This window comes from Cognatishimia sp. MH4019 (assembly GCF_020177595.1).
In the GTDB taxonomy this organism is placed as follows: Bacteria; Pseudomonadota; Alphaproteobacteria; order Rhodobacterales; family Rhodobacteraceae; genus JAHTBL01.
This window is the reverse complement of sequence record NZ_JAHTBL010000003.1, coordinates 334,211-390,130: the sequence shown is the minus strand read 5'-3', so window position 1 is coordinate 390,130 and position 55,920 is coordinate 334,211. Positions and strand designations below refer to the sequence as shown.

The 55,920-nt window shown below is 60.0% G+C and carries 55 protein-coding genes (1 of these 55 running past the window's edge); 24 read left to right on the top strand and 31 right to left on the bottom strand.

Features of this window, described 5'->3' with window-relative positions:
* Window positions 1-590, bottom strand: partial view of a cobalt-precorrin-5B (C(1))-methyltransferase gene (locus tag KUW67_RS08005; protein ID WP_224824770.1) — the 5' portion only. It extends 460 nt beyond the left edge of the window; only the first 590 of its 1,050 coding nucleotides appear in the window; its start codon is at window positions 588-590; the stop codon falls past the left edge of the window.
* Between the two features lie 99 nt (window positions 591-689).
* Between KUW67_RS08005 and cobA the strand changes: the two genes are divergently transcribed.
* Genes cobA through KUW67_RS07990 form a run of 3 tightly spaced genes read left to right on the top strand, consistent with a single transcriptional unit; the run spans window position 690 to window position 4,098 of the window.
* On the top strand, window positions 690-1,541 hold the full coding sequence (cobA, locus tag KUW67_RS08000; protein ID WP_224824769.1) for a uroporphyrinogen-III C-methyltransferase: 852 nt from the start codon (window positions 690-692) through the stop codon (window positions 1,539-1,541).
* A 17-nt stretch (window positions 1,542-1,558) separates the two neighbouring features.
* A complete protein-coding gene (locus KUW67_RS07995; RefSeq protein ID WP_224824768.1) occupies window positions 1,559-2,845 on the top strand; it encodes a cobyrinate a,c-diamide synthase in 1,287 nt (428 codons plus the stop codon).
* Window positions 2,846-2,868: 23 nt separating this feature from the next.
* Window positions 2,869-4,098: an MFS transporter gene (locus tag KUW67_RS07990; protein ID WP_224824767.1), complete on the top strand. Its 1,230-nt coding sequence runs from the start codon at window positions 2,869-2,871 to the stop codon at window positions 4,096-4,098.
* Here KUW67_RS07990 and KUW67_RS07985 read toward each other — a convergent pair.
* Both KUW67_RS07985 and cysS read right to left on the bottom strand, forming a co-directional pair.
* Complete coding sequence (locus KUW67_RS07985; protein WP_224824766.1) at window positions 4,082-4,846, bottom strand: squalene/phytoene synthase family protein; 765 nt, start codon at window positions 4,844-4,846, stop codon at window positions 4,082-4,084. The genes KUW67_RS07990 and KUW67_RS07985 overlap by 17 nt on opposite strands.
* Window positions 4,836-6,200 carry a cysteine--tRNA ligase gene (cysS, locus tag KUW67_RS07980; protein ID WP_224824765.1) on the bottom strand — a complete coding sequence of 455 codons (1,365 nt, stop codon included), beginning with the start codon at window positions 6,198-6,200 and terminating at the stop codon, window positions 4,836-4,838. The genes KUW67_RS07985 and cysS overlap by 11 nt, the downstream gene beginning before the upstream one ends.
* Window positions 6,201-6,412: 212 nt before the next feature.
* Between cysS and KUW67_RS07975 the strand changes: the two genes are divergently transcribed.
* Complete coding sequence (locus tag KUW67_RS07975) at window positions 6,413-7,207, top strand: isocitrate lyase/phosphoenolpyruvate mutase family protein (RefSeq protein WP_224824764.1); 795 nt, start codon at window positions 6,413-6,415, stop codon at window positions 7,205-7,207.
* A 48-nt stretch (window positions 7,208-7,255) separates the two neighbouring features.
* Here the strand turns inward: KUW67_RS07975 and KUW67_RS07970 are convergent, their stop codons facing one another.
* The 3 genes from KUW67_RS07970 to KUW67_RS07960 form a co-directional block, all read right to left on the bottom strand.
* Window positions 7,256-8,608: a TRAP transporter large permease gene (locus tag KUW67_RS07970; protein ID WP_224824763.1), complete on the bottom strand. Its 1,353-nt coding sequence runs from the start codon at window positions 8,606-8,608 to the stop codon at window positions 7,256-7,258.
* A complete protein-coding gene (locus KUW67_RS07965) occupies window positions 8,605-9,189 on the bottom strand; it encodes a TRAP transporter small permease (RefSeq protein WP_224824762.1) in 585 nt (194 codons plus the stop codon). Before KUW67_RS07965 ends, KUW67_RS07970 begins: the two co-directional genes overlap by 4 nt.
* A gap of 69 nt (window positions 9,190-9,258) precedes the next feature.
* Entirely contained in the window at window positions 9,259-10,110 is an 852-nt protein-coding gene (locus KUW67_RS07960) for a neutral zinc metallopeptidase (protein WP_224824761.1), read from the bottom strand.
* Window positions 10,111-10,218: 108 nt separating this feature from the next.
* On the opposite strand from KUW67_RS07960, the gene KUW67_RS07955 reads away from it, so the two are divergent.
* Window positions 10,219-10,797 carry a YqaA family protein gene (locus KUW67_RS07955; protein ID WP_224824760.1) on the top strand — a complete coding sequence of 193 codons (579 nt, stop codon included), beginning with the start codon at window positions 10,219-10,221 and terminating at the stop codon, window positions 10,795-10,797.
* Complete coding sequence (locus tag KUW67_RS07950) at window positions 10,794-11,258, top strand: disulfide bond formation protein B (RefSeq protein WP_224824759.1); 465 nt, start codon at window positions 10,794-10,796, stop codon at window positions 11,256-11,258. Before KUW67_RS07955 ends, KUW67_RS07950 begins: the two co-directional genes overlap by 4 nt.
* Here the strand turns inward: KUW67_RS07950 and KUW67_RS07945 are convergent.
* Window positions 11,245-11,514, bottom strand: coding sequence for an usg protein (locus tag KUW67_RS07945; RefSeq protein ID WP_224824758.1), 270 nt, complete (start codon window positions 11,512-11,514; stop codon window positions 11,245-11,247). The two genes, KUW67_RS07950 and KUW67_RS07945, sit on opposite strands and share 14 nt — an antisense overlap.
* Window positions 11,515-11,706: 192 nt before the next feature.
* Between KUW67_RS07945 and gyrA the strand changes: the two genes are divergently transcribed.
* Genes gyrA through gluQRS form a run of 4 tightly spaced genes read left to right on the top strand, consistent with a single transcriptional unit; the run spans window position 11,707 to window position 17,344 of the window.
* The gene (gene gyrA / locus KUW67_RS07940) at window positions 11,707-14,466 is read left to right on the top strand and encodes a DNA gyrase subunit A (protein ID WP_224824757.1); all 2,760 of its coding nucleotides are present in this window, start codon (window positions 11,707-11,709) and stop codon (window positions 14,464-14,466) included.
* Window positions 14,467-14,511: 45 nt separating this feature from the next.
* Complete coding sequence (gene trmFO / locus KUW67_RS07935) at window positions 14,512-15,867, top strand: methylenetetrahydrofolate--tRNA-(uracil(54)-C(5))-methyltransferase (FADH(2)-oxidizing) TrmFO (RefSeq protein ID WP_224824756.1); 1,356 nt, start codon at window positions 14,512-14,514, stop codon at window positions 15,865-15,867.
* Between the two features lie 28 nt (window positions 15,868-15,895).
* The gene (locus KUW67_RS07930) at window positions 15,896-16,504 is read left to right on the top strand and encodes a class I SAM-dependent methyltransferase (RefSeq protein ID WP_224824755.1); all 609 of its coding nucleotides are present in this window, start codon (window positions 15,896-15,898) and stop codon (window positions 16,502-16,504) included.
* A gap of 3 nt (window positions 16,505-16,507) precedes the next feature.
* On the top strand, window positions 16,508-17,344 hold the full coding sequence (gene gluQRS, locus KUW67_RS07925; protein WP_224824754.1) for a tRNA glutamyl-Q(34) synthetase GluQRS: 837 nt from the start codon (window positions 16,508-16,510) through the stop codon (window positions 17,342-17,344).
* Here gluQRS and hisI read toward each other — a convergent pair.
* Window positions 17,341-17,700 carry a phosphoribosyl-AMP cyclohydrolase gene (hisI, locus tag KUW67_RS07920; RefSeq protein WP_224824753.1) on the bottom strand — a complete coding sequence of 120 codons (360 nt, stop codon included), beginning with the start codon at window positions 17,698-17,700 and terminating at the stop codon, window positions 17,341-17,343. The two genes, gluQRS and hisI, sit on opposite strands and share 4 nt — an antisense overlap.
* A gap of 66 nt (window positions 17,701-17,766) precedes the next feature.
* Here hisI and KUW67_RS07915 point away from each other — a divergent pair, with 66 nt between their 5' ends.
* The gene (locus KUW67_RS07915; RefSeq protein WP_224824752.1) at window positions 17,767-18,219 is read left to right on the top strand and encodes an iron-sulfur cluster assembly scaffold protein; all 453 of its coding nucleotides are present in this window, start codon (window positions 17,767-17,769) and stop codon (window positions 18,217-18,219) included.
* A 198-nt stretch (window positions 18,220-18,417) separates the two neighbouring features.
* On the opposite strand, the gene KUW67_RS18350 is transcribed toward KUW67_RS07915, so the two are convergent.
* From KUW67_RS18350 to KUW67_RS07895, 5 genes are all read right to left on the bottom strand, one after another.
* Complete coding sequence (locus tag KUW67_RS18350; RefSeq protein ID WP_255596752.1) at window positions 18,418-18,540, bottom strand: hypothetical protein; 123 nt, start codon at window positions 18,538-18,540, stop codon at window positions 18,418-18,420.
* Window positions 18,541-18,674: 134 nt separating this feature from the next.
* The gene (gene recG, locus KUW67_RS07910) at window positions 18,675-20,765 is read right to left on the bottom strand and encodes an ATP-dependent DNA helicase RecG (protein WP_224824751.1); all 2,091 of its coding nucleotides are present in this window, start codon (window positions 20,763-20,765) and stop codon (window positions 18,675-18,677) included.
* On the bottom strand, window positions 20,762-22,885 hold the full coding sequence (ligA, locus tag KUW67_RS07905; protein ID WP_224824750.1) for an NAD-dependent DNA ligase LigA: 2,124 nt from the start codon (window positions 22,883-22,885) through the stop codon (window positions 20,762-20,764). Before ligA ends, recG begins: the two co-directional genes overlap by 4 nt.
* A 77-nt stretch (window positions 22,886-22,962) precedes the next feature.
* Entirely contained in the window at window positions 22,963-23,679 is a 717-nt protein-coding gene (ctrA, locus tag KUW67_RS07900) for a response regulator transcription factor CtrA (RefSeq protein WP_224824749.1), read from the bottom strand.
* A gap of 95 nt (window positions 23,680-23,774) precedes the next feature.
* A complete protein-coding gene (locus KUW67_RS07895; RefSeq protein WP_224824748.1) occupies window positions 23,775-24,062 on the bottom strand; it encodes a DUF1153 domain-containing protein in 288 nt (95 codons plus the stop codon).
* 121 nt (window positions 24,063-24,183) lie between these two features.
* Between KUW67_RS07895 and mnmA the strand changes: the two genes are divergently transcribed.
* A complete protein-coding gene (gene mnmA, locus KUW67_RS07890; RefSeq protein WP_224824747.1) occupies window positions 24,184-25,326 on the top strand; it encodes a tRNA 2-thiouridine(34) synthase MnmA in 1,143 nt (380 codons plus the stop codon).
* 39 nt (window positions 25,327-25,365) lie between these two features.
* Here mnmA and lpxB read toward each other — a convergent pair whose 3' ends face one another.
* The 13 genes from lpxB to pyrH all read right to left on the bottom strand — a co-directional run bounded on the left by lpxB (window position 25,366) and on the right by pyrH (window position 37,353).
* Window positions 25,366-26,502 (bottom strand): lipid-A-disaccharide synthase, encoded by a 1,137-nt coding sequence (gene lpxB, locus KUW67_RS07885; RefSeq protein ID WP_224824746.1) that lies wholly within the window; start codon window positions 26,500-26,502, stop codon window positions 25,366-25,368.
* Window positions 26,499-27,281, bottom strand: coding sequence for an LpxI family protein (locus tag KUW67_RS07880; protein WP_224824745.1), 783 nt, complete (start codon window positions 27,279-27,281; stop codon window positions 26,499-26,501). The genes lpxB and KUW67_RS07880 overlap by 4 nt, the downstream gene beginning before the upstream one ends.
* Window positions 27,281-28,075, bottom strand: a complete 795-nt coding sequence (gene lpxA, locus KUW67_RS07875; protein WP_224824744.1) for an acyl-ACP--UDP-N-acetylglucosamine O-acyltransferase — start codon at window positions 28,073-28,075, stop codon at window positions 27,281-27,283. Before lpxA ends, KUW67_RS07880 begins: the two co-directional genes overlap by 1 nt.
* Window positions 28,076-28,084: 9 nt before the next feature.
* Window positions 28,085-28,540: a 3-hydroxyacyl-ACP dehydratase FabZ gene (fabZ, locus tag KUW67_RS07870; protein WP_224824743.1), complete on the bottom strand. Its 456-nt coding sequence runs from the start codon at window positions 28,538-28,540 to the stop codon at window positions 28,085-28,087.
* A gap of 59 nt (window positions 28,541-28,599) precedes the next feature.
* Window positions 28,600-29,214: an OmpH family outer membrane protein gene (locus tag KUW67_RS07865; RefSeq protein ID WP_224824742.1), complete on the bottom strand. Its 615-nt coding sequence runs from the start codon at window positions 29,212-29,214 to the stop codon at window positions 28,600-28,602.
* Window positions 29,214-31,448, bottom strand: coding sequence for an outer membrane protein assembly factor BamA (gene bamA, locus KUW67_RS07860; RefSeq protein WP_224824789.1), 2,235 nt, complete (start codon window positions 31,446-31,448; stop codon window positions 29,214-29,216). The genes KUW67_RS07865 and bamA overlap by 1 nt, the downstream gene beginning before the upstream one ends.
* A 252-nt stretch (window positions 31,449-31,700) precedes the next feature.
* A complete protein-coding gene (locus KUW67_RS07855; RefSeq protein WP_224824741.1) occupies window positions 31,701-31,844 on the bottom strand; it encodes a hypothetical protein in 144 nt (47 codons plus the stop codon).
* 101 nt (window positions 31,845-31,945) lie between these two features.
* Window positions 31,946-33,286, bottom strand: coding sequence for an RIP metalloprotease RseP (gene rseP, locus KUW67_RS07850; protein ID WP_224824740.1), 1,341 nt, complete (start codon window positions 33,284-33,286; stop codon window positions 31,946-31,948).
* Between the two features lie 9 nt (window positions 33,287-33,295).
* Window positions 33,296-34,468 carry a 1-deoxy-D-xylulose-5-phosphate reductoisomerase gene (dxr, locus tag KUW67_RS07845; RefSeq protein WP_224824739.1) on the bottom strand — a complete coding sequence of 391 codons (1,173 nt, stop codon included), beginning with the start codon at window positions 34,466-34,468 and terminating at the stop codon, window positions 33,296-33,298.
* Window positions 34,468-35,256: a phosphatidate cytidylyltransferase gene (locus KUW67_RS07840; RefSeq protein ID WP_224824788.1), complete on the bottom strand. Its 789-nt coding sequence runs from the start codon at window positions 35,254-35,256 to the stop codon at window positions 34,468-34,470. Before KUW67_RS07840 ends, dxr begins: the two co-directional genes overlap by 1 nt.
* 5 nt (window positions 35,257-35,261) lie before the next feature.
* Window positions 35,262-35,978 carry a polyprenyl diphosphate synthase gene (uppS, locus tag KUW67_RS07835; RefSeq protein WP_224824738.1) on the bottom strand — a complete coding sequence of 239 codons (717 nt, stop codon included), beginning with the start codon at window positions 35,976-35,978 and terminating at the stop codon, window positions 35,262-35,264.
* A 27-nt stretch (window positions 35,979-36,005) separates the two neighbouring features.
* Complete coding sequence (gene frr, locus KUW67_RS07830) at window positions 36,006-36,569, bottom strand: ribosome recycling factor (protein WP_224824737.1); 564 nt, start codon at window positions 36,567-36,569, stop codon at window positions 36,006-36,008.
* 55 nt (window positions 36,570-36,624) lie between these two features.
* Window positions 36,625-37,353, bottom strand: a complete 729-nt coding sequence (pyrH, locus tag KUW67_RS07825) for a UMP kinase (protein WP_224824736.1) — start codon at window positions 37,351-37,353, stop codon at window positions 36,625-36,627.
* A 95-nt stretch (window positions 37,354-37,448) separates the two neighbouring features.
* On the opposite strand from pyrH, the gene miaA reads away from it, so the two are divergent.
* The 7 genes from miaA to KUW67_RS07790 all read left to right on the top strand — a co-directional run bounded on the left by miaA (window position 37,449) and on the right by KUW67_RS07790 (window position 45,898).
* Window positions 37,449-38,330 carry a tRNA (adenosine(37)-N6)-dimethylallyltransferase MiaA gene (gene miaA, locus KUW67_RS07820; protein WP_224824735.1) on the top strand — a complete coding sequence of 294 codons (882 nt, stop codon included), beginning with the start codon at window positions 37,449-37,451 and terminating at the stop codon, window positions 38,328-38,330.
* Window positions 38,331-38,409: 79 nt separating this feature from the next.
* Window positions 38,410-39,204 carry an AraC family transcriptional regulator gene (locus KUW67_RS07815; RefSeq protein ID WP_224824734.1) on the top strand — a complete coding sequence of 265 codons (795 nt, stop codon included), beginning with the start codon at window positions 38,410-38,412 and terminating at the stop codon, window positions 39,202-39,204.
* 355 nt (window positions 39,205-39,559) lie between these two features.
* On the top strand, window positions 39,560-41,230 hold the full coding sequence (locus KUW67_RS07810) for an ABC transporter substrate-binding protein (RefSeq protein WP_224824733.1): 1,671 nt from the start codon (window positions 39,560-39,562) through the stop codon (window positions 41,228-41,230).
* A gap of 109 nt (window positions 41,231-41,339) precedes the next feature.
* A complete protein-coding gene (locus KUW67_RS07805) occupies window positions 41,340-42,386 on the top strand; it encodes an ABC transporter permease (protein ID WP_224824732.1) in 1,047 nt (348 codons plus the stop codon).
* An 11-nt stretch (window positions 42,387-42,397) separates the two neighbouring features.
* Window positions 42,398-43,561, top strand: a complete 1,164-nt coding sequence (locus KUW67_RS07800) for an ABC transporter permease (RefSeq protein WP_224824731.1) — start codon at window positions 42,398-42,400, stop codon at window positions 43,559-43,561.
* Window positions 43,562-43,563: 2 nt separating this feature from the next.
* Complete coding sequence (locus KUW67_RS07795; RefSeq protein WP_224824730.1) at window positions 43,564-43,806, top strand: hypothetical protein; 243 nt, start codon at window positions 43,564-43,566, stop codon at window positions 43,804-43,806.
* A gap of 1 nt (window position 43,807) precedes the next feature.
* Window positions 43,808-45,898, top strand: coding sequence for an ABC transporter ATP-binding protein (locus KUW67_RS07790; RefSeq protein WP_224824729.1), 2,091 nt, complete (start codon window positions 43,808-43,810; stop codon window positions 45,896-45,898).
* 90 nt (window positions 45,899-45,988) lie between these two features.
* Here KUW67_RS07790 and KUW67_RS07785 read toward each other — a convergent pair whose 3' ends face one another.
* On the bottom strand, window positions 45,989-46,579 hold the full coding sequence (locus KUW67_RS07785) for a lytic transglycosylase domain-containing protein (protein WP_224824728.1): 591 nt from the start codon (window positions 46,577-46,579) through the stop codon (window positions 45,989-45,991).
* Window positions 46,580-46,729: 150 nt separating this feature from the next.
* On the opposite strand from KUW67_RS07785, the gene ssb reads away from it, so the two are divergent.
* Window positions 46,730-47,230, top strand: coding sequence for a single-stranded DNA-binding protein (gene ssb / locus KUW67_RS07780; protein ID WP_224824727.1), 501 nt, complete (start codon window positions 46,730-46,732; stop codon window positions 47,228-47,230).
* 121 nt (window positions 47,231-47,351) lie between these two features.
* On the opposite strand, the gene aroB is transcribed toward ssb, so the two are convergent.
* Both aroB and KUW67_RS07770 read right to left on the bottom strand, forming a co-directional pair.
* The gene (gene aroB, locus KUW67_RS07775) at window positions 47,352-48,467 is read right to left on the bottom strand and encodes a 3-dehydroquinate synthase (RefSeq protein WP_224824726.1); all 1,116 of its coding nucleotides are present in this window, start codon (window positions 48,465-48,467) and stop codon (window positions 47,352-47,354) included.
* Entirely contained in the window at window positions 48,457-49,053 is a 597-nt protein-coding gene (locus KUW67_RS07770) for a shikimate kinase (protein ID WP_224824787.1), read from the bottom strand. The genes aroB and KUW67_RS07770 overlap by 11 nt, the downstream gene beginning before the upstream one ends.
* 107 nt (window positions 49,054-49,160) lie before the next feature.
* Here KUW67_RS07770 and KUW67_RS18345 point away from each other — a divergent pair, with 107 nt between their 5' ends.
* From KUW67_RS18345 to KUW67_RS07760, 3 genes are read left to right on the top strand one after another with little or no spacing between them, the layout of a single operon-like run.
* Entirely contained in the window at window positions 49,161-49,283 is a 123-nt protein-coding gene (locus tag KUW67_RS18345; protein WP_255596766.1) for a hypothetical protein, read from the top strand.
* Complete coding sequence (locus KUW67_RS07765; protein WP_224824725.1) at window positions 49,273-50,796, top strand: hypothetical protein; 1,524 nt, start codon at window positions 49,273-49,275, stop codon at window positions 50,794-50,796. The genes KUW67_RS18345 and KUW67_RS07765 overlap by 11 nt, the downstream gene beginning before the upstream one ends.
* A complete protein-coding gene (locus KUW67_RS07760) occupies window positions 50,796-51,719 on the top strand; it encodes a site-specific tyrosine recombinase XerD (protein WP_224824724.1) in 924 nt (307 codons plus the stop codon). The genes KUW67_RS07765 and KUW67_RS07760 overlap by 1 nt, the downstream gene beginning before the upstream one ends.
* 34 nt (window positions 51,720-51,753) lie before the next feature.
* Here the strand turns inward: KUW67_RS07760 and KUW67_RS07755 are convergent, their stop codons facing one another.
* Complete coding sequence (locus KUW67_RS07755) at window positions 51,754-52,548, bottom strand: metallophosphoesterase (protein ID WP_224824723.1); 795 nt, start codon at window positions 52,546-52,548, stop codon at window positions 51,754-51,756.
* A gap of 70 nt (window positions 52,549-52,618) precedes the next feature.
* On the opposite strand from KUW67_RS07755, the gene KUW67_RS07750 reads away from it, so the two are divergent.
* Complete coding sequence (locus KUW67_RS07750; protein WP_224824722.1) at window positions 52,619-53,926, top strand: HlyC/CorC family transporter; 1,308 nt, start codon at window positions 52,619-52,621, stop codon at window positions 53,924-53,926.
* Between the two features lie 164 nt (window positions 53,927-54,090).
* Here KUW67_RS07750 and KUW67_RS07745 read toward each other — a convergent pair whose 3' ends face one another.
* The gene (locus KUW67_RS07745; RefSeq protein ID WP_255596750.1) at window positions 54,091-55,671 is read right to left on the bottom strand and encodes a helicase HerA-like domain-containing protein; all 1,581 of its coding nucleotides are present in this window, start codon (window positions 55,669-55,671) and stop codon (window positions 54,091-54,093) included.
* Window positions 55,672-55,920 lie beyond the last annotated feature (249 nt).

Here is a 55,920-nt window from a genome sequence, read left to right as displayed (position 1 = left end):
TCGATGCCCCGATGGATCGAGGCGATCCAGGCGGCGCAACTGAACGGGCGCACGATGCCGGTCGTGCCAAGGATCGACAGACCGCCTTCGATCCCCAATCGCGGGTTCCAGGTTTTCAGCGCAAGCTCTGCACCCCCCGGAATGCTGATCGTGATCTCGACATCCTTTGTCTGCCCAAACTGCGCTGCCATCTCGGACACGACACCTTCCATCATCGCGCGCGGCACCGGATTGATCGCGGGCTCTCCCACCGCGATTGGCAGCCCCGGTTTTGTAACCTGTCCAACGCCCTCTCCTGCTTTGAAAACAATGCCTTGGGTTGCGTTCTTCACCTTCGCTATTATCAAGGCTCCGTGGGTGACATCCGGGTCGTCGCCTGCGTCCTTGGTGATACCGACCTCGGCCCAGTCCTCGCCCGCTGCGTGATGGGCCAAAGGGAAAACCGGGGTCTCGCCCTTCGGCAAGGTGATCTGCACCTCGCCCGGAAACGCGCCGCCCCAAAGCCGCATCAGCGCCGCTTTCACAGCGGCGGTCGCACAAGCGCCTGTGGTCCAGCCACGGCGCAAATCTCCAGTTGGTTTGCGGGCCATCGGGGCGACTATAGGCACAAGCGGGGCGTGCCGCCAACGGGGTAAACGGTGTCGCTTTGTCCCCTTTCCTCAGAGACTTGGGGGCTGCATAAACACGTTATGACCGACTCGCTTTCTCTGCCCGCCTCCAACTGGCCTGTTCTCGAACAAGGTTGGGTCTGGCTGTGCGGCGCGGGTCCCGGCGATCCGGGGCTGCTGACACTGCATGCGCTGAATGCGCTGCGGCAGGCAGATGTGATCGTATATGATGCGCTTGTGCAGACCGACATTCTGGAATGGGCGCCTCAGGCCGAGCATATCTACGCAGGCAAACGCGGCGGAAAACCTTCGGCAAAACAACGGGATATCTCGTTGCGGCTGGTCGAACTGGCGCGCGCGGGCAAACGCGTTCTGCGGCTCAAGGGTGGCGATCCTTTCGTCTTCGGACGCGGCGGAGAAGAGGCGCAAACTCTTGTGCAACACGGCATTCCCATCCGCATTATCCCTGGCATCACCGCAGGCATTGGCGGGTTGGCCTATGCAGGCATCCCCGTGACCCACCGCGATGTGAACCAGTCGGTCACCTTTGTGACAGGTCACGATCAGACCGGCGACGCGACCGGGTCGCTGGATTGGAAGGCGATCGCCCAAGGGTCACAGGTGATCGTGATCTATATGGGAATGAAGCATATCGGGCGGATCGTATCAGAATTGCTTGCCGCCGGACGCCCATTGTCAGAGCCGGTCGGTCTGGTCACCACGGCCACGACCGCCGATCAGAAAGTGCTGGAAAGCACGCTTGGCACGTTGGAGGCGGATATTGCCGCTGCAGGGCTGGAACCCCCGGCGGTGATTTGCGTCGGGCGGTCGGTCTTGATGCGTCAGGCGCTCGATTGGCAGTCGATGGCGCAAGGTATCGCGCCGCGCAATCTGGACCCGCTGGATCGGGGACGTCCCGCGGAAGCCGGATAGCTTTAAGTTAGCTCCGCATGTGTCTGCTTCAAAAAGGTTTTATTATCTCTGCACCAAGCTCTGGATGCGGAAAAACAACGATCACCCTCGGCCTATTGCGCGCCCTTAAGCAGCGTGGCGTGCCGGTTCGAAGTGCGAAATCCGGGCCGGATTATATAGATCCGCGCTTTCATGAGGCCGCCTCGGGCGCACCATGCGTAAACCTCGATGCTTGGGCGATGTCATCGGGTCGCATCGCGGCTTTGGCAGCGGGTGATGGCACACTGATCGTCGAAGGCGCGATGGGCCTTTTCGATGGCGCGCCCCCTGACGGTGTGGGTGCGACTGCCGATCTTTCCCGACTTTTGGGTCTGCCCGTGGTTCTGGTCGTCGATGCCGCGCGCATGGCGCAATCGGTGGCACCTTTGGTTGCGGGCTTCGCAGGGCACGACAGCGCGGTTCAAATTGCAGGCGTGATCCTGAACCGCGTCGGCAGCCCACGGCACGAAAGAATGCTTCGTGCAGCTCTTGGACCTCTCGGTCTCCCCGTGCTTGGCGTGGTGCCGCGCGAGGCTGGTCTTGCCCATCCGTCCCGGCATTTAGGGCTGGTTCAGGCGCAAGAACGCCCTGATCTTGAGGCCTTTCTTGATGGCGCCGCCGCGACCATGGCTGGGGCGCTGGATCTGGATGCTTTGACCGCGCTGCACGCGTCCCGACAAACCACTGCTGAAAGCAAGAGCCTCACGCCACCAGCCCAACGAATCGCAATCGCTCAGGACGCGGCTTTCGCTTTTGCTTACCCTCATATCCTGTCCGATTGGCAAGCAGTCGGGGCTGAGGTGACGCCCTTTTCGCCCTTGGCCGATGAGGCTGCACCAGAGGCGGATTTGATCCTCCTTCCGGGTGGGTATCCGGAGCTTTATGCAGGTCGTATCGCGAACAATGAAACCTTCATAAACAGCATCAAGATAACCTCTGAAGATACTGATATATATGGGGAATGTGGAGGATACATAGTGATGGGGGACGGCCTGATGGATGCAGACGGCACCCGTCACGCCATGCTGGGCCTCTTACGGCTGGAGACATCCTTTGCCCAGCGGAAGCTCCACCTCGGATATCGGAATTTGCGCGCAGTTGGTGGGCCTTTTCCCGGCGCGTGGGCAGCACACGAGTTTCACTACGCGACCACGATAAAGGCAAAAGGTCTGCCCCTGTTTGAAGCGCAGGATGCCGAAGGCACCCGACTGCCGGATATGGGGCTGCGAGAGGGCCGTGCCTGCGGCTCCTTTGCGCACCTGATCGACCAGCGCTTGCCCGACTGAACTTAACGGTTTACTGCACCTTCATGACCACCATCGCCACCGATATCCCCGACGACAGCCGTGCCAAGCGGAACGTATGGGTTTTGGTGGCAGCCCAAGCGATTTTGGGCAGCCAGATCACGATGATCATGGTGATCGGCGGGTTGGCAGGCCAGCAAATGGCCCCGATCCTGTGCCTTGCGACCTTGCCCATCTCGATGATGGTGTTCGGCTCAATGACCACCGCACCCTGGCTGAGCGCCTTCATGCAGACCCATGGGCGCCGCAATGGCTTTCTGGTGGGCGCGACCGGCGGTCTGATCGGGTCGATGATCGCGGCCTATGCCCTGACAATCGGCAATTTCTGGATCTTCCTGCTCGGCAGTTACATGACCGGCATCTATATGTCGGCGCAGGGTTTTTACCGCTTTGCCGCGACCGACACCGCCTCGGACGCATATCGGCCAAAAGCAATCAGCTATGTGCTGGCGGGTGGCCTATTGGCCGCACTTATTGGGCCGCAATTGGTTAAGGTGACGCTGGATCTGACCGCTGTCACTTTCCTTGGGACCTATATTGTCGCGATCCTGATCAACCTTTTCGGGATGCTGTTGTTCTTTCTGCTCGATATCCCCAAGCCGCCCAAACTGGAACAGGACGCGCCTGCGGGACGCACGCGGATGGAGTTGTTGAAAGACCCCAAAATCCTTGTGGCGATCATCTGCGCGATGGTCAGTTATGCGCTGATGACGCTGGTGATGACCTCGACGCCGCTGGCGGTTGTGGGTTGTGGCTTCTCGCCCGGTAATGCGGCAGACGTGGTCAGCGCCCATGTACTGGCGATGTTCGCGCCATCGTTTTTCACAGGGCATCTGATCGTGCGGTTTGGCGCAGAAAAGATCGTATCGCTTGGCCTTTTCATCCTTGCGCTTGCCGGCATGGTCGCGCTGTCAGGGGTCGAGCTTGAGCAATTCTTTATCGCCCTGGTCCTGCTGGGCGTCGGCTGGAACTTCGGCTTTATCGGTGCAACAGCGATGCTGACGGCGGCCCAACGCCCGGAAGAACGCGGACGTGTGCAAGGCATGAATGACACGATCGTTTTCGGCTGCGTGACATTGGCATCGCTTGCCTCGGGCGGGTTGATGAACTGCTCGGGCGGATCAGTTGTCGAAGGGTGGACAGCGGTGAACCTGGCCATGGCGCCGTTCCTGATCCTTGCAGGCGGCGCGCTGATCTGGCTGACCCTGCGCCCTAAAGCTACCACCGCGCCGTAGCGGATTTCACCATCAAGCTGAGTTTCGCACGAGCAGGACTTGGGTCCAGCGCCCCTTGCACGACGGCTTCCGGATGGCGGGCGGCGGCTTGCAAGACAGGCTCGGCCTTCCACCCCATCAACATCGCCGGGCTTGACTTGGCCGACACGGCGGCCCGGCGCGCGCGCGCCTCGCGGATCAAGGCGATGCCACGCTCGGCCAGAAGACGCACAGCCTCCGGGCGACCATCGACCATGGGCACTTTGCCCCGTGCTTCCAGTTCCGGGACCGCGCGTAGCCAGTTGGCCAGTCCCACACCCCACCCAAAGCCGCGCACTACCTCGGCGCTGGCATCGCCCAAGGCTTGCGCGCAGGTGACCAGCAGATTGGCCGCCGTCGCGGTCAGGTATTCCTCAAAATGTGCCGCATCTTCAAACGGGTCGGCGTAGATATCCCAACGCCGCTCCGCGACCAGACGGTCCAGATCGCGTGCCTGTTTCGGCGTCAGAACCTCTGCCAGCGGTGTCGTGACCTCATGGGCGCGCACAAGGCGGCCTTCGGCGATCTCTTCCAACGCATCGCGCCACCATTGCAGGCGCATTTCGGCGATCATCGGCTCTTGAGTAACCCAAGGCGCGCGCGAAACCTCGACATTGAAAGCGATGATTGGAAAGAGGATGCGCCGCGCCTCTACCGGACCGGCCATAATCGCGAGAAACCGCTCGGGATCGCCGCGCTCGACGATCCCTGCGCAGGCCTCAAAGCTCATCGAGCTTGCTTGGGTCGAAATTCGGCCCGGCCTCCCATGTGGCGCCATCGGCGGTGTCTTTCACGATGACGCCCGCCGCAGCGAAGCCATCGCGCAGCGCATCCGCACGGGCGAAGTCCTTGGCTTTGCGGGCCTCGGCACGTTCTTGCAGCAGCGCCTCGATCCGCGCGCCGTGATCGCCGGTATCGACCTGATCCCAACCGCCCAACGGGTCCGTCAAAAGGCCAAGCATCTGCGCCGAGGCTTTCAGCGTCGCGACATCGCCTTCACTGGCCAAACGGAACAGCTCTGCGATGGCCCCGGCTGTGTTCAGATCATCTGCCAAGGCTTCAATCACAGCCTCCGACATCTCACCCGGTTCCACGTCCGCTGTCATCTCTCGCCATTTGCGCAAGGTCGCTTCGGCATCCGCGCGCTTGCGGTCGGTCCAGTCCATCGGCTTGCGGTAATGCGTGCCAAGCATGACGAAACGCACGACCTCACCAGGAATGCCCTGATCCAGCAAGTCGCGGATCGTGAAGAAATTGCCAAGGGATTTCGACATCTTCTTGCCCTCTACCTGCAGCATCTCATTGTGCAGCCAGATCTGTGCGAATTGCCCGTCAGGATGCGCGCAGCAGCTTTGCGCAACTTCATTTTCATGATGCGGAAACATCAGATCGGTGCCGCCGCCATGGATATCGAAAGACGGCCCGAACAGCGCATCGGTCATGGCCGAGCATTCGATATGCCAGCCCGGACGGCCCCGGCCCCAAGGGCTGTCCCATCCCGGCAGATCATCCGAGGAGGGCTTCCACAGCACGAAATCCATCGGGTTTTTCTTATAGGGCGCGACCTCGACCCGCGCGCCCGCGATCATGTCGTCAACCGACCGTCCCGACAGCGCGCCGTAGCTGTCAAAGCTGTCCACGGCGAACAGCACATGCCCTTCGGCGGCATAGGCATGCCCCTTGGCGATCAGGTCTTCGATCATCGCGACCATCTCGGCAATATAGGCAGTCGCGCGCGGTTCGTGGTTGGGGCGCAATGCGCCAAGCGCATCCATATCGGCATGATACCAGCCGATGGTTTCTTGTGTGATTTCGGAAATCGACCGCCCGCTTTCCGCCGCCCGCGTGTTGATCTTGTCGTCCACATCGGTGAAATTGCGTGCATAGGTGACGTGATCCGCGCCATAGACATGACGCAGCAGTCGGTAGAGCACATCAAACATCAGCACATTGCGCGAGTTACCAAGATGGGCGCGGTCATAGACCGTCGGTCCGCACAGATACATCCGCACGTTATCGGCCTCTAAGGGCGTGAACTCCTCTTTCCGGCGGGTCTTGGAGTTATGCAAACGGATCTGGGTCATGGAATGGTCCTCGCGGGCTTGAGCGCGGCTTAGCAAGTCATCTGTCGGGTGAAAAGGCGGGATGCGCGAAAGCGCAGAGGCAATCGCGGATTAAGCGCGGCAGAGGCAACAGATCCAGTCCATGACATTGGTATAGGCGGCACTGGCGCAAAAATCTAGCGCCACGCGGATTTGAAGCGTAGCGTGGCGAGGATTTGCGAAAGGACACCGCCATGACCAGCTTCCGCGACCTGCACCAGCCGGGCAATCCGTTCATTCTAGCCAATGCGTGGGATATCGGCTCTGCCAAGATGCTTGTCGCGATGGGCGCGCAAGCGATCGGGACGTCTTCGGCTGCCCATGGCTTCACTTTGGGCGTGCCCGACGCCAATGTGCCGCGCGATCAAGCCCTGGCGCATGCGCAGGATCTGGTGGCCGCGGTCAATGTGCCGGTCTCAGGCGATTTCGAGAACGGCTATGGCGATGATCCCGACATTTGCGCTGAAACCGTGCGCCTCTCGGCCGAGGCTGGCCTGGCCGGCATCTGTATCGAAGACACGGCCCTTCCAGGCAGTGATCCTTATGATGTTGCGTTGGCGAGCGAACGCATGCGCGCCGCCGCGTCGGCGGCCAAAGCGCTTGGCAAAGACTTCTTTCTGGTCGGGCGCACGGATGTTTTGCTGCTGGAAACAGAGCCACTCGATCGGGCCATTGCGCGTTTGCAGGCGTTTGAGGCGGCAGGCGTCGATGGGCTTTATGCCCCCGGCGTCAAATCGCTGGAGGATTTGAAAGCCATCGTCGATGCGACCTCCCTGCCCGTCAATGCGCTGGCGATTGCGCCATTTCAAAGCGTCCCGCTATCAGCGCTTGCCAAAACCGGCATCGCCCGCGTCTCCCTTGGCTCAGCGCTGGCACGCGCCACCCAACGCACGCTTCACGACGCGGCCAAGGCGATGTTGGAGGACGGCGACTTCAGCCTGCTTGCCCATGGCATCTCTGGCGACACAGTCGATAAGATGCTGAGCTAGCTTTCGCTTTTTGCAAATATCCTCGCGCGGCAGCGCGAAACACGCAGCTTAAAACGCCACGCCCACCAGCCATAGCGTCAAGGCGGGAAACGCCACAAGAATGCCAACGCGCACCAGATCGGACAGCACAAACGGCGTCACGCCCCGGTAGGTCTGCCCCATCGGAATATCCCGCGCGACGCCGTTGATAATGAACAGGTTCATCCCGACCGGGGGCGTTATCAGCCCGACCTCCACCACGATCAGCGCAAGGATTCCGAACCAGATCGCTGTTTCCTCGGCGGTCATGCCGAAATCCAGCACTTCGATGATGGGTAGGAAAAGGGGCACGGTCAGCAAGATCATCGACAAGCTGTCCATCACACAGCCAAAGATCAGATAGCAGAGCAGCATGACCAGCAGCACGGTGATCGGCAAAAAACCTTGGGTGGTCACCCAATCGGCCAGCAAATCCGGCGCGCGGGTCAGGGCGAGGAACCCTTTGAGGATCTCTGCCCCCAACAGGATGAAAAAGATCATGCCTGTCGCTTTGGCCGTTTGCAGAATGGTCAGTTTGAAGCCTTCCCAATCCAGCTTGCCGGTGACGACGCCATAAAGCCCGGTCGCGGCGGCCCCAAAGGCGGCGGCCTCGTTCGGGGTGAACAGCGCTTGAGTGCCGGGCCGGAACCAGTTCCAGTCGGCAATAATGCCGCCCATGGTCAGCCCGAAGATCACGAACACCGGCCACGTGGCTTTAAGCGTCTTAAAGCGCTGCGCGTATGGAATGCGCGGTGCGGTGCTGGCCGAGTTGGGTCGTACACGGACATAGATCGCAACTGTCAGGATGTAGCCAAGGGCGGCCAGAACGCCTGGGATCAAAGCGGCCATGAACATCTTGACGATATTCTGCTCGGCCATGATCGCGTAGATCACAAGGATGATCGACGGCGGAATAAGAATGCCCAACGTGCCACCTGCCGCGAGAACACCTGTGCTGAGCGCATCGGAATAGCCCCTCGCCCGCATCTCTGGCAGGGCCACCTGCCCCATGGTCGACGCGGTTGCCAGTGACGACCCGCAAATTGCGCCAAACCCTGCACAAGCCCCAACCGACGCCATGGCGACACCGCCTTTACGGTGGCCCAGCCAGTCAGAGGCCGCCTCAAATAGGGCTGCCGACATGCCGGTACGGGTTGCGAATTGCCCCATCAGCAGGAACAGCGGAACGATGGCAAGGCCAGGGTTCGAGAACGTCTCGTAGCTGAGCGATTTCAACTGCGCGAGTGCACCGGTCGGCACGCCGATCACATACCAGCTGCCGAAAAACCCGGTCAGCCCCATCGCGAGCGCGATCGGCACGCGCAGGAAGATGCCCACCAGCATGCAACCAAACGCTGTAAGAGCGAGGGCAAGGCCGGTCACAGCTGCGGCTCCTGCCCGTCGATCACCCAATTGAGCGACCGCCAGACCGTATAGGCCGCCACGATCACCATCAGCGCCGCGCCGATCAGGGCGGCTGTGTAAGGCATCCAGACAGGGATTTGCAGCTCATAGGTTGTCTCGGCGAAGAAGGGTTTGAACCCCATGCCAAGCGCGTCACGCAGCGCGTCTGAGCCGTAGGGAAACTTCTCTCCCCAGCCGAAGTAAAGCTGGCGCGCGATCACCGCAGAGACAGCCAGCACCAGCACATCGCCCAGAAACCCGAACACCGCGATGGCGCGCGACGACAGCCGGTTGATGAAGATGTCCACGGTCACATGCCCACGGCGCAATTGGCACCACGGCAGGAAGGCGAAGATCGCAATCGCACAGCCATTTGCCACCAGCTCATAGTCCCCCGGCACCGGGCCCAATCCATAGCCCGTCAGCGCCCGCCCGATGATCGACACGACCGTCATCAGAGACAACGCGACCAGCAGGATGCCGCCCAGAATCGCCCAGCCTTTGGCCAATGCCGCGACCCCGCGCCCAACCCGGGTTTCCATTTGCACTGCCAGTGCCATCTGCGCCTCTGCCTTATCCGGGTTCGCGTTTGGCGCATCTAGCGCGGCACAGGCGATGCAATCAACTGGTTATAGGCGCTGTGCGCTGAAGGTGTCGCAGTTTTGAATTTGCGGATCGTTGTAGCCGCGTGCGAACCAGCGCTGGCGTTGTTCGGAAGTGCCATGGGTGAAGCTATGCGGATTGGGGGCGCGGCCTGCATTGCGTTGCAGCGTGTCATCGCCGATCTGACGTGCGGCATTCATCGCCTCGTCCAGATCTCCGCGTTCCAGCGTATTGAACCGTTCTTGCGCGTAGCGCGCCCAGATCCCGCTGAAGCAGTCGGCCTGCAGCTCAATCCGGACCGAAATCGCATTGGCCCGCGCTAAAGAAGACTGCGCGCGGATGCGGTTGGCCTGCCCCAGAATGCCCAGCTCGTTCTGGACGTGATGCGCGACCTCATGGGCCACGACATAGGCGGCGGCAAAATCGCCGGATGCGCCCAATTGCCGGCTCAGCGTGGTGAAGAAGGCTGTGTCCAGATAGGCCTTCTCGTCCGCCGGGCAGTAGAATGGCCCCGACGCGCCGCGCGCGCCGCCACAAGGCGAACGGGTGAGGCCTTTGAAAAGCACCAGCGTCGGAGGATCATACCGCTCTCCGATCTGAGTGCGGAAAATCTCGGACCAGACCTCTTCGGTGTCGGCCAGAGTGACCGAGACAAACTGTGCTGCGTCCTCGTCGGCTTGCGTGATCTCGGTTTGCCCGCCGCCCGTCACCTGGCCCCCGCCGCCTTGCAAAAGCGGCGTGACGTCGACCCCCAGAAAGAGGCCGATCAAAACGACCACGACAAGCCCGATCCCGCCAATGCCCCCGGTCCGGGCCACCCCGCCTGACCGTCTGCGATCCTCAATGTTTCGACTGCCCCGCCGTCCCCGCCATTTCATCGCTTATTCCTTCTTAATCACAGCCATCCTAGCAGGCGACAAACGCATCTCAACCTTGACGCTTGGCCAATCCCATGGCCTAAGACAAAAAACAAACCGAGCAGTCCCATGATCAGACGCCTTTACGACTGGACCTTGTCGCTGGCCGAGTCGCCCTATGCCTTGTGGGCGTTGGCGGCGGTTGCCTTTATGGAGAGCTCGTTCTTTCCGATCCCGCCGGATTTGCTGATGATCCCGATGATCCTGGCCACACCACGCCGCGCGTTTTTGATCGCAGGCGTCGCGCTGGTCTCGTCGGTGCTGGGCGGGCTTTTTGGCTATGCGATCGGCGCGCTGGCCTATGATACGCTGGGCGCACCGGTGCTGATGGCCTTGGGCAAAGAAGCTTACTTCGAGCAGTTCACCACCCGCTACAATGAATGGGGCCTCTGGGTCGTGCTGACGGCGGGCGTGACCCCCTTCCCTTATAAGGTGATCACGATCCTGTCCGGGGCGACGGGGCTGAACCTGCCCGTCTTCATCCTCACCTCCATCGTGGCACGCGGCCTGCGCTTCTTCGTCGTCGCTTGGCTTTTGTGGAAATTCGGCGCACCCATTCGTGATTTCATCGAAAAGCGGCTGGGGCTTATGTTTACCCTGTTCATCATCCTGCTCTTTGGAAGTTTCTACCTGGTGCGCTTCCTATGACCCGTAACAGCCTGATCTATCTGGCCGCTGGCGGCTCTCTTGCCTTGCTGATGGGTGCCTGGGCCTTTCAGTATATTGGCGGCATGGCGCCTTGTGCCATGTGTTATTGGCAGCGCTGGCCCCATATGGCCGCCGTGCCAATCGGCATTCTGGCTGTCGCGGCATCCGGAATGATCCTGCCGCTTCTGGGCGCGCTCGCAGCGGCGGCAAGCGGCGGTATCGGCATTTTTCATACCGGGGTCGAGCGGGGCTGGTGGGAAGGCCCTTCCAGTTGCACTTCCGGCGATATCTCGGGCGTCTCTGCTGAAGACCTGCTGGATCAGATCATGACCGCCCCGCTGGTGCGTTGCGACGAGATCGCGTGGGAGATGTTGGGCCTGTCGATGGCCAGTTGGAACGCGGTTGCGTCTTTTGCCTTGATGGCGCTTTGGCTGATGGCGGCGCGCGCTAGTGCAAGGTAAACTCGCCCTTTAGCTGCTGCCATTCCCCGGCGCTTATCTCCTTGCGGTGCACAAAGCGCACGGAATGCAGCGGGCCTTCAATTTCGTCCTGCCAAAACTCAACAAATTTGAAGAGCTTGGGGTGATCTGGCGCCAGGTCATAGTCCTGCCAGAGGAACGTGTTCAGCACATGGGGATAGTCGGGCATGTGGTAGAAAAACTCTGCCGTGGTCAGCCCGTATCCTTGAAGCATCAATTCAGTCTCTGATGATGGCATTTCTGCCTCCTCTTCTGCTCGCTTTGTCTATTGAGACCTGAAAAGAATTACTTTTCAATAAAAACAGTGTGTTATCAGTCTTTACCATCGGCTGACAAGGGGGGGGCGCGCAAATCCGTTGCACCCCATATCGCGGCTCTGATAGAGTGAGACAACAAAATATAGACCTCTCCAGAAGAAGTGGCCGATTACGTGAACGACACCCCGGAAACCCCTGATAACGAAGACGAAAATACGCCCGAGCGTTATGTGTATGACGGGCCGTCCATCTCTATCGCCGATGAGATGAAATCGTCTTACCTCGATTACGCCATGAGCGTGATTGTCAGCCGCGCAATCCCTGATCTGCGTGACGGGTTGAAGCCGGTACACCGCCGCATCCTTTATGCGATGCACGAAACGGGCAACACGCACGACAAATCCTACCGCAAATCCGCCCGCCCGGTGGGCGATGTGATGGGTAAGTACCACCCCCATGGCGACGGCGCGATTTACGACGCGCTGGTGCGGATGGCGCAGGATTTCTCCATGTCGCTGCCTTTGCTGGACGGGCAAGGCAATTTCGGCTCGATGGACGGGGATAATCCTGCCGCGATGCGCTATACCGAAGTGCGCATGGACAAGCCTGCCAATGCGCTTCTGGCCGATATCGAGAAAGAGACGGTCGATTTTCAGGACAATTACGACGGTAAGGATCGCGAGCCGACAGTTCTGCCAGCGCGCTTTCCCAATATGCTGGTTAACGGTGCTGGCGGCATCGCCGTCGGTATGGCCACCAATATTCCGCCCCATAACCTTGGGGAGGTCGTGGACGCGACGCTTGCCCTCATCGAAAACCCCGATCTGACGAGCGAAGAGTTGATCGAATATGTGCCGGGTCCAGACTTCCCCACCGGAGGCATCATGCTGGGCCGCTCTGGTGCGCGCAAAGCCTATCTGGAAGGGCGCGGCAGCGTCATCGTCCGCTCGAAAACGCGGGTTGAGGAGATTAGGAAGGACCGCTACGCCATTGTTATTGATGAGATTCCCTATCAGGTGAACAAGGCCACCATGATCGAGAAGATCGCAGAGCAGGTCCGCGACAAAAAGATAGACGGCATCAGTCATGTGCAGGACGAGTCCGACCGTGTCGGCGTCCGTGTGGTGGTTGAGCTGAAGCGCGATGCAACTGCTGAAGTGGTCTTGAACCAACTGTTCCGCTTCACGCCGATGCAGACCTATTTCGGCTGCAATATGCTGGCGCTGAATGGCGGCAAGCCGGAACAGTTAACGCTGCGCCGCTTCCTGACATCTTTCATCGCCTTCCGCGAAGAGGTTGTCGCCCGCCGCACCGCGTTTGAGCTGCGCAAAGCCCGTGAACGCAGCCATGTTCTTTGCGGTCTTGCCGTGGCCGTCACCAATGTGGACGAGATTGTCGCGACCATCCGCTCCTCCGCCGATCCGGCTGAGGCCCGCGAGAAGCTGATGACGCGCCGTTGGCCCGCGGGGGATATCGCCGAATACATCAAGCTGATCGACGATCCGACCCATAAGATGAACGAGGACGGCACCTATAACCTGTCGGAAACACAAGCGCGCGCGATCCTTGAATTGCGCCTCCAGCGTTTGACCGCGATGGGGGTCAAGGAGGTGACGGACGAACTTCAAGAACTCGCTGCAAAGATCAGAGAATACTTGGAAATCCTTGCGTCGCGCGAGCGAATCATGGGCATCATCTCGGACGAGCTGAAAGACGTGCGCGAGAAATTCGCCGTGCCCCGCCGCACCGAGATCGTCGACTGGTCCGGCGATATGGAAGACGAGGACCTGATTGAGCGCGAGGACATGGTCGTTACGGTCACCTCGGGCGGCTATATCAAGCGCACTCCGCTGATTGACTTCCGCGCACAACGCCGCGGTGGCAAAGGCGTGGGCGGTATGGCGACCAAAGAAGACGACGTCGTCACGACGCTTTTCGTCGCGAACACGCACACACAACTGCTGTTCTTCACGACCGATGGCATGGTCTACAAGCTGAAAACTTGGCGGCTTCCGCAGGGTGGCCGGAACGCAAAGGGCAAGGCGATTGTAAACATCCTGCCGATCCCGGTTGGCGTCTCGATCGCGGCGATCATGCCCGTTGATAAGCCCGAGGATGAGTGGGAAAATCTGCAAATCGTCTTTGCCACATCTGCTGGAACTGTGCGCCGTAACGCCTTGTCAGACTTCACGAATGTCAAATCGAACGGCAAGATCGCCATGAAGTTCGAGGGCGAGAATGAAGACGTCAAACTGATCAACGCGCGAATTTGCAGCGACGAAGATGACGTCATGCTGATGACCAATTCCGGCCGCGCGATCCGTTTCCGCAGCACCGATGTGCGGGTGTTCAACTCCCGTGCGTCGTTGGGTGTGCGGGGCATCAAGCTGCAGGGTGACGATCAGGTCGTCTCTATGGCCGTGATCCGGTCATTCGAAGCCGAGGCTGACGAGCGCGCGGGCTACCTCAAGATGCGCCGCGCCATGGCTGGTCTGGCCGATGACGCCGAAATCGAGGATGAAGAAGCCCCCGCTGGCGCGATCAGTCCGGAGCGTTATGCAGAGATGTCAGCGGCAGAGAATCTGATCCTGACGATCACCTCGCAAGGCGCCGGCAAGCTGAGTTCGTCACATGACTACCCCTTGCGCGGGCGTGGTGGCATGGGTGTCGCCGCGATGGACAAAGCCATGCGCGGCGGCCCTGTCGTGGCCAGCTTCCCCGTCGAGATGGACGATCAGATCATGCTGGTAACCTCGCAGGGGCAATCCATCCGCTGCCCGATTGACGGTATCTCCTTCCGCTCTCGCAGCGCGGGCGGCGTGAAGGTGTTCGATACAGCCAAAGGCGAAAGCGTTGTCTCGGTCGCGTGGATCGCCGATCAGGGCGATGCGCTGGAGGATGGCGCGGACGGTGGCGCAGAGCCAGAGGCGTAAAGCGCGCCCTTTTCAACGCCCGTCCCTTGGACTACATCGCAGGTCATGGCACAGACACTTCATATCGTGGGCGGCGGCATGGCCGGGTCCGAGGCCGCATGGCAGGCCGCCAATGCAGGCGTTCAAGTGGTCATCCACGAGATGCGCCCCAAGGTGAAGACCTTCGCGCATCGTACTGGAATGCTTGGGGAAATGGTGTGCTCCAATTCCTTTCGATCCGATGATGACGAGCAAAACGCCGTCGGTCTGCTGCATTGGGAAATGCGCGCAGCGGATGGTCTGATCATGACGACCGCCGACAAGCATAAGCTGCCTGCGGGTGGCGCGTTGGCCGTGGACCGCGACCCATTTGCCGAGAGCGTTACGGCGGCGATCAACGCGCATCCCAATATCAGCGTCAGCTATGATGAGATCACGTCACTACCCGAAGACGGCCATTGGATCATCGCTACCGGGCCACTGACATCCGGCAATTTGGCCGACGCGATTGCAAAAGAAACCGGGGCGGAGGCGCTTGCGTTTTTCGATGCGATCGCGCCGATCATTTACCATGACAGCATCGACATGGACAAAGCCTGGATGCAGTCGCGCTATGACAAAGGCGAGACCGAGGAAGAGCGGACGGCCTATCTGAACTGCCCCATGGACCGCGACCAGTATGAAGCGTTCATCGACGCGCTGCTTGCCGCCGACAAAACGGAGTTCAAGGAAGGCGAGACCGCAGGTTATTTCGACGGTTGCCTCCCGATTGAGGTGATGGCCGAACGCGGTCGGGAGACGCTGCGATTTGGGCCGATGAAACCGGTCGGTCTGACGAACCCGCATCAGCCAGATGTGAAGCCTTACGCAGTGGTGCAATTGCGCCGCGATAATGCTTTAGGAACGCTCTATAACATCGTCGGCTTTCAGACAAAAATGAAATACGGTGCTCAGAAAGACGTACTGCGTATGATCCCCGGTCTTGAGGACACGAGCTTTGCGCGTTTGGGCGGAATACACCGCAACACATTCCTGAACTCCCCTACGTTGCTCGACGATCAGATGCGCCTGAAATCCAAGCCGCATCTTCGGTTTGCAGGCCAAATCACCGGCGTTGAGGGCTATGTCGAAAGCGCGGCCATGGGCCTGCTTGCCGGACGCATGGCGGCCGCCGAGATCCTTGGTCAACCTGTCACGCCACCCCCGCAAGATACTGCAATGGGCGCTTTGATCCGTCACATCACGGGTGGCGCGGATGCCAAAACGTTCCAGCCGATGAATGTCAATTTCGGGCTATTTCTGCCGGTTGATGGGCTCAAAGGCGGGCGGCGCGGCCGCAAGGACCGCTACAAAGCCTATACCGACCGCGCGAAAGCTGCGTGGACTGCGTGGCTGGGCCAATCCGCACGGGCGGTTGCCTGACATCGCCCTGCACGGCTAGGGTGGAGGTATGAGCGATACCACACCGAAAAATCTGTGGACCCGTCGGTCCCCCGAAGAAACCCGCGCGATGTATGCCGGTTGGGCCGACACCTATGAAGGTGAGATTGCCGAGACCTACAAGACCCCGGAACGGCTTTCAAAAGCTTTGGCGGGCGTGATCGCGGACAAGACCCGATCCGTGCTTGATTTCGGTTGCGGAACCGGGCTGTCCGGGATGGCCTTGGCCGCAGAAGGCTTCACAACGATTGATGGCACTGACATCACACCGCAGATGCTTGAAAAAGCGCGTGAAAAGCCTGCTTACCGCACGTTGTGGCTGTCCGAACTGGGCGACGTGATACCAACCGATCACTACGAGATCATCGCAGCCATCGGTGTCGTGAGCCTTGGCGCGGCACCTCCGGAAACCCACGACATGCTCCTTGCCGCATTGCCTAAAGGCGGGATTTACGCGTTTTCGTATAACGACCCGACGTTGGAGGATCCGGCCTTCATGGGCAAGTTGAAGGCGTTGACGGACGCCGGAACGATCAAGATCTTGCTTGAAGATTATGGGCCACATCTTTTATCGAAAGACATGAACTCTTCCGTCTATATCGTTGAAAAGATGTCCTAAATCATGCGCACCCGCTTCGCGCCGTCGCCAACGGGGCCGCTGCATCTGGGCCACGCCTATTCTGCGCTGATCGCCGCTGAAAAGGCAAAGAAGGCTGGCGGCACATTCCTGCTTCGGATCGAAGATATCGACCAAAGCCGTGCGCGCCCGGAATGGCAAGCTCAGATTTATGATGACCTTGCGTGGCTTGGTCTCGGCTGGCCACGCCCCGTCTTGCGGCAATCCGAGCGGATGCCTGCCTATCACGCTGCCTTGCAAGCGCTGTGGGATGCCGGATTGCTCTATCCCTGCACTTGTAACCGCCGCGACATTTCCGAAGCTGCAAGCGCGCCGCAAGACGGCGCACCGCTAACCGGTCCGGACGGAGTGATCTATCCTGGAACCTGTCGCAACAAGCCGCGTCCCACCGAGATGCCGCATGATATGGCGCTCAGACTTAACATGAGGATCGCCGCGAAAGAGCCTGTAATATTTCAAGAAACCGGTCCAAAGCATCAAGGTAACGTTATCACCACACCCGAAAGGCTTATCTCCGAGATCGGCGATATTGTCCTGTCCAGACGCGATATGGGAACGTCTTATCACCTGGCCGTTACGGTCGATGATGCCGCCCAAGACATCACGGACGTCGTCCGCGGCGCGGACCTTTTCGAGGCCACGCCTATCCATGTCTTGCTCCAACGGCTCTTGGGTCTACCGACCCCGCGTTACCACCACCACGCGCTGATCCGCGACGAGGCGGGCAAGCGCCTCGCCAAGCGGGACGATGCGCGCGCGATTTCGAAATACCGTGCGGATGGGCTCAGCCCTACTGATATCCGCAGGCTTGTCGGACTTTAAACCATTGGCTTGGTCAGGATCGTCTCGCCCGTCGTTTCAACCTTCGTGTAAAAGCACGACCGGCGATTGGTGTGGCAGGCTGGCCCCGTTTGATCGACCAGCGCAAGCAAACAATCGCGGTCGCAATCCACGCGCAGTTCGATCAGTTTCTGAATATGCCCGCTTGTTTCACCCTTGATCCAGAACGCTTGCCGGGACCGCGACCAATACGTCACGCGGCCGGTCTCAAGCGTCTGTGCCACAGCCTCCGCATTCATCCACGCCAACATCAAAATCTCACCCGATGCTGCATCCTGCGCGATACACGGCAGCAAACCATCCGCATTAAACGTCAAACTGCTGGGATCAAAGGCCATGTGTTTTCTCTTTTGCATTCGGGCGCGCGCGGGTTATTTAATACCCTGTCGCTGAAAGGAAAAGACATGAGCCAGGAGACAGACCTAATCAAGCTCTATTCCGCGCGCATTCTGGCGCTGGCTGCAGATATTCCGCATACGGATCGGCTGGACGCCCCCACGGCGACGGCCAAGAAACGCTCTCCACTATGCGGATCCACTGTCACGGTCGATCTGGTGACGGAGAACGGCCAGATCACAGCATTCGGCCAAGACGTCAAAGCCTGCGCCTTGGGTCAGGCCGCGGCCTCGGTCGTGGGCGCGAACATCATAGGACGGACCCGATCCGATGTTGAGGCCGCGCGCGATCAGCTCAAGGCGATGTTGAAAGCCGATGGGCCTGTTCCCCTCGCCCCATTTGATGGCTTTGAGGTGCTGCAACCTGCGCGCGACTACAAGAATCGCCACGCCTCCATCCTGCTCAGTCTTGATGCAACGCTGGATGCGTTTGACGCAGCTGAAGCCAGCAACTGCGCCTGACCCCTTCCCTTTAAATAAAAAAAAACCGCCGCACATCCGGGGAAAGGATGGCGGCGGCAAGGAAGCCAGTGTTGCGTGGGACCCTGAGACCGGTCTGGACGAGAGGCAGATCGTCCAAGGTGCAAATGACAGGCAGTGTCAGGTTCGCATCAGTTGGGACAGGATGCGGAGCGGTTCAGGCGCAACAGGCAGGCAAATTCAGATCAGGCCGGGCAAATGCAGGCCAACAAGCAGCATCACGACAAGCGATGCGGCACCAATGGCGTCCTGAAGAAGCGTGTTGGACGAACGGCGGGCAATTGTTTTCATCTCGGTGAACATGGGGGGCGGTTCCTTGTTCGGGTGGGGCACCGTCTTGGTGGCGCGTTAACTTTGTTGACCCTTTGTTCTCATTTTGGAAGGCGTCTGTAAAGAACTTTTTAAGAACATTTGTGAACAAAATGGAACGCGCCGCTCTAACCCACTGAAATTAAACGGATTGCCTTGTCCTGCTCCATAAGCCACAAAAGCACCCGCGCCGCCTGCCCCTGCTCAGAAGTTAACGCCGGATCATCATGCAGCAACTTGCGCGCATCGCTTTGCGCCAAGGCCATCAGCCCGGTCTGTCGTTCAATATCGGCCACGCGAAAACGGGGCAGCCCCGATTGAGCCGTGCCAATCAAATCACCCGCACCGCGCAGGGCCAGATCCTCTTCAGCAATCTTGAAGCCATCTTCACTGTCGCGCAGCACCTTCAAGCGACGCGTCGCCGTCTCCGATAGCGGCGGTTGATAGACCAGCAAACAGGTGGAGGCCCCGGCCCCACGCCCCACCCGGCCGCGCAATTGGTGAAGTTGGGCCAGACCAAAGCTCTCGGCCCGTTCGATGACCATGATCGTCGCGTTGGGCACGTTGACGCCGACCTCAATCACGGTCGTGGCGACCAAAACGCTGGTTTCCCCGGCCACGAACTTCGCCATTGCCGCGTCTTTCTGTGCAGGCGGCATCTGGCCATGGACCAGCCCCACGATGCCCTCGCCCAAGGCGGCCCGCAGGATCTTGAAGCGCTCTTCTGCGGCGGTCATGTCGACCACTTCGCTTTCCTCGACCAGCGGGCAGACCCAGTAAGCCTGCCGACCTTCGGCCACCGCGCCGCGCAAATGGTCGATCACTTCGTCCAGTCGCCCATTCGAAATCAGCGCGGTTTTGACCGGCTGCCGCCCGGGCGGCTTTTCGTCCAGCACGGACACGTCCATATCGCCATATTGCGCCAAAGCCAAAGACCGCGGGATCGGCGTTGCCGTCATCACCAACACATCCACAGCACGCCCTTTTGCGCCCAATTGCAACCGTTGGCGGACCCCGAACCGGTGCTGTTCGTCGATGATCGACAGGCGCAGATCGTGGAATTGCACATCGTCCTGAAAGACCGCATGGGTCCCCACAAGGATCTGAATATCACCGCTCGCAAGTCGCGCCAGCTTTGCGGCGCGATCACGCCCCTTGTCTCGCCCAGTCAGCAGCTCCAGCGCGACGCCGGCATCAGCGGCCAGCGGCTGCAAGCCTTCCAGATGCTGGCGCGCCAGAATTTCCGTCGGGGCCATCATCACGCCCTGGCCGCCTGCCTCGACCGCCACAAGCAGCGCCATGAACGCGACCAGCGTTTTGCCGGAACCTACATCGCCCTGCAGCAAGCGGTTCATCCGCTGTGGTGCTGCCAAATCAGCGCTAATCTCGGCAATAGCACGCGTCTGCGCTCCGGTCGCTTGATACGGCAGCGCGGCCAAAACCTTGTTCTGCAGCGCGCTTGTCCCAACCGTTGCAATCCCGCGCTGTTTTCGCCGGGACGCCCGCGCCAAGGCGAGTGTGAGTTGATGCGCCATTAGTTCGTCATAGGCCAAACGGACGCGTGACGGGTGCTCAGGGCTCAGTTCCTGGATCGCAGCGGGGCGGTGCGCATGGCGCAACGCATCTGCCCAATTCGGCCATCCCTCGCGGGCTTTCAGCGCCGGATCAATCCACTCCGCAAGTACGGGCGCACGCTCCAGCACCGCGCCCGAGGCTTTGACCATCACCTTCTGCGTAACCCCTGCGGTCAGCGGGTAAACCGGCTCGAATGCGGGTAAATCTGCGGCCTCATCCGCCCGCAAAATGTGATCGGGATGAACCATCTGGCCCACGCCATCAAAAAGCTCAATCCGGCCAGATACCAAGCGTTTTTGCCCCGTCGGCAGCACCTTTTTCAGGTAATCGCCACGCGCGTGAAAGAAAACCAGCTGAAAACTGGTCTGTGCATCGCGCACGAACACGCGGTATGGCCCGCCTTTGCGGGCGGCGGGTTGATGCTCCCCGATCTCAACCTCAACGGTCACTGTCGTCGGCGCCTCCACCTCGCGGATCGAGCCGCGCACAGCCCGGTTGATCCCGCTATGGGGCAGCGTGAACAGCAGATCGCGCGGCTTCTCGACGCCCAAACCGGCCATGTTCTGGGCCGTCTTCGGGCCAATCCCGTCCAATGTCTCAAGCCCGGCGAAAAGCGGAAACAGAATTTCGGGACGGCTGCTCATAACGCGCTGATCAGCTCCAGCCAGCCGTCTTCGTCGATAGTCTCGACCCCCAGATCGGCGGCCTTCTTGGCTTTCGATCCGGCCCCCGGCCCTGCGATCAGCAGATCTGTTTTGGCCGAGACCGAGCCAGAGACCTTAGCCCCCAATGCCTCTGCCCGCGCCTTGGCCTCTGCCCGCGTCATCTTTTCAAGCGTGCCGGTAAAGACAACCGTTTTGCCTGCAACAGGGCTGCCTTCGACAACCCGACGCACGGCCTCTTGCACATCCAATTGTGCGACAAGCGCATCAATTGCCGCCCGTTCCGCGTCTTGCTGCAAGGTATTGACGACCGATGCCGCCATCACCGCGCCAACCCCGTCGATATCGTTCAGCGCCTCCCACGCCTCGCCTGCGCCAATCTCGGCCTCGGTCATGGCAGCCTCGAACGTATCCCAATTGCCGTAGTGATTGGCCAAAAGCGCTGATCCCGCTTCGCCCAAATGCCGGATGCCCAGCCCAAACAGCAGCCGCGCCAAAGGAATTTGGCGCTTCTCGTCGATGGCATCAAAGAGGTTGTTCGCTGATTTCTCTCCCCAGCCTTCGCGGTTCTTGAGTTGTTGCAGACCAGTGCCGTAACGCTCCCGCAGGGTGAAGATATCGGCAGGCTGCTTGATCCATCCATCCGCGTAGAATTGCTCCACCTGTTTGGCGCCCAGACCTTCGATGTCAAAGGCTGCACGGCTGACAAAATGCTTGAGCTTTTCGACCGCTTGCGCGGGGCAGACGATACCGCCCGTGCAACGGCGCACCGCGTCGCCTTCCTCGCGTACCGCGTCCGATCCGCATTCGGGGCAAACGGTCGGAAAGACAAAAGGCTCCGCGTTTTTAGGACGTTTCGATAGATCCACATCGGCAATCTTCGGGATCACATCGCCAGCGCGGTAGACTTGGACATGATCGCCCACCCGGATATCGCGCCCCTCGCGGATCGGTTGACCCTTGGCGTCGCGGCCCGCGATGTAGTCCTCGTTATGCAGCGTCGCGTTGGAGACCATGACCCCGCCCACATTCACCGGATGCAACCGCGCAACCGGAGACAGCGCGCCCGTGCGACCGACCTGAATGTCGATGCCCTCAAGCGTGGTCCAAGCCAGCTCTGCCGGGAACTTATGCGCAACCGCCCATCGCGGCGTGGTCGAGCGGAAGCCAAGCCGCTGCTGCAAGGCGAGGTCGTTGACCTTGTAAACAACGCCGTCGATGTCATAGCCAAGCGTCGCGCGCGCCTCTTCGATGGCGCGATACTGCGCGATCAGCGCATCGGTCGTGTCGCAAAGGCGGGTCAGCGGGTTGGTTTGGAAACCCAATTCCGACAGCCGCTCGATCGCACCAAACTGCGTCTCTGACAACGGTGCAGACAGCGCGCCCCAGGCGTAGGCGAAAAACCTCAGCGGGCGAGCCTTGGTGATACTGGCATCCAACTGGCGCAAAGATCCTGCAGCGGCATTGCGTGGATTGGCGAAGGTTTTCCCACCCGCTTCGGTTTGGCGTGCATTCAGAGCCTCGAAATCAGCGTGGCTCATATAGACCTCGCCGCGCACTTCCAGCACATCCGGCGCGCCGTTGATCTTGTGCGGGACATCCTCAATCGTGCGCGCATTGGCCATCACGTTCTCGCCAATTTCGCCATCCCCGCGCGTGGCGGCCTGCACTAAAGCGCCACCTTCATAGCGCAGCGAAAGGGAGAGACCGTCAATCTTCGGCTCAGCCGTGTAGGCCACGGTGCCCGGCTCAAGCCCCAGATACTTGCGCACACGCTCGTCAAACTCGGCCACGTCCTCGTCGTCGAACGCATTACCAAGCGAGAGCATCCGGACTTCATGGGTGACCTTCGAAAACCCATCGGCCACGGCACCGCCCACTTGATCGCTGGGGCTATCGCTGCGTTTCAGCTCAGGAAATCGCGCCTCAATCGCAGCATTGCGGCGCTTGAGGCTATCATACTCGGCATCCGAAATCTCAGGCGCATCATCGCGGTGATAGGCCGTATTCGCAGCCCCCAGAACGCCAGAAAGCCGGGCCAGTTCGGCCTCGGCTTCCTGCGGCGTCAACGCCTCAATTTCTTTGCTCTGCGGTTCCGACATCGCCCACTCCCTGACCCAGATAAGGTTTAGGCGGCGTCATGCAGGAGGTCCAGAGGCGGTGCGTGAAAACCCGCGCTTCAGGCGCCGACAGCAATCCGTTCCGGTGCCATCGCAACGGGATCAGGATCGCGCAGCACATAGCCACGGCCCCAGACGGTTTCGATGTAGTTCTCCCCATCGGTCGCATTGGCAAGCTTCTTGCGCAGCTTGCAGATAAACACGTCGATGATTTTCAGCTCGGGTTCGTCCATGCCGCCGTAAAGATGGTTCAAGAACATCTCTTTGGTCAGGGTCGTACCTTTACGTAGGCTCAGCAATTCCAGCATCTGGTATTCCTTGCCGGTCAGATGAACGGTCTTGCCGCCGACATCAACTGTCTTGGCATCAAGGTTCACGCAGATCTTGCCAGTATTGATGACCGACTGCGAATGACCTTTCGAACGCCGGATGATCGCGTGGATGCGTGCCACCAGTTCTTCACGGTGAAACGGTTTAGTCAGATAGTCATCAGCCCCAAACCCAAAGCTTTTCAGCTTGCTTTCGGTGTCGTCCGAACCTGTCAGGATCAAAATCGGCGTCTCGATCCGGGCCAAGCGCAGCTGGCGCAGCACGTCCTGGCCGCTCATATCCGGCAGGTTCAGGTCCAAAAGGATCAAATCGTAGTCATAAAGTTTGGCCAGATCGATCCCCTCCTCCCCCATATCCGTGCAATACACGTTCAGATTGGCATGGGTCAGCATCAGTTCGATGCTTTTTGAGGTGGTTGGATCGTCTTCAATCAACAGGACACGCATTAGGGATTCTCCGCAAGGTGGGTCAGTATGCTGCCAACGTGACGTGGATTGGTTAATGTCCCGTTACCAATTATGAAAACGTAAACCGTGCAACTTTAAGTTGTCGAGTCTTTTCGGTAATGCTGCAAGGCTGTTGTCTTCAAAGCGCCTTCCCCATGCAGGGTTAACGCCTCTGTCCATTCACGCAGCTCTTCTTCGGACAAAGCCCACCGGTCCATCGCGTCCTCCATCGAAATCAACCCGAAGGCGACCCCCTTCACAACGGCCGCCTTGCGCGAAGAGACCCATCGTCGTGTGTCCCGTGGTGGCAGATCGGCCTGTGTCATGGTGCGCCCGTCCGGTAATGTCACCGACCGCGGCGCGTCAATTTTCTTCAGATACATCGGAAATCCCTCAATTACGTGGGGACACCCTGCGCCACAGGCCTTAAAGAGGGATGAAACGCCCCCTTGTTAGTATCTCGCATTTTACTATATCTCGCGACATCTCCATTAAGGATCTGTCATGGCGCTGGATGCCCACCCTTTGAACTCGCTCGGCTTTGCCAAGCCCCCGTCCGAGACGCGCGTCGTCGTGGCGATGTCGGGCGGCGTGGACAGTTCGGTCGTGGCCGCACAACTGGCCGAGGAAGGCTATGACGTGGTGGGCGTGACCCTGCAGCTTTATGACCACGGGGCTGCTCTGGCCAAAAAAGGCGCGTGTTGTGCGGGCCTCGACATCCACGATGCCCGCCGCGTGGCCGAGGAAATGGGCTTTCCGCATTACGTGCTGGACTATGAAAACACGTTCAAGGAAGCCGTCATTGACGAGTTTGCCGACAGCTATCTGGCCGGCGCAACACCCGTGCCCTGCATTCGCTGCAACGAGCGTGTGAAGTTCAAGGACCTGTTGGAAACGGCCCGCGACCTGGATGCCGATTGCATGGCGACGGGTCACTATATCCAACGCAAAATGGGCGCTGCGGGGGCAGAACTGCATTGCGCCGCGGATGCCAACCGCGATCAAAGCTACTTCCTGTTCTCGACCACGCCTGAGCAGCTCAACTACCTGCGCTTCCCGCTGGGCCACCTGCCCTCCAAAGACGACACCCGCGCGCTTGCGGCGCGCTACGGGCTGAGCGTGGCGGATAAGCCAGACAGCCAGGACATCTGCTTTGTGCCCAATGGCAACTACGCCAGCGTGATCGAAAAACTGCGCCCCGGTGCCGCCGAACCCGGCGAGATCGTTGATGTCGATGGCAACGTGCTGGCCCGGCATGAGGGCGTGATCCACTACACGATCGGGCAACGGCGGGGCTTGGGCATCGGCGGGCTCGATACCCCGCTTTACGTGGTCAAACTGGATGTGAACACCCGCCAAGTGATCGTCGGCCCGAAAGAGATGCTCGCCACCCGCACCATCCCTGTGCGCGAGATCAACTGGCTGGGCGACGGTGCGTTTACCGATCTGAGCGAACGGCATGTGTCGGTCAAGGTCCGCTCCACTCGCCCCCCGCGCGAGGCGATCATCCGCCCCATCAGCGCGACGGAAGCCGAGGTGGAATTGCTGACCCCAGAGGAAGGCGTCTCCCCAGGTCAGGCTTGCGTGTTCTACGAAACCGGTGGCACCCGCATTTTGGGTGGCGGCTGGATCTGGCGCGGGTATTGAGCGGTAAAAGAGTCTTCATAAGACTTTCGCGAGGACTTTTTAGAAAAGTTTTACCCCGTCCAGGATCGCCCGTGCAGCCCTTAGCCCCGGATCCTCATCGCCCTGCCCCAGCCGTTGCATCGTCAGCGACATCGCCTCAAGCTGCGCATTGGGGTTGGCGATGGCATCTGAAAGCCCCTGCGCGATGGCTTTTGGCTCACATTCAATTCCCAGAAACTCCGGCACCACGCGAGTGTCAGAGACAAGGTTCACCAGTGTGACCGTGTCCACTTTCAACATCCGCGCGATGATCTGACGGCTTAGCCAGTTCATATCATAGGCGATGACCATCGGTGTGCCAGAGGCGGCCAATTCCAGAGAGACCGTGCCCGAGGCCGCGAGCGCCACGGTGGCCGCTTTGAACGCCGCGCGCTTGTCCATTTCATTGTCGATGACCAAGGGGCTGCCCGGCCATGCTCTAACCGTCTCGCGCACCAAACCAATCACGCCGGGGGCAGCGGGCACCACCACGCGCATCTCAGGATGCGCCGCCAGCACTGGGGCGAGCGCGGCCCCAAAAGTCCCGGCCAAACGATTGATCTCTCCACGTCGCGATCCGGGCAACGCAAGCAAAACGGGCGCGTCGCCCAAACCGTGCTGCACCCGGAAATCCCTGGCCTCCTCCTCAGAGGCGACAGCTTCAGCCACCACCGGATGTCCAACAAAATCGCAACGGATACCCACGGCCTCCATATAAGGCGGCTCAAACGGAAAGAGCGCGAGCACTTGATCAACCACACCGACCATCTTTTTCGCGCGCCCCCGGCGCCACGCCCAGACCGTTGGCGCCACATAATGCACCGTGCGAATAGCGCTCGCCGCTTTCACGCGGCGCGCCACGCGCAAGGAAAAATCCGGGCTGTCAATGGTCAATAGAACATCGGGTTTCAGCGCCAGAACCGCCTCCGCCGTCTGCGCAATCCGACGCTTGAGATGGCGGTATTTCGGTAAAACCTCCGCAATACCCATCACGCTCAGCTCATCCATGGGAAAGAGGCTCTCCAGCCCTTGGGCCTGCATGAGCGGCCCACCAACGCCGTGGATTTCCAAATCCGGAACCAGCGATCTCAGCCCGGCCAATGCCGCCCCGCCCAGCTTATCGCCTGAGGCTTCGCCGGCGATCACGAAGATCTTCAAGCGCGCACCCAGATGAAAAGTCCCGCATCATTGGCCGATGCGATGCAAAGCTGAGGTTCCAGCATCTGCACACCGCCTGCGGTCAGAACAAGGCCGCTTAGCCCAGCTTCTGCCGCCAGACGCACCGTATCGGGTCCAATCGTTGGCATATCAACGCGCCGATCCTGCCCATCCTTTGGCGCTTTCACGAAAACACCGCCGCGCGTTCGCTCCAGATGGGAAAGCGAGGATAGCATGAAATCTGTTCCCGGCTGCGCCTCTACCGCCAGCGCCTGTCCGCGCGCGATCACACAGCTTTGCCCAATATCGGCGGGGCTGAGAAGCGAAAGCAGTTCAACCCCGCGCGCCGCGTCTTGTTTATCGGTGTCAGTCGGCTGGATCGCGGTCAAAACCCCTTCGGATGGCAACAATTCCGGCACAAGATCATGCGCCGCGACAATCGCGATCCCGGCCTCTTCAAAAAACGCCAGCACCACGCGCAGCGCGGCATCATCGCCTTGCTGCAAAGCCGCCATCATACGCGGCACCAGCGGCATCGTTGCGGGATCAATCAAAGACGGATCAAGTGCCGGGCGCTGCACCTGCCCCGCAAAGCACACTTGCGTCACGCCCCGCTCTTTCAGCATCGCGATAAAGCTGCCGAGCGTTTCGATCCGAAACGTCTCAACCCCCGACAAATCTGGCGCGTAGCCTTCCAAGGCACACACCAACGGACGCTCTTTCAAGCGCTGCATCAGAAGTTTGGGCAGACCGCCGCGCCCTGCGATCAGGGCCAGCATCAGCGCGGCGTCAGGTAGGAGCGATCAGACGCCCCCAGCACGAAATCGACAACCTCGCGCACGTAAGGGCTATCGGTCTCGTCCGACAAACGACGGGCGCGGTCCTGAAAGGCCCCGTCGCCTTGTGCCAGCATCTGAAACGCCGCCCGCAAGGCCGTGATGTCAGCCCGCGCAACACCTTTGCGTTTCAAACCAACAAGGTTCAGCCCATCAAGCTGCCCCCGTGGTCCTTGCACCAACCCATGCGGGATCACGTCATTGGTCACCATGGACACGGCACCAATAATGGCCCCTTTGCCGATGCGCACGAACTGGTGAATGCCCGACAGACCGCCGATGATGACGTCATCTTCGATGATGCAATGCCCCGCCAAAGCGGCCGAGTTCACCACGATCACGTTGTTCCCGATCATCACGTCATGCGCGATGTGACAGCCCGCCATGAATAGCCCGTCATCGCCGACCTTGGTCAGGCCACCGCCTCCCTTGGTCCCGGTATTCATCGTGACATGTTCGCGAATACGGTTGCGCGCGCCAATCTCTAGCCGGGTCTTTTCACCGTCGAACTTCTTGTCTTGCGGGATCTCACCAATCACCGCGAAGGAGAAAATGACCGTGTCGTCGCCCACGCTCGTTTGCCCGGTGACGACCACATGTGTGCGCAGCTCGACCCGCGCACCAAGGCGCACCTCTGGCCCGATATAGCTGAATGCACCGATCACACAGTCAGGGCCGATCACGGCACCGTCCTCGATCACAGCAGAGGCATGAATTTGAGCGGATGGATCAATCATCGCGGCGGCTTACTCCGGCAAGTCCATCATGGCGGTGAATTCCGCCTCGGCGGCCATTTCATCGCCGACCTTGGCCACACCGGAGAATTTCCAAATCTTCGAGCCGCCGCGCTTTGTCTCGATATACAGTTCAAGCACGTCACCGGGACCGACCTTGCGGCGGAACTTACACTTGTCGATGGCCATGAAGTAGACGAGCAATTCCTTGTCTTCCATCCCCATCGCAGCACCAACCATGACGGCAGCCGTCTGCGCCATCGCTTCGATGATCGTCACACCCGGCATGATCGGCGTACCAGGGAAATGGCCTTGGAAATGTGGCTCGTTGAAGGTCACATTCTTGATGCCCCGCGCGGATTTGGTGCCGTCGATATCCTCGACCCGGTCGACCAGCAAAAACGGATAGCGGTGCGGGATCAGCCGCTGGATGCGTTGGATATCGGCGCTCATCAAAGGGTCGCTCATGGCCTGTCCTTCTTTTTATGGTATTTGACTAACAAGTGGCCCTGCCCCGCACAACGCGCTCAAGGATCACTTTCTGTGTCGGATTGTTCCGGTGTTTCAGCGGGTGGCGTCGGGCTGTCAGACGTGCCCGTTTGCACATCATCTGCGCCCAATTGTTCGTTGATCCGGGCCACCGCCTCGTCAGTGATGTCGATGGCATCGTCCACGATGAACACATCACGCCGCTCGAAAACCGCAACTGCTCCGCGGTCCAGAACGATCTGCGCCAGAACCGGCAATGCGGCATTGCGCAAAATCTGCTCAGCTTCATCGCGCGCGCGGCCCAGCTGCGTGCTGGCCTCATCGCGTTCGCGCCGTAGACGTAAAACCCGGTCGTCAAACGCATCCGCACGGGCGCGGAATTCTTCCGCTGACAGGGTTGGGCGCGCCTCGGTCAGCGCCCGTTCTTCCTCGATAAGCTGCGCGTCAATCTCGCGACTTTCCGAAGCCAAACGCCGCGCTTGTTCGTCAATTGCCCGCAGACTGGCTTGGCCAAACTCTGTTTCGATGAACAGGCGTTCGCTTTCGATCACGAGGATGGGTGATTGCGGTTGGGACAATCCGCCTTGCGCCAGAACTGGCGGCGCCAGAAGCACCGCCAGTCCCAAAGACAAAGCCGAAAGAAGCCGACGCATCAGAACTGGGTAGAGATCGTCAGATCGAAAAACTGATCCTCGTCAAAATCCTCTTTCTGGATGGCTTCGGCAAAGTTGAAGCGCAGCGGGCCAAGCCCGGTATCCCAGAAGAGCGATACACCCACAGCCGAGCGCAGGCTAAAGCTGTCGTCGATCCGGCCATCATCCGTATTGTCCAGCCCCCAAAGCGAACCCATGTCGTAAAAGACACCGCCGCTCACGCCGTATTCTTCAGGCAGCCCCAGAGGGAACTCGGCCTCAAGACGGGCCACGGCAAAGAAGTTACCGCCAAGGACGTCTTCGTTTTTGGCATCCAGATCACGTGGGCCAATCCCGTTCGATTCAAAGCCGCGCAAACGGCTGGGACCAACCCGGAAACGATCCAGAATAAGCGAGTCGCCGGACAGCATGTTCAACGCGCCGCCCTCAAGAGTGGCCCGCAGCGTGACCTCTTCGTTCATGACACGCGTTTCCGCGCCAAGAAGAGCCGTCGTTTCGATGTAGCTGTTATCCCCGCCCAGACCGGCAAAATCCTGACTGAAGCGGAAGATCACACCTGCGTTCGGGTTCAGACCTGTGCGGCGGCTGTCATAGCTGAACGAGTAGCCAAGAAAGCCCAAGGCGCGTTCGCCCTCCTCTTCCTCGGCCTGCAACAGAACCGAGCTGTCATCATCGACGTCGAAAATCTCGCTGGATTTGAAACCACCACGCAGCGTGAGGAAGCTATTCTCCCCCACCGGGAAGCGCAGTGATGGTTGCACCCGTGCAACACGAGAGTTGAAGTCCGCGTTGTTGCGGTCCGTGGTGCGATAATCAATCAGAATACCTGCACGCAGATCGCGGCCCAGGAAGGCGGGCTCAACGAAGTTGAAGTTATAAGACCGCGTGGACGAGGTTGTGTTCACGCCAAACCCAAGGGTCTGGCCCCGGCCCAGGAAGTTCCGCTCTGTAAAGCTGATCGCGGCCCCGAACCCGTTGGAATTCGAGAAGCTACCCCCGAAGTTGAGCGAGCCTGTCGGCTGCTCTTCTACATCCACGTCGATGATGACGCGGTCCGGGCCGGACCCTTCGCGTGCATTCACCTCGGCATTGGAGAAGAAGCCAAGTGCGCGGATCCGCGAAGCCGACGCGCGAATCTCACGCGGGTTGAACGGATCGCCCTCAATCACGCGGAACTGGCGGCGCACAACGCGGTCCAGCGTCGTTGTGTTGCCTTCAATATCAATCCGCTCGACAAAAACACGCGGACCGCGGGTGATGGCGAACTCTACATCCAGCGTCAATGCGCGGTCGTTGCGGATGATGCGCGGCTCGACCCGAATGAAGTTCAGACCTTGCTGCAGCGCCAAACGCTCCATCCGGGCGATGGTGTTGTCGACTAGTGCCGGGTTGTAAATGACGCCCGGACGCAAGCGAATAACGTCGAGATACTCGTCCGGGTTCACGTCCTCAAGATCGCTCACCGCGGTGATTTCGCCAAATTTGAACTGCTGGCCTTCCCGCACGTTGAACGTCACAAGATAGCCATCGCGCTCGCGGGTCAGCTGAGAGTTCACGCTGAGCGTTTCGAAATCGACATAGCCGCGCGATTGGTAGAAATCCTGCAACACCTGTTTGTCGAACTCGATCCGATCCGCGAGAAACGTGTCGGACCGGATCAGAGCCCGGAAAATACCGGCCTGTTTGGTCTCAAGAACACGGCGCAGACGACGATCAGAAAACTCGCGGTTGCCGGTAAAGCTCAGACGCTCCACCTCGACGGTGCGCCCTTCCACCACTTCAAACACCAGATCGACGCGGTTATCCGAGCGGCGGATGATCGACGGCGACACGGTCGCAGCCAGACGTCCTTGGGTCGTGTAGGCTTCGGTCAATGTAGCGGCGTCCTGCTCGGCCAGGGTCGGACTGTAGACCCGGCGCGGCTGCGAGCGCAGCAGCGGCAGCAGGTCTTCGTCGTCAATGCGGCGGTTGCCTTCGATATTGATGCGGTTGATCGTCGGAAATTCCTGCACCCGGATAATCAGCGTGCTGCCCGAGGGGATCAACTCCACCTCTTCAAAGAGGCCTGATTCCTGAATATTCTGGAAGGCGTCGTTCAGATCGCCCGCACTGACCGCCTCGCCCCGCGCGATATTCGCGTAAGACAGGATCGTGGCCGGCTCCACCCTTTGGTTGCCTTCGATCTGCACTTGGTTAAAGCGAAAATCCTGTGCGGTGGCTAATCCCACCATCATGACCAGCGAAACTAGGGCCAAAAGCCCTGTTTTGATGTATGCGCTGACCCAGTTGCGTCCCGTGTGCATTATCATTGCAGCTACGGTCGCGCTGCTCACCTCTTTGGCGGTCATCCGACGACTCCGTTTAAACATCCCAGCGTTCGAGAACTGAGTATCGGCATTACCACACGTTGTCAAAACGACAAACACCCCGGCCACAACTTGTGTCGGAGTGTTTTGTAAGCGCATCAGCGCTGTCTTTGGAGGTGTTTAATGTGCGAGGTTCAGCAAGATGCCACCAAGCTCGGCCCCGGCAACCAATCCGCCGATAATGGCAGCAGGCATGATGAAGCGGTCCCAGTTGATATCCATCAACAGGCTCAGGCTGCGAACTCCGGATTGAACGGCTTGCATTGGTTACACTCCTGCACAAAGGCTTTGATCAAGGATCGGGGCCAAATGTGGCAGGAATGGGGCATAATCGGACAGGTTTCAGGGCGTTTCGTTACGCGCGCCTAGGGGCAGAAGATGTCATTTCCCAGCGCGAACACCATCAGCGACAACAGCAGCGTCAGCCCGACCCCCATCAAAACGCGCAACGCGCGGTCACTGGGGGGCTTGCCGGTCACCGCCTCATAGGCGTGAAACACCAAATGCCCGCCATCCAGAACGGGAATCGGGAACAGGTTCAGAAGGCCCACTGCCGTGCTGAGAACAGCGATGAAATAAATGAAGGACTGCGCACCCTGGCTGGCCATCGCGCCTGATGTCTGGGCAATGCCAATCGGGCCGGACAGATTGCACGAACTGATCGCCCCGGTAATCATGTTTTTCAGGCCCGAAATGCTTGACGTGACGATGAACCACGTCTGCTCTACCCCGTATTGCAAGGATTGCAGCACGCCGCCCCGCTCGGTTGCGGCCTCAAAGAACAGCCCACCTGAGATACCGATCAACCAGCGTGTCTCGAAACTGCCATCGGGCTGCGGCAGGTCCACACGCTTGGGAGCAAGAACAAACTCCATCTCCTCCCCGTCACGCCACACATCCAGCTTCAAGGGCGCGCCATCCGCGTCGGCCACAGCTGTGCGCAGGGCGTTGAACGTGTGGATCGGCGCGTCGTCGACAGCCGTGATCACATCACCGACACGCAGGTTCACATCCATCGCGGCAGAGCGTGGCGACAAACCGTTGATAAGCGGCGGATAGGGGTAAGGACCGTCCACCGTCACCTCATCCCCGTTCCGCAAAACGCGGTAATCAAGGACTTGATCCGTCGGCAGAGCCTGCACGAAATCATCGAAGCCTTCCAGATCGGGGGCTTCCACGCCGTCAATGGCAATGATCTTGTCGCCCGGCTGCAAAGCCACGGCATAGGCAGGCGGCAACTCGGTAAGGTCTTCGATCATCAGCGGCGCGGTTGGCTGACCCCTGAAAAAGAGGATCGCGCCGAAAATCAGAAACGACAGGATGAAGTTGAACACAGGGCCTGCGGCGACGGTGCACGCCCGCGCCCAAAGCGGCGCGCCATGCATGGTCATTCGTTTACGCTCTTCCGGCAGCGCATCCACCAGCGCACCGTCCTTGCCGCTGGCCGCATCGGCATCGCCCAGAAACTTGACGTAGCCCCCCAGCGGCAGCAGCGCGAATTGCCATTTCGTGCCGCGCTTGTCGACGCGGCTGAACAGCACCGGACCGAATCCAAGCGAAAACACTTCGGCATAAATCCCGCACCAACGGCCCACGATGTAATGGCCGTACTCATGGATCGCCACGATGATGCTGAGCGCCAAAACGAATGCGCCAATGGTATAGATCAGCCCGCCGAATTGCGGGATCAAGTTGGTGAGTTCCAAACCGCCCTCTTACATGTTTCGTGCCGCAATCGCGGCATCGGCCTCTTGTCGTGCCAAATGGTCCACACGCAGGACGTTATCAAGGCTGATCGTGGCATTGATAAGACCCGACTGGGCAGAGATCGCGTCAAGGGCGTGTTCTACAACGCTCGCCATCTCAGTAAACTTGATGTGTCCGGCGATGAAGCCATCCAGTGCGCGCTCTTTCGCAGCGTTGAAGGCCGCCCCGGCAAGCCCGCCCGTCTCCATCACGTTACGTGCCAGCTTCAGCGCCGGATAGCGCGTCTCGCAGGCTTTGCGGAAATTCAGTTGGCCAATCTCCACCAGATCAAGCCGCGCCACAGGCAAATCCCGCCGATCTGGCCAATGCAGCGCATAGCCAATGGCATGGCGCATATCAGGCGGGCCGACATGGGCCATCAGCGCACCGTCGTTAAACCCCACCAGCGCGTGGATCAGGCTTTCGGGATGCACGACAGTTTCGATCTGATCGGGATGGACGCCAAAGAACTCTTTCGTTTCAATCAGTTCGAGCGACTTGTTGAACATGGACGCGGAATCAATCGTGATCCGCTGACCCATATCCCAGTTTGGGTGGGAGGACGCCTCTTCCAGCGTCGCATCCTTCAACGCCTCCAGTGGCCAATCTCGGAAGGCCCCGCCTGAAGCGGTGATGATGATCCGCTCGACCGCGGACATATCCTCGCCGACAAGCCCCTGAAACACTGCCGAATGCTCGCTGTCGACCGGCAGCACGGTGGCTCCATGATCGCGCGCGGTCTGCATCAGCAAAGGCCCTGCGGTGACCAGCGATTCCTTGTTGGCCAGCGCCAGCGTCGTGCCTTGCTTGAGCGCTTCCAGCCCCGGCGGCAGACCCGCAGCACCCACAATGGCCGACATGATCCAGTCGGCAGGACGGCTCGCAGCCTCGGTGACCGCCCCTGCCCCGGCCGCCGCTTCGACATCTGTGCCAGCAAGCGCTGCGCGCAGATCATCCAACTGATCTTCATAAGCCGTAATCGCGATATCAGCGTTCAGCCGCCGTGCGTCCTCGGCCAGTTGCGCGATATTGGCGCCACCGGTCAGCGCAACCACGTCATACGCCCCCGGGTCGCGGGCAATCAGATCAATCGTATTTTGCCCAATCGAGCCCGTCGCCCCGAAGATCGACACTTTACGCATCAGAACTGAACCTGCGGCACATCCACAAAAAGCGAAATCGCCAGCATGAACAGCGCCGCGCCAAGCAAGCCGTCAAACCGATCAAAGAGCCCGCCATGACCCGGGATCAGGGTCGAGCTGTCCTTGACTCCCATCCGCCGCTTCAAAGCGCTTTCCGCAATATCGCCCATTTGTGAAGCAAAACTAAGCAGCATCGAAATCCACCAAAGATCCGGCCCCGCATCGGTAAAGGTGCCGAACAGGATGCCGATGCCAGCAGCCGAAACCCAGCCTGCGACCGTCCCGCTCCAGGTTTTCTTGGGGCTGATCTTGGGCCAGAACTTCGGCCCGCCAAAGATGCGGCCTGCGAAATAGCCAAAGATATCCGTCGCGATCACGACCAGCACCAGCCAAAGCAGCCAGACGACGCCATGTGTCTCGCGGAAGGTCACAAGGCCCCAACCTGCGATCAGGATGGCGAGCGCAAAGGCGAAAAAAGTGCGCTTTTCGCGGGGCAGTGCCAGCAGACCAAGCGCGGGCGGCAGGATGAACAGGACAAGGATCCAGCTTTCCTCGGCCACAAACATGCCCGACAAAAGGCTCGCCGTAAGTGCCGCCAGCAGCATCGCGGGTGTGGGCGCATCGGGGCGGATCATCATGACCAGTTCCCAGATCATCACCGCCGTGACGAACACTGCAAGCATCTGAAACCAGACCCCGCCTGCAAGGATGCAAGTCACGCCAATCGCGCCCATACCCGCACCGGATAAAAGCCGCGTGCGCAGGTCATCCCATTTGGCCGGAGCCATCTCGCTCATGTCAGGACAGCACCAAAGCGGCGTTCGCGGTCACCAAACTTGGCCAGCACCTTTTCAAACTCGGCAGCGGTGAAATCAGGCCAGAGCGTCGGGATAAACTCGTATTCCGAATAAGCCGACTGCCAGAGCAGGAAGTTGCTGATCCGCGCCTCCCCGCTGGTGCGGATGACCAAATCGGGATCGGGCAGATAGCACGTGTCCAGATAGCGCGTGAATGTCTCGTCATTCACATCGCGCGGATCCAGCTTGCCGCCTGCCACATCATAGGCCAGACGGCGCGTCGCGCGTGCCACCTCGTCCCGGCCCCCGTAATTGATCGCGATGGTCAGATGAACAGCGTCATTACCCGCCGTCAGCAGCTCCAGATCGTCCATCATCTTGACCAGAGAATCCTCTAGCCGCACGCGGTCGCCGATGAACCGCACCCGCACACCAGCTTCAAAGAGCGCGCGCGCCTCGCGTTGAATATAGCGCCGGAACAGCCGCATGAGACCCGCCACTTCGGTCTGCGTGCGCTTCCAGTTCTCGGTCGAGAACGCGAAGATCGTCAGGTATTTCACGCCCAGCGTCGGGCACGCCTCGACAATCTCGCGCACGCGCTTGGCCCCGGCATGATGCCCGAACAGCCGCGGCTTGCCGCGTTTTTGCGCCCAGCGGCCATTGCCATCCATGATGATCGCAACATGATCGGGAGAAGTGTTTTTCTTGGCCATCGACAGGCCCTTTCCGGCGCGGGGCCGTTAAACCTGCATGATCTCGGCTTGCTTGACCTCAAGCGCCTCGTCGACCTGCTTGATATAGCGGTCAGTTAATTCCTGAACCTCGCCTTCCCAGAGCTTCTGGTCATCTTCGCCCATGCCATCGGCCTTGGCTTTCTTGATCTGGTCCATACCGTCGCGGCGAATATTGCGGATCGAAACACGCGCGCTTTCCGAATACTGCGCGGCCACCTTTGTCAGATCGCGGCGACGCTCTTCGTTCAGCTCGGGGATCGGGAGCATAATAATCGTTCCGTTGAGCTGCGGGTTGATGCCCAGCCCGCTTTCGCGAATGGCCTTTTCCACGGCGTTTACCATGGATTTGTCCCAGACATTGATCGTCACCATCCGCGGTTCCGGCACGTTCACCGTTCCAACCTGATTAATCGGTGTCTTTTGGCCGTAGGCTTCCACCATCACCGGCTCCAGCATCGAAGCCGAAGCCCGTCCCGTCCGCAAAGACGCAAATTCCGTGCGCAGAGAGGCGATTGCCCCGTCCATCCGGCGCTCCAGATCGTCGGTGTCTATTTCAATATCGTCTGCCATGATCCCACTCGGTCCTGATGTGATCGCCGTTTACCGGCTTTTCCTATCTATATCGTTAACCATGAACGGTTGTATAGGTGCCTTCCCCGGCCAGAATACCGGCAAAGCCGCCCGGCTCATCCAGCGAGAAGACGATGATCGGTTTGTTGTTATCGCGCGCCAGGGCAATGGCGCTGGCATCCATCACGCCCAGATGCTTTTGCAGCACTTCATCATAGCTCACATGATCATAGCGCACCGCGTCGTCATGCTTGACCGGGTCCTTGTCATAAACGCCGTCCACTTTGGTGCCTTTGAAAATCGCTTCGCAGGCCATCTCGTTGGCGCGCAGAGTAGCCGCTGTATCCGTCGTAAAATATGGGTTGCCGGTGCCTGCGGCAAAGATCACAACACGGGCTTTCTCCAGGTGGCGCACGGCGCGGCGGCGAATGTAGGGCTCACAGACCTGATCCATCGGAATGGCGCTGATCACACGGGTATAGACGCCCAAGCCCTCAAGTGCAGACTGCATCGCAAGCGCGTTCATCACCGTCGCAAGCATGCCCATGTAATCCGCCGTCGTCCGCTCCATCCCCTGCGCGGAGCCTTGCAGACCGCGGAAAATGTTGCCGCCGCCGATCACCATGCAAATCTCGACGCCCAGATCGTGGACCGATTTGACCTCTGCCGCGATCCGCTCAACCGTGGGCGGATGCAACCCGAACCCCTGATCCCCCATCAAAGCCTCCCCTGAAATCTTCAGCATCACGCGTTTGAATTTCGGGTCCGAGGGGGTCTTGGTCATGGCAAATGTCCCATCTGCTTTGCGTTCGGCGTAAAATGTCGCAAAAGGCGGGCAGGTTCAACGGGAGACGCGGGCTTGACGCGGATAAATCACTCATGGCGCTGATCGACATATCGCAGCTTTCTCCCGAGCAGCCGGTTTTAATTGCTGGGCCGACCGCATCGGGCAAGTCTGCGTTGGCGTTGGAGATCGCAGAAGTCCAAGGCGGCGTGGTGGTCAACGCGGATGCGTTGCAGGTTTTTGACGGCTGGCGCATCTTGACGGCGCGGCCAGATCAGGCGGAACGCGCGCGCGCGCCGCATGCGCTTTACGGGCATATCCCTTATGATGGCGACTATTCTGTGGGCCATTGGCTCCGCGAGGTGACACCGTTTCTATCCGCCGGACCACGCCCCATTATCGTCGGCGGCACCGGGCTCTACTTCACTGCGCTGACCGAAGGGCTTGCGGATATTCCCGCGACACCGCCCGACATTCGCGCAGCGGCCGACCGCATCGTGGCCGAAGGCGGGTTCCAGACCCTTCTTTCCGCCCTCGATCCGGACACCTTGTCGCGCATTGATCAACGCAACCCTATGCGGGTCCAGCGCGCCTGGGAGGTTCAGCGCTCTACTGGACGCGGTCTGGCAAGCTGGCAGGACGCCACCCCGGCCCCGATTCTGCTGCTTGCTGCCGCTCAACCGATTCTCTTGGACGCTGACCGCGACTGGCTTTCGGCGCGCATCGACCGCCGTTTTGACCAGATGATCGCTGCGGGCGCCCTGGAGGAAGCCCGCGCCATGCATCCGCACTGGAACCCTGCGCTTTTGTCCTCCAAAGCCATCGGCGCGCCCGAGCTGATCGCCCATCTCAACCACAAGATGTCGTTGGAGGAGGCCATCACCGCCGCAAAAACGGCCACGCGACAGTTCGCAAAACGCCAGCGCACCTGGTTCCGCGCGCGCATGCGCAATTGGCAAGCCTTAACGCTGCGCTAACCAATTTCGCACAATTTTTGCCCTATTTGAGCCATATTCCGCTGCGATGGTTGCACAAATCCATCCAGGGGGTACAACCATGTTAATGCAGACTGACTACTCTCCAATCGATACCATCGAGATGAAAACGCTGGCGCAAATGCAGCGCGGTGGCAGTTGGCGCATGGACACGCTTCATTCCTGCACAGATCCGATCCTCTACTGGATTACCCGCGGTCAGGGCCGCATGATCATCGCTGGCAAGATGCGCGGCTTTGGCCCCAGCAACGCGGTGTTTCTGCCCGCCAAGACGATGCACTCCATCGAACTGGGCGCGCAATGCTACGGGCTGGCCGTCACTCTGCCCTCGGACCCGCTGATGACCTTGCCGGCCACGCCACAGCAAATCCGTGTGGCCAATGTGCCCGGGCAATCGGAACTGACGGGCCTTCTGGATAATCTGCAACGCGAACTGGTCAGCGATCGCCCGGCCCATAGCCGTGCCGCGCGCTTTCATGCAGGCCTGATCAGTGTCTGGCTGGAACGCAATCTGCCCGAGGCCATCAAACCTGACGCTGCCGAACGTCTGGTCGCGCGCTATTGCGCTCTGATCGAACGGCGCATCGGCGATGGCCTGAATGTTGAAGCCTATGCCGCAGCCCTTGAGGTCACACCGACCCACCTGACACGCTCGACCCAGACCTGCTGCGGTATGTCCGCACTGGAATTGCTGACCGAACGCGTGACCCACGCGGCCCGGCGCCGCCTGACCGATACGTCCATGACGATCAAAGCGGTGTCGGAATCGCTCGGCTTTAACTCTGCAGCCTATTTCACGCGCAGCTTTCAGACACAGACAGGCGTCACGCCAAGCGCCTTTCGCAGCGCGGCCTGACGCTTAAACCGCTCAAACCTGTCCGAATGCGTCAAATACATTGCGCAAGTCGCATGTTTGAAACTGCGCATCTGTGCTTACCCTAACGTCAAGCGCCGATCCTGCCTCCCCTTGCAAAATAGACGATCCGGTTGACTTCCCGGTGCATGTCGCTTTTGCTCTAAGCAAATGTCGTTTTTGTTATTCGAAATGACGAAAGCGACCGTTGACGCCCGTGATTTTATCGTGCGTCATGCATGAGCCGGATTGGAGAGACTGCAACCACTCAGCATTTGTCCAGGGATACACGCTTGAAAAAAGCGCAGTTGTTCCCGTCCAATTCACAAAAAACAAAATGTGTCACAGGGAGAACAGAATGACGCACCCCACCGTAAATGGTAAGCCATTGCACCATGCCGTGTCGCTTTATGCGGACGAATTCAAAGCCGGTCTGATGGACCGCCGCGAATTCCTGACCCGCGCGACAGCACTTGGCGCAAGCTCGGCTGCCGCTTATGCCTTGATCGGTATGAACAGCCCCGCAAAAGCGATGGGCGGCGAGAAAGGCGGAATGGCCCGCATGCAGATGGAAGTGCGCGCACACAAAGACCCGCGCACCTATGACTGGACCCAGATGGCCTATGTCACTGCAGGCACCATCGAATACCTCGTTGAGTACAACTCTGACGGCTCGTTCCGCGGCATGCTGCTGGAAAGCTGGGACGTCAACGACAACGCCACCGAATACACGCTGAATGTCCGTCAGGGCGTCAAGTGGAACAATGGCGACGACTTCACCGCAGACGACGTGGCCCGTGTGATCGCTGGCTGGTGTGACAAGACGGTCGAGGGTAACTCGATGGCCGGTCGCATGGCGACGCTGATCGACGACGACACCAATCAAGCCATTGAAGGCGCGATTGAGGTTGTGGATGCCAACACCGTCAAGCTGACCCTGCCTGCCCCCGACATCACGATCATTCCGGGTTTCGCAGACTACCCGGCTGCCGTTGTGCATGCCAATTACGACCCCGCCGCAGACCTGTCCGAACTGGTCGGCACTGGCCCGATGGTCATTACCCAGAACGAGGTTGGCGTGAAAGCCGTCATCGAGCGTGGCGAGCATGAATGGTGGGGCGACACGGCCTTTGAAGAAGGTGGTTTCTACCTCGATAAGATCGAATATATCGACTACGGCACCGACCCCTCCGCTTGGGTGGCCGCTGCTGAAGCCGAAGAAGTTGACCTGATCTACGAGACCGTCGGCGACTTTATCGACATCTTCAACGCTATCGGCTGGGAACAGTCCGAGGTGGTCTCCGGTGCGACCATCGCGATCCGCCCGAACCAGCAAGCTGAAGTGAACGGCATGAAGCCCTACGAGGACAAGCGCGTCCGTCAGGCGCTGGCCATGGCCGTCGACAATCAGGTTTGCCTGGAACTGGGCTATGCCAGCCGCGGCGTGGCCGCAGACAACCAGCATGTCGGTCCGGTGCACCCGGAATATGACGACAGCGTTGGCCGTCTACCCCACGATCCCACCAAAGCCAAAGCGCTTATGGAAGAAGCCGGCATGGCCGATTTCGAGCATGAGCTGATGTCGATTGACGATGACTGGCGCAAGAACACCACCGATGCGGTGGCCGCCCAACTGCGCGACGCAGGGATCAACGTGAAGCGGACGATCCTGCCCGGCTCCACCTTCTGGAATGACTGGGTCAAGTATCCGTTCAGCTCCACGAACTGGAACCACCGCCCGCTGGGCACGCAGATCCTCGCGCTGGCCTACCGGTCAGGTGAAGCCTGGAACGAATCTGGCTTCTCCAACGCCGAGTTCGACAGCCTCCTGGCCGAAGCCAACTCCATCGCGGATGCGGATGCACGCCGCGAGGTGATGGGCAAGCTGCAGGCGATCATGGTGGAAGAAGGTGTGACGATCCAGCCTTACTGGCGCTCGCTTTACCGCCACCACAACGGCACGATCGCGGGCTCTGATATGCATATCGCGTATCTGCCGCAGATCTATAAGTGGTCTGTCACAGCCTAAACACAGATCGGGCCGCCCCTCACCGGGCGGCCCTTTTTGCCAGTCAAAGGCTCTCTGAGACGTTCCTAAAGAATGCAGAGCCGAAACCAGCCGACCAACAGGGGTCATTATGGGACTATTCATTTTACGCCGATTGGGGGTCATGATCCTCACGGCAATCTGCCTGACGTTCATCGTCTTCTTTCTCACGAACCTTGCGCCAAATCTTGAAAAACTCGCCAAATCCGAGGTGAACCAGCGGATGAGTGACGACGCCGTCACCACCTGGCTCGCCAATCGCGGCTATACGCAACCACTGCCTGTCAAATACGGGCAATGGCTGGGCGTTCTGCCCGGATATGTGATCGAAGGCTCTGACGGGGTGACCCGTGGACGCTGCATTAACCAGGGCATGGCACCCGAGGACGCCCCCAGCTTCTGTGGCATCCTGCAAGGCGACTGGGGCGAAAGCTCTGTGTTCAAAGACGATGCAGGCAGCATCATTGCCACGCGGCTGGGCCTCACTGGCAAGCTGATGTTCTGGGTCATGGTCGTGATGGTCCCCGGCGCGCTGATCATCGGCGTTCTGGCCGGAATGCGCGAAGGCTCCCGCACGGACCGGTCGCTTTCCACCGTGTCGATCCTGTCCACTGCGACGCCTGAATATGTCTCCGGCGTGATCTTTATTGCGGTCTTCTCGAGCTCCGCCGTGGGCCTGAAATGGTTCAAAGGCACGGCGACCTCGGCGATGGATGACATCACATTCGCCAACTTCACCCTGCCCGTTCTGACCATCGCGCTTTACGGCATGGGCTACATCGCCCGGATGACACGCGCCTCCATGACCGAGGTCATGACCGCGCAATACATCCGCACCGCGCGCCTGAAAGGGGTCAGCTTCGGCAACATCGTCCTCAAGCACGCCCTTAGAAACGCGCTTATCGCACCCTTCACCGTGATCATGTTGCAGTTCCCCTGGCTGCTGAACGGCGTCGTCATCGTAGAGACGCTATTTAACTACAAGGGCTTCGGCTGGACCCTCGTCCAAGCCGCTGGCAACAACGATATCGAGCTTCTTCTGGGGGTCTCGGTCGTCTCAGTCATCGTGGTTCTGACAACGCAGCTGATCTCTGACATCGGCTACGTCTATCTCAACCCGCGCATCAGCGTCACGTAAGGGGAAACGCAATGGAACCGCTAAGCTGGGGTGAGATTCTCATCCGCATCATCGGTCAGTTCACCCCTGTGTGGATCGCTCTGATCGTCCTGTTCGCCGTCTCGATTGTCTACAAGCGCAAGCTGGGGCTTTACGGCAAACTCTTTGACTCGACCATCGGCATGATCGGCTTCGCGCTGGTGATGTTCTGGGTCTTTACCGCTGTTTTCGGCGCCATGGGGATGATCATCACCCATGACGGATTGCAGCAATTCGCCTCGATGAAAAATAAAGTGCCGGGCACATTCCTCGATGAGGAAGGCGTCTACAATTACTACCTTTTGGGCGGCGACAATCTGGGCCGTGACGTGTTTACCCGTATGGTTAAAGGCAGCTGGGAGGTCGTCAAAATCGCCCCCTTCGCGACGCTGTTTGCCTTCATGGTCGGCATCACGCTGGGGCTTCCGGCAGGCTATTACGGCGGCAAGCTGGACACGTTCCTGTCCTTCCTTGCCAACCTGATCCTCGCCTTCCCGGTGATCCTGCTCTTTTATCTGCTCGTCACGCCCGAAATCGTCGCAACCGGTATCCCGGTCTATATGGCAGGCGTGTTGTTCATCTTCCCGATCGTCTTCATGGTGATCCTGATGAACTCGCGCTTTTACACGCAGCCCTCCAAGCGCAACATCTACCTCGCGGTGACACTGGTGATCGGTACATGGCTCTATCTGGGCATCGCCTGGAACGCTGACCCGCTGGGCATCATCAGCTTCCCGGCAAACCTGCTGGTGGTCTTTGTGTCCGTCGTCTTCGTGAACTCGCCCACGGTCTTCCGCATCGTGCGCGGCCTCGCGATGGACATCAAAACCCGCGACTACGTGGCCGCCGCCCAAACCCGCGGCGAAGGTCCGTGGTATATCATGCTGTGGGAGATCCTGCCCAACGCACGCGGGCCGCTGATCGTCGATTTCTGCCTGCGCATCGGCTACACGACGATCCTTCTGGGCACATTGGGCTTCTTCGGCCTCGGCCTCTCACCCGAGAGCCCGGACTGGGGCAGCACGATCAACGAGGGCCGCAAGCTCCTCTCGATCTACCTGCACCCTGCCCTGCCGCCCGCGTTCGCCCTGCTGACGCTGGTGCTGGGTCTGAACCTGCTGGCCGATGGCTTGCGGGAAGAGAGCTTGAGGGATTGACCATGGCAACATCACTTAATGCGCTCGGTATAGGCACTGCCTTTGTTGCATCAATTTTCTGGTTCTTGAGCGCTAAAGTCTTTCTTCCAAAAGATGCCTTTGTCTCAAAATGGGATGGTGACGGAAGTGCAGAACGAAATTGGGCTGAAAAGAGCAGTCGCTTCAACAGACTAGCCGCACTCTTTTCAGGTGTTTCCGCTTTATCCTTTGCTCTCGGAGCAACGGCAGAAATTCTCGGAGCTTAAAATGGCACAAAAAGAAAAATACGACGGCCCGATCCTTGAGATCGACAAGCTCTCGATCTCGTTCTTCACCCGTCTGCGCGAAATCCCCGCGGTGATGGATTTCTCTTGCACTGTGCGCCCGGGCGAGGCTTTGGGCCTTGTGGGCGAATCCGGCTGCGGCAAATCCACCGTGGCACTGGGTGTCATGCAGGATCTCGGCGTGAACGGCCGTGTCGTCGGTGGCTCCATCAAGTTCAAGGGCCGCGATCTGAACGATATGAGCCAGGAAGAACTGCGCGACATCCGCGGCTCTGAAATCGCGATGATCTATCAGGAACCGATGGCATCGCTGAACCCTGCGATGAAGATCGGACGCCAGCTGATGGAAGTCCCGATGATCCACGAAGGTCTGGGCGAAAAGGAAGCCTATGCGCGCGCCCTTGAGGTCGTGACAGACGTCCGCCTGCCCGACCCCAAGCGCATGCTGGACAGCTACCCGCACCAACTGTCGGGCGGTCAGCAACAGCGCATCGTCATCGCGATGGCGCTGATGGCGAACCCGTCCCTGCTGATCCTAGATGAACCCACAACCGCGCTCGACGTGACCGTGGAAGCTGCCGTGGTCGAGCTGGTCAAGGACCTTGGCAAGAAATACGGCACCTCGATGTTGTTCATCAGTCACAACCTCGGCCTCGTGCTGGAAACCTGTGACCGGCTCTGCGTGATGTATTCCGGTGAAGCGGTCGAACGCGGCTCCATCGCAGATGTCTTCGACGAAATGCAGCACCCCTATACTCAGGCGCTTTTCCGGTCGATTCCGCTGCCCGGCGCCGACAAGAACGCGCGCCCACTGGTCGCGATCCCCGGCAACTTCCCCCTGCCGCATGAGCGGCCACAGGGGTGCAATTTCGGCCCTCGCTGCGATTACTTCGAGGCTGGGCGCTGTGACCAAGGCGACATCCTGATGGAGAACGTGCCCGGTAATGACCGCCACGCGACCCGCTGTCTGCGCTTCAAGGAAATCGACTGGAACGCGCCTATTCAGGCCGCCGAGACCAAGGAGAAGGGCGAGGTCGGCGATGTGGTCCTGAAAATGGACGACCTCAAGAAATACTACGAGGTTTCGGCCAACGCGCTCTTTGGAAGCTCCGGCGAAAAGAAAGTCGTCAAAGCCAACGAGACGCTCAGCTTTGAGGCCCGCGAATCCGAGACGCTCGCCATCGTTGGCGAATCCGGTTGCGGCAAATCCACATTCGCAAAAGTGCTCATGGGGCTGGAAACAGCAACAGAAGGCACAATCATGCTGGACAACAAGTCGATCGGATCGACCCCCATTCAGGAGCGCGACACCAAGACCGTCGCCGATGTGCAGATGGTGTTCCAGAACCCATTCGACACGCTGAACCCCTCCATGACCGTGGGCCGCCAGATCATGCGTGCGCTGGAGCTGTTCGGCATCGGCAACAACGATGATGAACGCCGCGAACGGATGCTCAAACTGCTCGATCTGGTCAAGCTACCCCGCGCTTTCGCCGACCGCATGCCCCGCCAGCTCTCTGGTGGTCAAAAGCAACGCGTCGGCATCGCCCGCGCTTTTGCCGGTGACGCGCGCATCGTGGTGGCGGACGAGCCTGTCTCCGCCCTCGACGTTTCCGTGCAGGCCGCCGTCACCGACCTGCTGATGGAAATCCAGCGCGAGCATAAAACGACGCTGCTCTTCATCTCCCACGATCTTTCCATCGTGCGCTATCTCAGCGACCGCGTGATGGTGATGTATCTGGGCCATGTGGTCGAACTGGGCAGCACCGATCAGGTCTTCGCGCCCCCCTATCACCCCTATACCGAAGCGCTTCTGTCCGCCGTTCCCATAGCTGACACCTCGGTCGAGAAAAAGCACATCGTGCTCGAAGGCGATATCCCCTCGGCCATGAACCCGCCCCCCGGCTGCCCGTTCCAGACGCGCTGCAACTGGAAGTCCAAGGTTGCCGGAGGTCTGTGCGAAAAGGAAGTGCCACCGACCCGCACGCTCGCGGAAGGCCACCAGATCAAATGCCACCTCAGCGACGCCGATCTGGCCAATATGGAGCCGGTCATCAAAATCGCCGCCGAGTAACCGGCTGGATAAAACGAAACAAGGCCGGTCCTCGCGACCGGCCTGCTTTCTTTTGTCTCAAAATACCTAAAAAGACGGCTGCCGCAGGACCTAGCTGCCCAAAATGACGCGCACGTAATTGCGGGTCTCGCGGAAGGGTGGCACACCCCCATGCTTTTTCACCGCCCCAGGCCCCGCATTATATGCTGCCAGCGCCAAGCGCCAGGACCGGAACTCGTCATATTGCTTGCGCAGATAACGCGCGCCGCCTTCCAGGTTCTGACGCGGATCATTTGCGTTCACGCCCAGATAGCGCGCCGTGGCAGGCATCAACTGCGCCAGCCCCATAGCGCCCTTGTGGGATCGCGCGTTCGGGTTCCATGCGCTTTCTTGCTGCACAAGGCGCAAAAACAAATCCTCAGGAACGTTATGTTTGCGCGCCGCTGCTTTAGCCATGTTCAGATACTGGCCGCGATATTTTCCATTATAGCGCGGGCTCGAGAATTTCGACGGCACCATCACGCTTTTTGGCACCAGCTTGATCGAGGCCGCATATTGCGACGCCGCGCGCTTATCCAGCACGCTGGTTTGCGATTTGAACAAGGAGGACCGGTTCTTTGAACTGAAGTTCAATCCTTCGGCAATGGCGCCAACCGGGAAAGAAAAACACACCAAGCTCGTCAGAAGATATACAGGTTTCATCCTGTCTATTGCCTCTCCACCGTCCACGTTACGCGAAATATAGATAAAATCCTGAAATTCGCCAGCGTCAATTCGCACTAACCCATTTTTAACCACGACGCGGTCATGTAGCGTCGCGTGAAACAGCTGCAAGATTCGAGGAGAACCCAAATGGCAGGATCGGTAAACAAGGTCATTCTGATCGGCAATCTCGGGCGCGACCCCGAAGTACGTACCTTCCAGAACGGGGGCAAGGTCTGCAATCTGCGCATTGCAACTTCTGAGACCTGGAAAGACCGCAATAGCGGCGAGCGTAAAGAGCGCACCGAATGGCATTCAGTTGCGATCTTTAATGAAAACCTCGCCCGTCTGGCCGAGCAATATTTGCGCAAAGGCTCCAAGGTCTATCTCGAAGGCAAGCTGGAGACCCGCAAATGGCAGGACCAATCCGGTCAGGACCGCTATTCAACCGAGGTCGTCTTGCGCCCCTACGCAGGCGAGATGACCTTCCTTGACGGGCGCGATGGCGGCCAGGGCGGCGGCGGCGGTGGCTATGTCAGCGACCAGTCCGGCGGCGGTTATGGCGGCGGCGGCGGCAATCAGGGCGGTGGTTACGGCGGCGGTGGCGGTGCACCCGCTGGCGGCGATATCGACGACGAAATCCCGTTCTGAGGACGGCAGCCGTCAGGCATGCCTGCGGCGCGGATATTTGGAAAAAGCGAAAGCGGCTTCCCAATACTATCGGAAAAGCGAAAGGCAGGGCCCGGGCTCTGCCTTTTATCGTTTTTGCGCGTTATCGTTGCGCGAGTGCGTCGCTGAGCAAGGTCTTGACGGTCTGCGGGTCCACTTCGGAGGTGATGAAGGCCTCCCCGATCCCGCGGGCCAGAATAAATGTCAGCTGACCATCTACGACTTTCTTGTCCTGGCCCATCAGCGCCAGCAGCCCTTCGGCGTCTGGCAGATCGCCCTCGATATCCTTCAGATCCACCTTCATCCCCATCGCGCTCAAATGGGCGCGTACCCGGCTTGGGTCTTCTTGCGAACACAGCCCCATCCGCGAGGACAACTCAAACGCCAGCGCGCAGCCAATGGCGACCCCTTCGCCGTGCAGCAAACGGTCGCCGTAGCCCGTCGCCGCCTCTAACGCGTGGCAAAACGTATGGCCAAGGTTCAGCAGCGCCCGGTCGCCCTGCTCTGTCTCGTCGCGCAACACGATCTCGGCCTTCATCTGGACCGAGCGTTTGACGGCCGCGATCCGCGCGCCCATATCTCCTGCCGCCAGCGCTGGCCCCTGCGCCTCCAACCAATCGAAAAACGCCGCGTCCCCCAGCAGCCCGTATTTCACGACCTCGCCATAGCCTGCCAGAAAATCGCGCGGCGTCAGCGTGCCCAGAAGCCCCGTATCCGCAAGCACCAAAGACGGCTGGTGAAACGCCCCGATCAGGTTCTTGCCCTGCGGCGCGTTGATCCCGGTCTTGCCCCCGACCGAGCTGTCGACCTGCGCCAGCAGCGATGTGGGGATTTGCACAAACCGCACACCGCGTCGCAACACAGCCGCCGCAAACCCCACCAGATCCCCGATCACACCGCCGCCAAAGGCCACGACCACATCGTTGCGCTCGACCTTTTCGGCCAAAAGCCACTCGACGCAGCGCTCAAACTGAGGCCAGCCCTTAGTGCTTTCCCCAGGCGGCAGCGCCAGCGCGACCATTTCGATACCTTCCGCTGCCAAGCCCGCTTGCAACGCCTCCAGATGCAAGGCCCCCACGGTCTGATCCGTTACAACCGCCACACGCTTGCGGCGCAGCAAAGGCGCAATATAGGCGCCCGCCTCTGCCAAAAGCCCGGCGCCTATGTGAATGTCATAGGCGCGCCCCTCCAGCGGCACATGAACGGTCTCAAGAGCCATTTGTCATCTCCAAAACATCGGGGCGGTCTTTCAAGGCAATCAGCACTGCATCGGTCATGTCGTCGATGGAATAGCGCGCCTCGGCCTGCACGGTCAGATCGGCCTGCGCGTAAAGCGGCACGCGCGCCTCGTAAAGCCCGCGCAAGGTCTCACGAGGATCAGCCGTGCGCAGCAAAGGCCGCGTATCCTTGTGCTTGACCCGCGACCACAGCAACGCCAGATCCGCCTTCAGCCAGACCGATACGCCAATCTCGGAAATCATCTCGCGGTTGGCCTGCGCCAGAAACGCACCGCCCCCGGTCGACAGCACGCCCCGCTCCTCGCGCAAAAGCCGCTCGATCACCTCGGCTTCGCGGGCGCGAAAGAACGCCTCGCCATCGCGCTCGAAAATCTCGGCAATAGACATGTTGGCCGCGGCTACGATCTGCTCGTCACTATCCAGAAACGGCACGCCCAAGCGCGCCGCCAAGGCGCGCCCCACGGCGGTTTTGCCAGCGCCCATCATGCCGACCATGACAATGGTCTTTTTCACGATGTAGCCCATATCGGCGCGCCCCCGCTTAGTCCTTGCACTTTCTCCCTGAATGACGTGAACTTGAACGAAAGGCCATATATAAAAACGGCCAGACAAAAGACGTTGGCAGGACGACCGAAAAGAGGCGCAGAATGATCAGGGTGTTCAAGCTATTATTCATGCTTGTTCTATTGGCAGGTATTGGATTGATCGGCTTTGCCTATATCGGGCCGATCCTGGGGGCGGACTTTGCACCGACAAAAACCGAAATCCGTGAACCGGTCACGTTGGATGTGGACTAAGGGACTAACGCTCGCCTTTGGCCTGACGGCCTGCGCCGCTGCGGCTCAGGATGGTCCGCTTTCGGCAATTGACTGGCTTTCAGACAGTATCAGCACGCCCGTGGTCCAGCCCGTCCCGACCGGAGAGCCGCCCGTCACCGACAGCGCTGCTGTGGGCGAGATCACGGTAACACCTCTGGATGATCCCGATGCGGTCGCCGTTGGCTTGCTGCCCCAATCGGTGACCGGGCTGCCTGCCGATCTCTGGGGCAGTTCGGACGCGATGACACTCGCCAATCTGATCCTAGCCAATCACAAGGTTGAAACGCCTGCCATGCAAAGCCTGTTGGAAACGCTGGTGCTGGCTGAGCTGAACCCGCCTTTGGGCAGCGACCCTGATGGGCTGCTGCTGCGCGCACGCGTCGACACCCTGCTTGATACGGGCCGGGTGGCCCAAGCCTTGGCCCTTGTGGAACGCGCTGGCCCCGACAGCCCCGCTCTTGTGCAGCGCTGGCTGGATGCTGCCCTGCTCACCGGCGCTGAAACCCGCGTCTGTGCTGCCTTGTCTGAGAACAACGCGATCACGCTCACCCTGCCCTCGCGCATCTTCTGCCTTGCGCGCGGTGGCGACTGGAATGCAGCCGCGCTGACCCTTGGCACCGCCCGCGCGCTGGGCCAGATCGACGAAGGCACCGAAGCGCTCCTGTCGCGCTTTCTCGATCCCGAGCTTTATGAAGGCGAACCCATCGCCGCCCCCGACCGCATCACGCCCCTGACCTTCCGCATGTTCGAAGCGATCGGAGAGCCCTTGCCCACCGCCACGCTTCCGCGCGCCTTCGCCGTCGCCGATCTGGAGCAGCGCAATGGCTGGAAAGCCCAATTGGACGCGGTCGAGCGCCTGGCGCGAACCGGGGCTGTCGATCCCAATCAGATGATCGGCATCTATACCCAGCGTCTGCCCTCGGCCTCTGGCGGTGTCTGGGACCGGGTCGAGGCCATTCAGGTGCTGGAAACTGCGCTCGAAGCGCGCGATCCCGGTGCGGTCAGCAAAGCGCTGCTGCCTGCCTGGCGCGCCATGCAGGCCAGTGGGACAGAGGCGATTTTCGCGCAGATTTTCGCAGACCGTCTTGCTGCATTGCCCTTGGATGGCCCTGAGGCCGAAATTGCATTGAAGCTTGCCGCCCTCTCGGACAGCTATGAGACGCTTGTGCCCAAGCTGGGCAAGCCCACGCGGGACGCAGCCCTGATCGCGCTCGCCCGCGGCACGACAATCGCCTCCCCCCGCGGCGCGGTGCAAAACGCCCTGTCGAACGGGTTTGACGGGGCGGCTGCGCCCGCTGAGCTGGCCCAGCTGGTCAGTCAAAACCAAATCGGTGAGGCCGTCTTGCGCGCGATCACCCGTTTTGAGGCCGGCATGCAAGGCGATCCGTCGCAACTAACCGACGCGCTACGGCTCTTCCGGCAAGTCGGTCTGGAAGACGTGGCCCGCCGCGCGGCCCTGCAAGCGCTTGTTCTGGGGCGCAGCACCGGATGATGGCCACCCGCATCCAGGCCTTTCTGGAGGCTCAGGCGGCCGAGCTTGACGCCGCCACGAATACGCAATTGGCCTATGGGCGTGACTTGAAGGATTTCGCGGATTGGCTCGAAGGACGGAAAACCGATTTCGAAACCGCCACGCGCGAGGATGTCGAGAAATACCTGATCCATTGCGACGCCCAGGGCCTCGCCAAATCGACCCGCGCAAGGCGTCTCTCGGCCATAAAGCAACTGTATCGTTTCGCGTTTGAAGAAGGCTGGCGCGCCGATAATCCGGCCATTCAAGTCAAAGGGCCGGGCCGCGACAAGCACCTGCCCAAGACGCTTGATGTGATGGAGGTGGACCGTCTGTTGACCGCAGCGCGCGAGACAGGGCGCTCTGATAGCGACCGGCTGCGCAACACCTGCCTGATGGAGCTGCTCTATGCCACCGGCATGCGCGTGAGCGAACTGGTCTCCTTGCCCGTGTCCGCCGCCCGTGGCGATCCGCGCATGCTGCTGATCATGGGCAAGGGCGGCAAGGAACGCATGGTCCCCCTCTCACCGCCCGCGCGCGATGCGCTTGCGGTCTGGCTCGCTGATCGCGACGACGCCGAGGATGCCGCCCGCGAGAAAGGCCTGCCAGCGTCGCGCTATCTCTTTCCGACCCGCGCCAAGGCGGGCCACCTGACCCGGCATCGGTTCTACGCTCTGATCAAAGAGCTTGCGGTCGCAGGCGGCGTCAGCCCCGAGAAAGTGACCCCCCATACCTTGCGCCACGCCTTTGCCACGCATTTGTTGGCCAATGGGGCCGATCTGCGCTCTATCCAGACGCTGCTGGGCCATGCGGATGTCGCCACAACCGAGATCTACACCCATGTGCTGGATGAGCGCCTGCGCGAGTTGGTTCTTGAAAATCATCCGCTGGCGAAAGACGGCTAAGCGCGGGATTTCAGGTATTTAGAGACAAAAGAAGTCAGTGGCGGAGCGTTTCCGTCAACACGTCCTCGCTTGGCCAAACGCCCGTTGTGAGCGCTGCATGATACCCTTGACGCAAACCTGCGGCCTCCATCGACGCACGGGCCTCGGCGGCGGGGTAGTCGAGCTTGTGCAGCCGCACGCCATCCGCGCTCAACACCGCATATTCCGTGGCCGTGCTCCGGTCATGCGGCGGCATCCCGATCACCCCTGCATTCGCCCAAAGGCAGCCGCCCAAATCACGCGTAAACGCGATGCCGCTATGGCCCGCCACGATCATGTCCACGGGGCCCGTCAAAGCCTCAAGTGCCGCGCGTTCCTCGGCAAAGACCTTTGCTGGGCTCACCGACCAGATGAACCTCGCGATATCCGTGACGCCGCCATGGATCACCGCCACCCGGCGGCCCGCATGAGCAAAAACCGCAATATCCGGGCAGCCCGCCATCGCCGCGCGCTGGACGTCTGTCACGCGCGCATCCGCATACGGATACCACCCGCGCGACAGCAAATCGCAGGTCGTACCCCCTTCGAAGCCGCAGCCGCAATCGGGCGCGCGCGTGGCCAATTGTTGCTCGCAATTGCCTGCCACCACGCAGCCCGTCTGCCTCGCGACCAGATCCCAGGTCGCCACCGGGTCCGCGCAATAGGCGACCACATCGCCCGTGCAAATCCGGTTGCCGCGCGGGATATCTCCGCACGCCGTAAAAAGCGCCTCTGCCGCCTGCAAATTCGAATACGGCCCCCCGAACAGAAGCACATCCCCCGACAATTCGCCCAGATCGCGGATCACCATCCCTTGCTCTTTCCTGCAATGCACACCAATTTGCAGCTATCGCATTCAACTTCGGACAATCACAGCCCTTATGGACACTGTTTCACCTCTTCTTGATAGCGCCTTCTGGATCACCGCAGGCGCCATTATGGTTCTCTTGATCCTTTCGGGGTTCTTCTCCGGCTCGGAAACCGCGCTCACCGCCGCCTCGCGCGGCAAGCTGCGCAGCCAGGCCGACAAGGGCAGCGCGGGCGCAGAGAAGGCGCTCAAGATCACCGAGGATAATGAGCGGCTGATCGGGTCGGTCCTTTTGGGCAACAACCTTGTGAATATCCTCGCCGCCTCGCTCGCCACAGCGCTGTTCACCCGCGCGTTTGGCGAAAGTGGTGTGGCGCTGGCCACCCTTGTGATGACGCTTCTGGTCCTCGTTTTTGCGGAAGTGCTGCCCAAAACCTACGCGATAACCAATGCCGAACGCGCCGCGTCTCTGGTCGCCCCTGTGATTGGCGTCGTCATCATGGTCTTCGCCCCGATCGTATCCGCCGTGCGCGCCTTCGTACGCGTCGTGCTGCGCCTTTTCGGCGTGCAGACCGACCCCGACAGCCACATCCTTGCAGTCCGCGAGGAAATCGCAGGCGCGCTTCAATTGGGCCATTCCGAAGGCGTGGTCGAGAAAGAAGACCGCGACCGCATCCTGGGTGCGTTGGATCTGGGAGACCGCGTGGTCGAAGAGATCATGCTCCACCGCTCTGGCATCGAGATGATCAACGCCGCGGATGATCCCGAAACGATCCTGTCGCAATGTCTGCAAAGCGCCCATACCCGCCTGCCCGTCTACGACGGCGAGCCGGAAAACATCGTCGGCGTCATTCACGCCAAAGACCTGCTGCGCGGCATGGATAAGGTGATGCGCGGCCCCAACGCGTCGGAGAAAGCGCTGGCCTCGTTTGAAATCCGCGACGTCGCCATGCCGCCCTATTTCGTGCCGGAAACCACCACGCTGGACGATCAGATGCGCGAGTTTCTACGCCGTCGCACACACTTTGCACTGGTCGTGGATGAATACGGTGCACTGCAGGGCCTGATCACGCTGGAGGATATTCTGGAAGAAATCGTCGGAGAAATTGCCGATGAATTCGACACCGAAGACGAACAGGACGTGCAGCGGGACGGTGACGGAAACTTCGTGATTGATGGCGGTATGACAATCCGCGATTTCAACCGCGCCACCGATTACACATTGCCCGACGAGGAAGCCAACACGGTTGCCGGTTTGGTGATCCACGAGGCGCAGATGATCCCCACCACCGGACAGTGCTTCAGCTTCCACGGCTTCCGCTTCGAGGTCGCAGGCCGCGAAGCAAACCGTCTGACCGAGCTGAAAATCCGCAAGCTTTGACGAAATTACGCCCGGATCAACCATCTGACCCGGGCGCATCAACCTTAATATTTCATTTATTTACAGTGCGTTACGACGCCTCAAGTATTATGTTAAGTCGCGCGAAAAAAGGTCCAATGATATCAAGGACCGCCTCTCGAAAACCAGGTTTCGCATGCGAAACCTCAGCGTCCTTTGAACAGCCCCCCAAGGATACCGCGCACGATCCGCCGACCCGTGGTTCCCTTGAGTTCCTTCAAGACAACCTTGCCAATCTCGGCCCCAATCGACGGCGCTTTACGCTGCGGTCGCGCGGTTGAGCGCCCCACACGGGCCCCCGAATAGCGCCGCCCCGCCGAATATTCCTGCAAGGTCGCACTCAGGTCTTCTTCCTTCGCCTCGGCCTCTTCGGCAGCCTTCGCAGCCGCCTCTGCCCGCTTGCCCAGCATCTCGAAGGCCGATGCGCGATCGACTGCAACATCGTATTTCCCCGACATCGGCGACGCCGCAAGGATCGCCTTGCGTGCGCCTGCATCCAGCGGCCCCAATTGCGAGGATGGCGGGCGGATCAGCGTGCGCTCCACCACGCCGGGCATCCCTTTCTTGATCAGCATCGAGGTCACGGCCTCCCCGACCCCCACTTCGCGGATCGCGTCTTCGGTCGAAAAGCGCGGGTTCTCTCGATAGGTCTCGGCCGCTTGCCGTAATGCTTTGCGGTCCCGCGCTGTGAAGGCCCGCAACGCGTGCTGCACCCGATTGCCGAGCTGGCCCAGAATATCCTCGGGAATGTCATCCGGGTTCTGCGTGATAAAGTAGACGCCCACCCCTTTGGAGCGGATCAGCCGCGCGACCTGCTCCACCTTGTCGACCAGCGCTTTGGGCGCATCATCAAAGAGCAGATGCGCTTCGTCAAAGAAAAAGACCAGCTTGGGCTTGTCGGGGTCGCCCACCTCGGGCAGTTCCTCGAACAGCTCCGACAGCAGCCACAAAAGCGCCGTCGCATAAAGCCTTGGCGCGCCCATTAGTTTGTCGGCGGCCAGAATATTGATCCGGCCCCGCCCGTCAGGCTCAACCGCCATGATATCAGCCAAATCAAGCGCGGGTTCCCCAAAGAACTTCGCACCGCCCTGGTTCTCGATCACCAGCAAACGCCGCTGGATCGCGCCAATCGACGCTTTCGAGATATTGCCGTATCGCAGCGAAACCTCGCCGGAGTTCTGCCCCAACCAGACCAGCAGCGCCTGCAGGTCCTTGAGATCAAGCAGTGGCAAACCCTGCTCGTCCGACACTCGAAACGCGATGTTCAGCACACCTTCCTGCGCCTCTGTCAGCTCCAGTAAGCGGCTCAGCAGAAGCGGTCCCATCTCGGCCACGGTGGTGCGTACCGGGTGGCCTGCCTCTCCGAAGAGATCCCAGAAGGTGACCGGAAACGCGTCATAGCTGTAGTCACTGAACCCGATGGTCTCTGCCCGGCTGGTGAACGCCTCGTGCAGCTTAAAGTCAGCGGTGCCGGACGCCGCCAGCCCCGACAGGTCGCCTTTCACATCCGACAGGAACACCGGCACACCTTGGGCCGAAAAGCTCTCGGCCAGGATTTGCAGCGTGACGGTCTTGCCGGTGCCCGTCGCCCCTGCGATCAGGCCATGGCGGTTGGCGTATTTCAGAAGCAACTCCTGTGGCACGCCGTAACCTTCGCCACCGCCGCCGATAAAGATCGTCTCACTCACTGGGGTCCCTCCCGAACATATTTTCTTGTGAAAATACATTCTTAACCTCCGCATGCCAGAGTAAACCTGTTCGCTGGCCCTGATGTCCTCGGGTGCGGGCGGACTTCCTCCCTGTCAGACTGGCCGCGCTGTTTTTCAGCGTGGCCCTTTTTTTTGCCGATGCAGCGCGCGGTTTTCCGCCTAAATATCCGGTTGACGGGTGCGACAGGACGCCGTAGCCTCCTTGTAATAATTAAGTCGGCCAGTCCGACAGGGAGCACTCATGAAAAGGATCAGCACTTGCTGGTC

What these genes read in the sequence shown, in the direction of transcription:
- cobA (WP_224824769.1), top strand. Translation starts at nt 690, where the DNA reads ATGACCGACTCGCTTTCTCTGCCCGCCTCCAACTGGCCTGTTCTCGAA.
- KUW67_RS07995 (WP_224824768.1), top strand. Translation starts at nt 1,559, where the DNA reads ATGTGTCTGCTTCAAAAAGGTTTTATTATCTCTGCACCAAGCTCTGGA.
- KUW67_RS07990 (WP_224824767.1), top strand. Translation starts at nt 2,869, where the DNA reads ATGACCACCATCGCCACCGATATCCCCGACGACAGCCGTGCCAAGCGG.
- KUW67_RS07985 (WP_224824766.1), bottom strand. Translation starts at nt 4,846, where the DNA reads ATGAGCTTTGAGGCCTGCGCAGGGATCGTCGAGCGCGGCGATCCCGAG.
- cysS (WP_224824765.1), bottom strand. Translation starts at nt 6,200, where the DNA reads ATGACCCAGATCCGTTTGCATAACTCCAAGACCCGCCGGAAAGAGGAG.
- KUW67_RS07975 (WP_224824764.1), top strand. Translation starts at nt 6,413, where the DNA reads ATGACCAGCTTCCGCGACCTGCACCAGCCGGGCAATCCGTTCATTCTA.
- KUW67_RS07965 (WP_224824762.1), bottom strand. Translation starts at nt 9,189, where the DNA reads ATGGCACTGGCAGTGCAAATGGAAACCCGGGTTGGGCGCGGGGTCGCG.
- KUW67_RS07960 (WP_224824761.1), bottom strand. Translation starts at nt 10,110, where the DNA reads ATGAAATGGCGGGGACGGCGGGGCAGTCGAAACATTGAGGATCGCAGA.
- KUW67_RS07955 (WP_224824760.1), top strand. Translation starts at nt 10,219, where the DNA reads ATGATCAGACGCCTTTACGACTGGACCTTGTCGCTGGCCGAGTCGCCC.
- KUW67_RS07950 (WP_224824759.1), top strand. Translation starts at nt 10,794, where the DNA reads ATGACCCGTAACAGCCTGATCTATCTGGCCGCTGGCGGCTCTCTTGCC.
- KUW67_RS07945 (WP_224824758.1), bottom strand. Translation starts at nt 11,514, where the DNA reads ATGCCATCATCAGAGACTGAATTGATGCTTCAAGGATACGGGCTGACC.
- trmFO (WP_224824756.1), top strand. Translation starts at nt 14,512, where the DNA reads ATGGCACAGACACTTCATATCGTGGGCGGCGGCATGGCCGGGTCCGAG.
- KUW67_RS07930 (WP_224824755.1), top strand. Translation starts at nt 15,896, where the DNA reads ATGAGCGATACCACACCGAAAAATCTGTGGACCCGTCGGTCCCCCGAA.
- gluQRS (WP_224824754.1), top strand. Translation starts at nt 16,508, where the DNA reads ATGCGCACCCGCTTCGCGCCGTCGCCAACGGGGCCGCTGCATCTGGGC.
- hisI (WP_224824753.1), bottom strand. Translation starts at nt 17,700, where the DNA reads ATGGCCTTTGATCCCAGCAGTTTGACGTTTAATGCGGATGGTTTGCTG.
- KUW67_RS07915 (WP_224824752.1), top strand. Translation starts at nt 17,767, where the DNA reads ATGAGCCAGGAGACAGACCTAATCAAGCTCTATTCCGCGCGCATTCTG.
- KUW67_RS18350 (WP_255596752.1), bottom strand. Translation starts at nt 18,540, where the DNA reads ATGTTCACCGAGATGAAAACAATTGCCCGCCGTTCGTCCAACACGCTT.
- recG (WP_224824751.1), bottom strand. Translation starts at nt 20,765, where the DNA reads ATGAGCAGCCGTCCCGAAATTCTGTTTCCGCTTTTCGCCGGGCTTGAG.
- ligA (WP_224824750.1), bottom strand. Translation starts at nt 22,885, where the DNA reads ATGTCGGAACCGCAGAGCAAAGAAATTGAGGCGTTGACGCCGCAGGAA.
- ctrA (WP_224824749.1), bottom strand. Translation starts at nt 23,679, where the DNA reads ATGCGTGTCCTGTTGATTGAAGACGATCCAACCACCTCAAAAAGCATC.
- KUW67_RS07895 (WP_224824748.1), bottom strand. Translation starts at nt 24,062, where the DNA reads ATGTATCTGAAGAAAATTGACGCGCCGCGGTCGGTGACATTACCGGAC.
- mnmA (WP_224824747.1), top strand. Translation starts at nt 24,184, where the DNA reads ATGGCGCTGGATGCCCACCCTTTGAACTCGCTCGGCTTTGCCAAGCCC.
- KUW67_RS07880 (WP_224824745.1), bottom strand. Translation starts at nt 27,281, where the DNA reads ATGCTGGCCCTGATCGCAGGGCGCGGCGGTCTGCCCAAACTTCTGATG.
- lpxA (WP_224824744.1), bottom strand. Translation starts at nt 28,075, where the DNA reads ATGATTGATCCATCCGCTCAAATTCATGCCTCTGCTGTGATCGAGGAC.
- fabZ (WP_224824743.1), bottom strand. Translation starts at nt 28,540, where the DNA reads ATGAGCGACCCTTTGATGAGCGCCGATATCCAACGCATCCAGCGGCTG.
- KUW67_RS07865 (WP_224824742.1), bottom strand. Translation starts at nt 29,214, where the DNA reads ATGCGTCGGCTTCTTTCGGCTTTGTCTTTGGGACTGGCGGTGCTTCTG.
- bamA (WP_224824789.1), bottom strand. Translation starts at nt 31,448, where the DNA reads ATGATGGTGGGATTAGCCACCGCACAGGATTTTCGCTTTAACCAAGTG.
- KUW67_RS07855 (WP_224824741.1), bottom strand. Translation starts at nt 31,844, where the DNA reads ATGCAAGCCGTTCAATCCGGAGTTCGCAGCCTGAGCCTGTTGATGGAT.
- dxr (WP_224824739.1), bottom strand. Translation starts at nt 34,468, where the DNA reads ATGCGTAAAGTGTCGATCTTCGGGGCGACGGGCTCGATTGGGCAAAAT.
- KUW67_RS07840 (WP_224824788.1), bottom strand. Translation starts at nt 35,256, where the DNA reads ATGGCTCCGGCCAAATGGGATGACCTGCGCACGCGGCTTTTATCCGGT.
- uppS (WP_224824738.1), bottom strand. Translation starts at nt 35,978, where the DNA reads ATGGCCAAGAAAAACACTTCTCCCGATCATGTTGCGATCATCATGGAT.
- frr (WP_224824737.1), bottom strand. Translation starts at nt 36,569, where the DNA reads ATGGCAGACGATATTGAAATAGACACCGACGATCTGGAGCGCCGGATG.
- pyrH (WP_224824736.1), bottom strand. Translation starts at nt 37,353, where the DNA reads ATGACCAAGACCCCCTCGGACCCGAAATTCAAACGCGTGATGCTGAAG.
- miaA (WP_224824735.1), top strand. Translation starts at nt 37,449, where the DNA reads ATGGCGCTGATCGACATATCGCAGCTTTCTCCCGAGCAGCCGGTTTTA.
- KUW67_RS07815 (WP_224824734.1), top strand. Translation starts at nt 38,410, where the DNA reads ATGTTAATGCAGACTGACTACTCTCCAATCGATACCATCGAGATGAAA.
- KUW67_RS07810 (WP_224824733.1), top strand. Translation starts at nt 39,560, where the DNA reads ATGACGCACCCCACCGTAAATGGTAAGCCATTGCACCATGCCGTGTCG.
- KUW67_RS07805 (WP_224824732.1), top strand. Translation starts at nt 41,340, where the DNA reads ATGGGACTATTCATTTTACGCCGATTGGGGGTCATGATCCTCACGGCA.
- KUW67_RS07800 (WP_224824731.1), top strand. Translation starts at nt 42,398, where the DNA reads ATGGAACCGCTAAGCTGGGGTGAGATTCTCATCCGCATCATCGGTCAG.
- KUW67_RS07795 (WP_224824730.1), top strand. Translation starts at nt 43,564, where the DNA reads ATGGCAACATCACTTAATGCGCTCGGTATAGGCACTGCCTTTGTTGCA.
- KUW67_RS07790 (WP_224824729.1), top strand. Translation starts at nt 43,808, where the DNA reads ATGGCACAAAAAGAAAAATACGACGGCCCGATCCTTGAGATCGACAAG.
- KUW67_RS07785 (WP_224824728.1), bottom strand. Translation starts at nt 46,579, where the DNA reads ATGAAACCTGTATATCTTCTGACGAGCTTGGTGTGTTTTTCTTTCCCG.
- ssb (WP_224824727.1), top strand. Translation starts at nt 46,730, where the DNA reads ATGGCAGGATCGGTAAACAAGGTCATTCTGATCGGCAATCTCGGGCGC.
- aroB (WP_224824726.1), bottom strand. Translation starts at nt 48,467, where the DNA reads ATGGCTCTTGAGACCGTTCATGTGCCGCTGGAGGGGCGCGCCTATGAC.
- KUW67_RS18345 (WP_255596766.1), top strand. Translation starts at nt 49,161, where the DNA reads ATGCTTGTTCTATTGGCAGGTATTGGATTGATCGGCTTTGCCTATATC.
- KUW67_RS07765 (WP_224824725.1), top strand. Translation starts at nt 49,273, where the DNA reads ATGTGGACTAAGGGACTAACGCTCGCCTTTGGCCTGACGGCCTGCGCC.
- KUW67_RS07760 (WP_224824724.1), top strand. Translation starts at nt 50,796, where the DNA reads ATGGCCACCCGCATCCAGGCCTTTCTGGAGGCTCAGGCGGCCGAGCTT.
- KUW67_RS07755 (WP_224824723.1), bottom strand. Translation starts at nt 52,548, where the DNA reads ATGGTGATCCGCGATCTGGGCGAATTGTCGGGGGATGTGCTTCTGTTC.
- KUW67_RS07750 (WP_224824722.1), top strand. Translation starts at nt 52,619, where the DNA reads ATGGACACTGTTTCACCTCTTCTTGATAGCGCCTTCTGGATCACCGCA.
- KUW67_RS07745 (WP_255596750.1), bottom strand. Translation starts at nt 55,671, where the DNA reads ATGTATTTTCACAAGAAAATATGTTCGGGAGGGACCCCAGTGAGTGAG.